Source organism: Mesorhizobium sp. IMUNJ 23033 (assembly GCF_044778005.1).
Lineage (GTDB): Bacteria > Pseudomonadota > Alphaproteobacteria > Rhizobiales > Rhizobiaceae > Mesorhizobium > Mesorhizobium amorphae_A.
Map to the genome: position 1 here is coordinate 279,075 of NZ_JBJACT010000006.1, position 40,874 is coordinate 319,948.

45 protein-coding genes and 1 pseudogene (1 of these 46 only partly in view) are annotated in these 40,874 nt (G+C 64.4%); 30 read left to right on the forward strand and 16 right to left on the reverse strand.

The window, feature by feature from the left end:
- Together ACFX5Q_RS10375 and ACFX5Q_RS10380 are read right to left on the reverse strand one after the other, a co-directional pair.
- A protein-coding gene (locus tag ACFX5Q_RS10375) for a uracil-DNA glycosylase (RefSeq protein WP_404277376.1) crosses the window boundary here: on the reverse strand, positions 1–109 show its start. Its footprint begins 563 nt before the window's first position; only the first 109 of its 672 coding nucleotides appear in the window; the start codon lies at positions 107–109; its stop codon lies beyond the left edge, outside the window.
- Complete coding sequence (locus ACFX5Q_RS10380; protein WP_404277377.1) at positions 106–687, reverse strand: NYN domain-containing protein; 582 nt, start codon at positions 685–687, stop codon at positions 106–108. The genes ACFX5Q_RS10375 and ACFX5Q_RS10380 overlap by 4 nt, the downstream gene beginning before the upstream one ends.
- A gap of 315 nt (positions 688–1,002) precedes the next feature.
- Here ACFX5Q_RS10380 and rpoZ point away from each other — a divergent pair, with 315 nt between their 5' ends.
- From rpoZ to era, 9 genes are all read left to right on the forward strand, one after another.
- Entirely contained in the window at positions 1,003–1,404 is a 402-nt protein-coding gene (gene rpoZ / locus ACFX5Q_RS10385; RefSeq protein WP_006202227.1) for a DNA-directed RNA polymerase subunit omega, read from the forward strand.
- Between the two features lie 111 nt (positions 1,405–1,515).
- Complete coding sequence (locus tag ACFX5Q_RS10390; RefSeq protein ID WP_404277378.1) at positions 1,516–3,744, forward strand: RelA/SpoT family protein; 2,229 nt, start codon at positions 1,516–1,518, stop codon at positions 3,742–3,744.
- Positions 3,745–3,768: 24 nt separating this feature from the next.
- Positions 3,769–4,347 (forward strand): orotate phosphoribosyltransferase, encoded by a 579-nt coding sequence (pyrE, locus tag ACFX5Q_RS10395; protein ID WP_006202229.1) that lies wholly within the window; start codon positions 3,769–3,771, stop codon positions 4,345–4,347.
- A gap of 79 nt (positions 4,348–4,426) precedes the next feature.
- Positions 4,427–4,810, forward strand: coding sequence for a VOC family protein (locus ACFX5Q_RS10400; protein WP_404277379.1), 384 nt, complete (start codon positions 4,427–4,429; stop codon positions 4,808–4,810).
- A gap of 156 nt (positions 4,811–4,966) precedes the next feature.
- Positions 4,967–5,551 (forward strand): DUF2062 domain-containing protein, encoded by a 585-nt coding sequence (locus ACFX5Q_RS10405; protein ID WP_040582772.1) that lies wholly within the window; start codon positions 4,967–4,969, stop codon positions 5,549–5,551.
- The gene (gene acpS, locus ACFX5Q_RS10410; RefSeq protein WP_404277380.1) at positions 5,548–5,961 is read left to right on the forward strand and encodes a holo-ACP synthase; all 414 of its coding nucleotides are present in this window, start codon (positions 5,548–5,550) and stop codon (positions 5,959–5,961) included. The genes ACFX5Q_RS10405 and acpS overlap by 4 nt, the downstream gene beginning before the upstream one ends.
- 77 nt (positions 5,962–6,038) lie before the next feature.
- Positions 6,039–6,788, forward strand: coding sequence for a signal peptidase I (gene lepB / locus ACFX5Q_RS10415; RefSeq protein ID WP_404277381.1), 750 nt, complete (start codon positions 6,039–6,041; stop codon positions 6,786–6,788).
- A 2-nt stretch (positions 6,789–6,790) separates the two neighbouring features.
- Entirely contained in the window at positions 6,791–7,546 is a 756-nt protein-coding gene (gene rnc / locus ACFX5Q_RS10420; protein ID WP_404277472.1) for a ribonuclease III, read from the forward strand.
- Positions 7,547–7,615: 69 nt separating this feature from the next.
- Positions 7,616–8,548 carry a GTPase Era gene (gene era / locus ACFX5Q_RS10425; protein ID WP_404277382.1) on the forward strand — a complete coding sequence of 311 codons (933 nt, stop codon included), beginning with the start codon at positions 7,616–7,618 and terminating at the stop codon, positions 8,546–8,548.
- Between the two features lie 58 nt (positions 8,549–8,606).
- On the opposite strand, the gene ACFX5Q_RS10430 is transcribed toward era, so the two are convergent.
- Positions 8,607–9,407: a CPBP family intramembrane glutamic endopeptidase gene (locus ACFX5Q_RS10430; protein WP_404277384.1), complete on the reverse strand. Its 801-nt coding sequence runs from the start codon at positions 9,405–9,407 to the stop codon at positions 8,607–8,609.
- A gap of 264 nt (positions 9,408–9,671) precedes the next feature.
- On the opposite strand from ACFX5Q_RS10430, the gene recO reads away from it, so the two are divergent.
- Positions 9,672–10,448: a DNA repair protein RecO gene (gene recO, locus ACFX5Q_RS10435; RefSeq protein ID WP_404277385.1), complete on the forward strand. Its 777-nt coding sequence runs from the start codon at positions 9,672–9,674 to the stop codon at positions 10,446–10,448.
- 91 nt (positions 10,449–10,539) lie between these two features.
- On the opposite strand, the gene ACFX5Q_RS10440 is transcribed toward recO, so the two are convergent.
- Complete coding sequence (locus ACFX5Q_RS10440) at positions 10,540–11,004, reverse strand: NUDIX domain-containing protein (protein ID WP_404277474.1); 465 nt, start codon at positions 11,002–11,004, stop codon at positions 10,540–10,542.
- A gap of 261 nt (positions 11,005–11,265) precedes the next feature.
- On the opposite strand from ACFX5Q_RS10440, the gene ACFX5Q_RS10445 reads away from it, so the two are divergent.
- From ACFX5Q_RS10445 to ACFX5Q_RS10470, 6 genes are all read left to right on the forward strand, one after another.
- Positions 11,266–14,049, forward strand: a complete 2,784-nt coding sequence (locus ACFX5Q_RS10445) for a DUF2339 domain-containing protein (RefSeq protein WP_404277387.1) — start codon at positions 11,266–11,268, stop codon at positions 14,047–14,049.
- Between the two features lie 132 nt (positions 14,050–14,181).
- Complete coding sequence (locus ACFX5Q_RS10450; protein WP_404277388.1) at positions 14,182–14,700, forward strand: sigma-70 family RNA polymerase sigma factor; 519 nt, start codon at positions 14,182–14,184, stop codon at positions 14,698–14,700.
- The gene (locus tag ACFX5Q_RS10455; RefSeq protein WP_404277389.1) at positions 14,697–15,488 is read left to right on the forward strand and encodes an anti-sigma factor family protein; all 792 of its coding nucleotides are present in this window, start codon (positions 14,697–14,699) and stop codon (positions 15,486–15,488) included. Before ACFX5Q_RS10450 ends, ACFX5Q_RS10455 begins: the two co-directional genes overlap by 4 nt.
- Before the next feature lie 207 nt (positions 15,489–15,695).
- Complete coding sequence (locus ACFX5Q_RS10460) at positions 15,696–16,802, forward strand: peptidase C39 family protein (RefSeq protein WP_404277391.1); 1,107 nt, start codon at positions 15,696–15,698, stop codon at positions 16,800–16,802.
- The gene (locus tag ACFX5Q_RS10465; protein WP_404277393.1) at positions 16,799–18,262 is read left to right on the forward strand and encodes a RimK family protein; all 1,464 of its coding nucleotides are present in this window, start codon (positions 16,799–16,801) and stop codon (positions 18,260–18,262) included. The genes ACFX5Q_RS10460 and ACFX5Q_RS10465 overlap by 4 nt, the downstream gene beginning before the upstream one ends.
- A gap of 18 nt (positions 18,263–18,280) precedes the next feature.
- Positions 18,281–18,553: a DUF3303 domain-containing protein gene (locus ACFX5Q_RS10470; protein WP_404277395.1), complete on the forward strand. Its 273-nt coding sequence runs from the start codon at positions 18,281–18,283 to the stop codon at positions 18,551–18,553.
- Positions 18,554–18,612: 59 nt separating this feature from the next.
- Here the strand turns inward: ACFX5Q_RS10470 and ACFX5Q_RS10475 are convergent, their stop codons facing one another.
- Positions 18,613–19,563 (reverse strand): LysR substrate-binding domain-containing protein, encoded by a 951-nt coding sequence (locus ACFX5Q_RS10475; RefSeq protein WP_404277397.1) that lies wholly within the window; start codon positions 19,561–19,563, stop codon positions 18,613–18,615.
- A 111-nt stretch (positions 19,564–19,674) separates the two neighbouring features.
- Between ACFX5Q_RS10475 and ACFX5Q_RS10480 the strand changes: the two genes are divergently transcribed.
- Entirely contained in the window at positions 19,675–20,565 is an 891-nt protein-coding gene (locus ACFX5Q_RS10480) for a fatty acid desaturase family protein (protein WP_404277399.1), read from the forward strand.
- An 8-nt stretch (positions 20,566–20,573) separates the two neighbouring features.
- Here the strand turns inward: ACFX5Q_RS10480 and ACFX5Q_RS10485 are convergent, their stop codons facing one another.
- From ACFX5Q_RS10485 to ACFX5Q_RS10495, 3 genes are all read right to left on the reverse strand, one after another.
- A complete protein-coding gene (locus ACFX5Q_RS10485; RefSeq protein ID WP_404277401.1) occupies positions 20,574–22,715 on the reverse strand; it encodes a putative bifunctional diguanylate cyclase/phosphodiesterase in 2,142 nt (713 codons plus the stop codon).
- 65 nt (positions 22,716–22,780) lie between these two features.
- A complete protein-coding gene (locus ACFX5Q_RS10490) occupies positions 22,781–23,419 on the reverse strand; it encodes a hydrolase (RefSeq protein ID WP_404277403.1) in 639 nt (212 codons plus the stop codon).
- A complete protein-coding gene (locus ACFX5Q_RS10495) occupies positions 23,419–24,279 on the reverse strand; it encodes a YgfZ/GcvT domain-containing protein (RefSeq protein ID WP_404277405.1) in 861 nt (286 codons plus the stop codon). Before ACFX5Q_RS10495 ends, ACFX5Q_RS10490 begins: the two co-directional genes overlap by 1 nt.
- Positions 24,280–24,361: 82 nt before the next feature.
- On the opposite strand from ACFX5Q_RS10495, the gene ACFX5Q_RS10500 reads away from it, so the two are divergent.
- Complete coding sequence (locus ACFX5Q_RS10500) at positions 24,362–25,693, forward strand: dihydroorotase (protein WP_404277407.1); 1,332 nt, start codon at positions 24,362–24,364, stop codon at positions 25,691–25,693.
- 31 nt (positions 25,694–25,724) lie between these two features.
- Here the strand turns inward: ACFX5Q_RS10500 and ACFX5Q_RS10505 are convergent, their stop codons facing one another.
- The 4 genes from ACFX5Q_RS10505 to ACFX5Q_RS10520 form a co-directional block, all read right to left on the reverse strand.
- Positions 25,725–26,528, reverse strand: a complete 804-nt coding sequence (locus tag ACFX5Q_RS10505) for a hypothetical protein (protein ID WP_404277409.1) — start codon at positions 26,526–26,528, stop codon at positions 25,725–25,727.
- Between the two features lie 134 nt (positions 26,529–26,662).
- Complete coding sequence (locus ACFX5Q_RS10510) at positions 26,663–26,920, reverse strand: hypothetical protein (RefSeq protein WP_006202258.1); 258 nt, start codon at positions 26,918–26,920, stop codon at positions 26,663–26,665.
- 353 nt (positions 26,921–27,273) lie between these two features.
- Entirely contained in the window at positions 27,274–27,645 is a 372-nt protein-coding gene (locus ACFX5Q_RS10515) for a TIGR02301 family protein (protein WP_404277411.1), read from the reverse strand.
- A 42-nt stretch (positions 27,646–27,687) separates the two neighbouring features.
- A complete protein-coding gene (locus ACFX5Q_RS10520; RefSeq protein ID WP_404277413.1) occupies positions 27,688–28,122 on the reverse strand; it encodes an NUDIX hydrolase in 435 nt (144 codons plus the stop codon).
- 112 nt (positions 28,123–28,234) lie between these two features.
- Here ACFX5Q_RS10520 and ACFX5Q_RS10525 point away from each other — a divergent pair, with 112 nt between their 5' ends.
- Positions 28,235–28,996, forward strand: coding sequence for an SOS response-associated peptidase (locus ACFX5Q_RS10525; RefSeq protein WP_404277415.1), 762 nt, complete (start codon positions 28,235–28,237; stop codon positions 28,994–28,996).
- 66 nt (positions 28,997–29,062) lie between these two features.
- Here ACFX5Q_RS10525 and ACFX5Q_RS10530 read toward each other — a convergent pair whose 3' ends face one another.
- Complete coding sequence (locus ACFX5Q_RS10530; RefSeq protein ID WP_404277417.1) at positions 29,063–29,218, reverse strand: hypothetical protein; 156 nt, start codon at positions 29,216–29,218, stop codon at positions 29,063–29,065.
- 384 nt (positions 29,219–29,602) lie between these two features.
- On the opposite strand from ACFX5Q_RS10530, the gene cysS reads away from it, so the two are divergent.
- The 9 genes from cysS to ACFX5Q_RS10575 all read left to right on the forward strand — a co-directional run bounded on the left by cysS (position 29,603) and on the right by ACFX5Q_RS10575 (position 37,273).
- Positions 29,603–31,051, forward strand: coding sequence for a cysteine--tRNA ligase (cysS, locus tag ACFX5Q_RS10535; protein ID WP_404277419.1), 1,449 nt, complete (start codon positions 29,603–29,605; stop codon positions 31,049–31,051).
- 178 nt (positions 31,052–31,229) lie between these two features.
- Positions 31,230–31,634: an endonuclease domain-containing protein gene (locus tag ACFX5Q_RS10540; RefSeq protein WP_404277421.1), complete on the forward strand. Its 405-nt coding sequence runs from the start codon at positions 31,230–31,232 to the stop codon at positions 31,632–31,634.
- Positions 31,631–32,017, forward strand: a complete 387-nt coding sequence (locus ACFX5Q_RS10545; protein WP_404277423.1) for a VOC family protein — start codon at positions 31,631–31,633, stop codon at positions 32,015–32,017. The genes ACFX5Q_RS10540 and ACFX5Q_RS10545 overlap by 4 nt, the downstream gene beginning before the upstream one ends.
- A gap of 9 nt (positions 32,018–32,026) precedes the next feature.
- Positions 32,027–32,518 (forward strand): GFA family protein, encoded by a 492-nt coding sequence (locus ACFX5Q_RS10550; protein ID WP_404277476.1) that lies wholly within the window; start codon positions 32,027–32,029, stop codon positions 32,516–32,518.
- Positions 32,515–32,991: a GFA family protein gene (locus ACFX5Q_RS10555; protein ID WP_404277425.1), complete on the forward strand. Its 477-nt coding sequence runs from the start codon at positions 32,515–32,517 to the stop codon at positions 32,989–32,991. The genes ACFX5Q_RS10550 and ACFX5Q_RS10555 overlap by 4 nt, the downstream gene beginning before the upstream one ends.
- Positions 32,988–33,938, forward strand: coding sequence for a prolyl aminopeptidase (gene pip / locus ACFX5Q_RS10560; RefSeq protein WP_404277427.1), 951 nt, complete (start codon positions 32,988–32,990; stop codon positions 33,936–33,938). Before ACFX5Q_RS10555 ends, pip begins: the two co-directional genes overlap by 4 nt.
- The gene (gene cimA, locus ACFX5Q_RS10565; RefSeq protein WP_404277429.1) at positions 33,935–35,557 is read left to right on the forward strand and encodes a citramalate synthase; all 1,623 of its coding nucleotides are present in this window, start codon (positions 33,935–33,937) and stop codon (positions 35,555–35,557) included. Before pip ends, cimA begins: the two co-directional genes overlap by 4 nt.
- An 83-nt stretch (positions 35,558–35,640) precedes the next feature.
- The gene (gene rarD, locus ACFX5Q_RS10570; RefSeq protein ID WP_006202269.1) at positions 35,641–36,570 is read left to right on the forward strand and encodes an EamA family transporter RarD; all 930 of its coding nucleotides are present in this window, start codon (positions 35,641–35,643) and stop codon (positions 36,568–36,570) included.
- Between the two features lie 16 nt (positions 36,571–36,586).
- On the forward strand, positions 36,587–37,273 hold the full coding sequence (locus ACFX5Q_RS10575) for a glutathione S-transferase family protein (RefSeq protein ID WP_404277431.1): 687 nt from the start codon (positions 36,587–36,589) through the stop codon (positions 37,271–37,273).
- Between the two features lie 12 nt (positions 37,274–37,285).
- Here the strand turns inward: ACFX5Q_RS10575 and ACFX5Q_RS10580 are convergent, their stop codons facing one another.
- Together ACFX5Q_RS10580 and ACFX5Q_RS10585 are read right to left on the reverse strand one after the other, a co-directional pair.
- On the reverse strand, positions 37,286–38,284 hold the full coding sequence (locus tag ACFX5Q_RS10580) for a transporter (protein WP_404277433.1): 999 nt from the start codon (positions 38,282–38,284) through the stop codon (positions 37,286–37,288).
- A 166-nt stretch (positions 38,285–38,450) separates the two neighbouring features.
- A complete protein-coding gene (locus tag ACFX5Q_RS10585) occupies positions 38,451–38,741 on the reverse strand; it encodes a muconolactone Delta-isomerase family protein (protein ID WP_404277435.1) in 291 nt (96 codons plus the stop codon).
- 113 nt (positions 38,742–38,854) lie between these two features.
- Here ACFX5Q_RS10585 and ACFX5Q_RS10590 point away from each other — a divergent pair, with 113 nt between their 5' ends.
- Positions 38,855–39,745 (forward strand): LysR substrate-binding domain-containing protein, encoded by an 891-nt coding sequence (locus tag ACFX5Q_RS10590; RefSeq protein WP_404277437.1) that lies wholly within the window; start codon positions 38,855–38,857, stop codon positions 39,743–39,745.
- Between the two features lie 117 nt (positions 39,746–39,862).
- On the opposite strand, the gene ACFX5Q_RS10595 is transcribed toward ACFX5Q_RS10590, so the two are convergent.
- On the reverse strand, positions 39,863–40,474 hold the full coding sequence (locus ACFX5Q_RS10595) for a TIGR00730 family Rossman fold protein (RefSeq protein ID WP_192181264.1): 612 nt from the start codon (positions 40,472–40,474) through the stop codon (positions 39,863–39,865).
- Between the two features lie 112 nt (positions 40,475–40,586).
- Here ACFX5Q_RS10595 and ACFX5Q_RS10600 point away from each other — a divergent pair.
- Positions 40,587–40,874: pseudogene (locus ACFX5Q_RS10600) on the forward strand (peptigoglycan-binding protein LysM); the annotation flags it as partial.

Genomic DNA, 40,874 nt, shown 5'->3' on the forward strand with positions numbered 1-40,874 from the left:
ACGGTTCACGTTGCCGCCAGTCGGCGATGAAATCATGCAGCCGCGGGCAGAGCGGGCAGTCGCGGCCGGGTTCGGGGGAGGAGGCGGCGACCAAGGCCGCCGCCGTCAAAAATCGTCCTCGTCGACTTCGGCAGGCTCGGGCCGGCGCACCGGCCGCTCGGACGGATCGCGGCCGACTTCGTTCTTCAGTGTCATCAGGTCGATGAAGTGATCGGCCTGACGGCGCAGATCGTCGGAGATCATTGGCGGCTGCGAGGCCATGGTGGAGACGATCGAGACCTTGCGGCCGCGCCGCTGCAGCGCCTCGACCAGGGTGCGGAAATCGCCATCGCCGGAGAAGATGACGTAGTGGTCGACGACATCGGCGAGTTCCAGCGCATCGACGGTCAGTTCGATGTCCATATTGCCCTTGATCTTGCGGCGGCCGGTCGAGTCGGTGAACTCCTTGGCTGGCTTGGTCACCACCTTGAAACCGTTATAGTCGAGCCAGTCGATCAGCGGCCGGATCGAGGAATATTCCTGATCCTCGACCAGCGCCGTGTAATAGTAGGCGCGCAGCAGATAGCCGCGCTTCTGGAAGCTCGACAAAAGCTTGCGATAGTCGATGTCGAAACCCAGCGCCCGCGAGGTGGCGTAGAGATTGGCGCCGTCGATAAAAAGGGCGATTTTCTCACGAGGGTCGAACATGGAAAAATTTCCTTTTCGAAAATAGGCGGTCGTCTAAATGCGTGCGTGACTATCGGCCGGTCTCTGAAAATAGACCTTATGGCCTTCCTTATCCGAGATAGCGCCAGTTTTACGGCAATCCAAGCTGCCTTGCCGCATTGCAAGCAATTGTGATCGGTGCGCAATCGTCGCAGCCAGGCGTGTCGCCAGATCTGGTGCCGATCCGCCCCCCGCCCGGACCAGGGGCGGGTATTGCCAAGAAGCTTGTATTTCGGCGGCGTTCGGGTTATGGACCGCGCCTGTTTTCCATCAAATCCAGGCTGAAAGGGGCAATTCATGGCCCGCGTAACCGTTGAAGATTGCATCGACAAGGTCGACAACCGCTTCGAGCTCGTGCTTCTGGCCGGCCACCGCGCCCGCCAGATCAGCCAGGGCGCGCAGATCACCGTGCCGCGCGACAACGACAAGAACCCGGTCATCGCTCTGCGCGAGATCGCCGACGAGACGCTGTCGCCCGACGACCTCAAGGAAGACCTGATCCACTCGCTGCAGAAGCATGTCGAGGTCGACGAGCCGGAAGCCGACGGCGAGGTGATTGCCGACCAGACCGGCACCGCCGTTGCGGCGACCGATGCCGACGACGCCGAGGACAACATCGCTTTCGACCGCATGACCGAGGAAGATCTGCTTGCCGGCATCGAAGGCCTGGTCCCGCCGGAAAAAAGCGACGACTATTGATCTTCGCCGACGCTGCCGACACTTTCGCGTCGGCAGTTTCGTGGCTATCTATGACATGCGCCGGATGCATATTCGGCGCATGATTCATTTCAGCACCGCGAGATCCCGCCCATGATGCGTCAGTATGAGCTTGTCGAGCGCGTCCAGCGCTACAAGCCTGACGTCAACGAGGCGTTGCTCAACAAGGCCTATGTCTATGCCATGCAGAAGCATGGCCATCAGAAGCGCGCCTCCGGCGATCCTTATTTCTCGCATCCGCTCGAAGTCGCCGCCATCCTCACCGAAATGCACATGGACGAGGCGACGATCGCCGTCGCCTTGCTGCACGATACGATCGAGGACACGACCGCGACCAGGGCCGAGATCGACGAGCTGTTCGGCCCGGAAATGGGCAAGCTGGTCGAGGGCCTCACCAAGCTGAAGAAGCTCGACCTCGTCTCCAAGAAGGCCGAGCAGGCGGAGAACCTGCGCAAGCTGCTGCTGGCGATCTCGGAAGATGTGCGCGTGCTTCTGGTCAAGCTCGCCGACCGCCTGCACAACATGCGCACCCTCGACCATGTGCCGGAGGCCAAGCGCCTGCGCATCGCCGAGGAGACGATGGAGATCTATGCGCCGCTTGCCGGCCGCATGGGCATGCAAGGCATGCGCGAGGAGCTGGAGGAGATCGCCTTCCGCTACATCAATCCGGAAGCCTACCGCGCCGTCACCGCAAGGCTCGCCGAGATATTCGAGCGCAACAAGGGCGTGCTGTCCGAGATCGAGAAGTCGCTGTCCACGCTGTTCGAAAAGCATGCGATCAAGGCCAGCGTGAAGAGCCGGCAGAAGAAGCCGTGGTCGGTGTTCCGCAAGATGGAAGCCAAGGCGCTGTCCTTTGAGCAGCTGTCCGACATCTTCGGCTTTCGCGTCGTCGTCGACACCCTCGAGGACTGCTACCGCGCGCTCGGCGCCATCCACACCGCCTGGTCGATGGTGCCCGGCCGCTTCAAGGACTACATCTCGACGCCGAAGCAGAACGACTACCGTTCGATCCACACCACCATCGTGGGCCCCTCGCGCCAGCGCGTCGAATTGCAGATCCGCACCCGCGAGATGAACAAGATCGCCGAATATGGCGTCGCCGCGCATTCGATCTACAAGGACACCGGCGGCAAGACGAACGGTGCCGCCCACGCGATCTCGAAGGAGACCAACGCCTATGCCTGGCTGCGGCGCACCATCGAGCAGCTGGCCGAAGGCGACAATCCCGAGGATTTCCTCGAGAACACCAAGCTGGAACTGTTCCAGGACCAGGTGTTCTGCTTCACGCCGAAGGGCATGCTGATCGCGCTGCCGCGCGGCGCCACGCCCATCGACTTCGCCTATGCCGTGCACACCGATGTCGGCGACACCTGCGTCGGCGCCAAGGTCAACGGCCGCATCATGCCGCTGATGACGGAACTGAAGAACGGCGACGAGGTCGAGATCATCCGCTCCAAGGCGCAGGTGCCACCGGCGGCCTGGGAATCGGTCGTCGTCACCGGCAAGGCGCGATCCGCCATCCGCCGTGCCACCAAGAATGCCATCCGCAAGCAATATTCGGGTCTCGGCGCCCGCATCCTCGAACGCGCCTTCGAGCGCGCCGGCAAGACCTTCACCAAGGAAGGCCTGAAGCCGGTGCTGCACCGGCTGGCACGCAAGGATATCGAGGACGTGCTGGCCTCGGTCGGACGCGGCGAGTTGGCCTCGTCCGACGTCATGAAGGCGGTGTTCCCCGACTACAAGGACGAACGCGTCACCGTTGCCGCGCCCAAGCAGCGCGAGGAAGGCTGGTCGAAGATCCGCAATGCCGCCGGCATGCTGTTCCAGATCCCGGGCCGCGCGGCACGCAAGGACAAGGACCAGCCGCGGGACGGCGCCGTACCAATCCGCGGCGTGCGCGGCGACCTGCCGGTGCGCTTCGCGCCGGAAGGCGCTGTGCCCGGCGACCGCATCGTCGGCATCGTGCAGCCGGGAACCGGCATTACCATCTATCCGATCCAGTCGCCGGCTCTGCAGGCCTTCGACGACCAGCCCGAGCGCTGGATCGACGTGCGCTGGGACATTGACGAGCGCACCAAGGAGCGGTTCCCTGCGCGCGTCTCGGTCACCGCCATCAACGCGCCGGGCTCGCTCGCCGACATCGCCCAGGTCGTTGCCTCCAACGACGCCAACATCCATACATTGTCGATGGTGCGCACCGCGCCCGACTTCACCGAAATGCTGATCGATCTCGAAGTCTGGGATCTGAAGCACCTCAACCGGCTGCTGTCGCAGCTCAAGGACAATTCGAGCGTCAGCGACGCGCGGCGCGTCAATGGCTGACAATCTTTTTAGGGACAAGGCAGGATGAACACCGACGAAGTGCTGGGCATTTTCCGCGAGGCCGGCGCCGTTCTCGAAGGCCATTTCATCCTGACGTCGGGCCTGCGCAGCCCGGTCTTCCTGCAGAAGGCCCGCGTCTTCATGCATGCCGACAAGACCGAGCGCCTGTGCAGTGCGCTGGCCGAAAAGATCCGCAAGGGCGTGCCCGGCCGGATCGATTATGTCGTCGGCCCGGCGATCGGCGGACTGATCCCGGCCTATGAGACCTCGCGCCATCTCGGCGCGCCGGCGATCTGGGTCGAGCGGGAAGGGGGCGAGTTCAGGCTGCGCCGCTTCGAGATCGCCAGGGGATCGCGCGTCGTCATCGTCGAGGACATCGTCACCACCGGCCTGTCGATCCGCGAGACCATCGACTGCCTGCGCGAACTTGGCGCCGAGGTGGTGGCGGCCGCCTGCATCATCGACCGTTCGGCCGGCAAGACCGATGTCGGCGTCCCGCTGATCGCGCTGGCCGAATATGAGGTTCCTGCCTATCCGGCCGACCGGCTGCCGCCCGAACTCGCCGCCATACCGGCCGTCAAGCCCGGCAGCCGCAACATCTGATGTCGTCCATGTACGAAAACAATCACTTGAGCGCGTCGCCTGAATCTCTTCGGGAGCGACGCGCGCTGTCCGCGACGCCGTGATGATCGCCGGCATCGACCATTTCGTGCTGACGGTCCGCTCGGTGGACGACAGCTGTGCCTTCTACCAACGTGTGCTTGGCATGAAGCGCCACGACGAGCCGAACCGGCCGACGGCGTTGCTCTTCGGATCGCAGAAGATCAATCTGCATCAGGTGGGCCGCACCTTCGAGCCGAAGGCCAAGGCGCCGACAACTGGCGCCGGCGATTTCTGCCTCGTTGCCGCCCGGCCGCTCGCCGAGATCTGCGCCAGCCTGGCAGCCAATGGCGTCGCCGTCGAAGTCGGTCCGGTCGAGCGTACCGGCGCCCGCGGCCCGATGATGTCCGTCTACTTCCGTGATCCGGACGGCAATCTCGTCGAGGTCAGCGAGTATTTGAACTAGCCGCCTCGGCTCAGCCCATCAGTTGTTCTTCGGCCGGCGCGTCGCTATATCAAAGTCGTTGTTGCCTTTGGGACCTCAAAGCGCAAGATATGGCTGTGGCGCCCCGGCCGGGTTGGCCGGAGTTGCCGGCGTTGATAAATCAGGAACTGGAACAGAGTGCTTTTTCGACGCCGCGAGCCTGATGGCCTTTTGGAGCGGGTGCGTACCTATCTGTGGCCGCGCCGCTCGTTCTCTCGTTCGCTGCAGTATTTCTCCAAGCGGATTCTCCGACTGAAGGCCACACCGCACGCGGTCGCCGCCGGTGTCTCGGCCGGTGTCTTCGCCTCCTTCTTCCCGCTCGGCTTTCACTTCGTCATCGCCGCCGTGCTTTGCTGGGTGATCGCCGGCAATCTGGTGGCTGCCGCGCTCGGCGCGGTGTTCTTCGGCAATCCGCTGACCTTCCCACTGCTGTGGGGCGCATCCTGGGAGACCGGCAAGCTGATCCTGCACGAGCACCTGCCAAAGCATGGGCCACCTGAACATCTTGGCGAAATGATGCACACGCTTTCGTTTGCGAGGTTGTGGCACCCGGTGCTGGAGCCGATGCTGATCGGCGCCGTACCGCTTGGCCTGGTCTTCGGGTTTGTGTTCTACGGCATCACACGCTGGGGCATGACCGTCTTTCGCGAGCAGCGGAAGAGGCGCATGGACGAGCGGGCGCAGAAGGCCAGGCATGGCGGACGGGAAGTTCCCGCGGAATGATCATCGGCATTGGCAGCGACCTGATCGATATCAGACGCATCGAGAAGTCGCTGGAGCGGCATGGCCAGCGCTTCATCCAGCGCATCTACACCGAGGTCGAGCAGGCCCGCTCAGAAGCCCGCCACGGGCGCGCTGCCTCCTATGCCAAGCGCTTCGCTGCCAAGGAGGCCTGTGCCAAGGCGCTCGGCACCGGCCTGGCGCAAGGCGTGTTCTGGCGCGACATGGGCGTCGTCAACCTTGCCAGCGGCAAGCCGACCATGGCACTGACCGGCGGCGCGGCTGCCAGGTTGGACAAGATCCTGCCGGAAGGGCACCGCGCGGCAATCCACCTCACCATCACCGATGATTTTCCGCTTGCTCAAGCCTTTGTGATCATTGAGGCGTTGCCCGTCGAACAAGCGCCACATTGATTGCATCTGACCACCGGCATGACGTTGCCCAGCGCGCGCCGAGACTCTATACCATCCAACGCACAATCGAGGACGACATGAGCGTGGCTGAAAAATCCGAGAAGAAATCCGGCGGGCTTGGCGAAACCGTCAGCGTCATCATTCAGGCGTTGGTGCTTGCGCTGGTCATCCGCACGCTCCTGTTCCAGCCGTTTTCGATCCCGTCCGGGTCGATGCGGCCGACCCTGCTCGAAGGCGACTATCTGTTCGTCACCAAATGGTCCTACGGCTATTCGCACTATTCGCTGCCGTTCGGCCCCGACATCTTCTCGGGCCGCATCTGGGGCGCGGCGCCGAAGCGCGGCGATGTCGCAGTGTTCAAGTTCCCGCCGGACCCGTCCGTCGACTACATCAAGCGCGTCGTCGGGCTGCCGGGCGACAAGATCCAGGTTAGGGACGGTCAGCTCTTCATCAATGGCGTCGGCGTGCCGCGCGTAAAGACGGGACAGATCGACAACCCCGACATCACCGAGGCCCAGGGCCCAGTCGACGTCTATCGCGAGACGCTGCCCAACGGCGTCTCCTATGACACGCTCGACCTGACGCCCAATTCGATCGGCGACAACACGCGCGAATTCGACGTGCCGCCCGGCCATTATTTCATGATGGGCGACAATCGCGACAATTCCTCCGACAGCCGCTTCACCGTCGGCTTTGTGCCGGAGGAGAATTTGGTCGGCCGCGCCAACATCATCTTCTTCTCGATCGCCGACGGCGCCAGCCCGCTCGAGATCTGGAAATGGCCGTCGCTGATGCGCGTGTCGCGCCTGTTCAACTTCGTCGACTAGGCATGGTGGCGACAAAGCGGTTGACCGCCGATGCGCTCGCCGAAGCGTTGATGCAGCGCACCGGCCACGCCTTTGCCGACCGCCAGCGTCTGCAGCGCGCGCTGACCCATGCCAGCGCCCGCTCCACCCATGCCGGCGTCGACTATGAGCGCTTCGAGTTCCTCGGCGACCGCGTTCTCGGCCTTGTCGTCGCCGACATGCTGCTCGCGGCATTTCCGGACGCCGCCGAGGGCGAATTGTCGCTTCGGCTGAACGCACTGGTCAATGCCGAGGCGCTGTCCGAGATCGCCGAGGAGATCGGGCTGCCGGAGCTGATCCGCGCCGGTTCCGACGTGCGCGGTCTCGACGGGCGCAAGCGCGTCAATTTGCGCGCCGATGCGCTGGAATCGCTGATCGCCGTGCTCTATCTCGACGGTGGCCTGGAGGCGGCTCGCGCCTTCATCCATAAATTCTGGCAGCCACGCTCGCTGGCAATCGGCGCCGCTCGTCGCGATGCCAAGACCGAATTGCAGGAATGGGCGCATCAGGCGGCGGCGGGCGCCATGCCGGCCTACCGCATCGACAGCCGCGAAGGGCCTGACCACGATCCGCTGTTCACAGTCAGCGTCAAGGTTGGCCAGTTTGCGCCGGCCATTGGCAGTGGCCGCTCCAAGCGAGAGGCCGAGCAGGCGGCCGCCGCTGCACTGCTTATGCGCGAAGGCGTCTGGGTCGCATCGGCCCAAAAATCGGAATCGATTTTTGGAGAGCACGATGCGTAGATTCAAAGTCTTAGAGCGTCCTTTGCGCGTCCAAGAGGACGCGCGGCGCTCTAATGAAGGGAGCGCGGCATGACCGCCACCGAAGACCTCGCTCCGGCAACAGAAGGTCCCGCCACGCGCTCCGGCTTCGTCGCGCTGATCGGCGCGCCCAATGCCGGCAAGTCGACGCTGGTCAACCAGCTGGTCGGCGCCAAGGTGTCGATCGTCACCCACAAGGTGCAGACCACCCGCGCCATCGTGCGCGGCATCGCCACGCATGAGAACGCGCAGATCGTCTTCGTCGACACGCCGGGCATCTTCAAGCCGAAGCGGCGGCTGGACACGGCCATGGTGACCACCGCCTGGGGCGGCGCCAAGGATGCCGATGTCGTGCTCTTGCTGATCGATGCCGAGCGCGGCATCAGGGGCGATGCCGACGCCATCCTCGAGCGGCTGAAGGATGTGCGCCAGCCGATGGTGCTGATCCTCAACAAGGTCGACCGCGTCAAGCACGAGGCGCTGCTGGCGCTCGCCGGAACCGCCAACGAGCGCGTGCCGTTCAAGCGCACCTTCATGGTCTCGGCGCTGACCGGCTCCGGCTGCAAGGACCTGCTCGACTATCTGGCGGAGACGCTGCCGGCCGGTCCCTGGTATTATCCGGAGGACCAGATCTCCGACCTGCCGATGCGCCAGCTGGCGGCCGAGATCACCCGCGAAAAGCTGTATCTGCGGCTGCATCAGGAACTGCCTTACTCCTCCCATATCGAGACCGAGAAATGGGAGGAGAAGAAGGACGGCTCGGTGCGTATCGACCAGACGATCTATGTCGAGCGCGACAGCCAGAAGAAGATCGTGCTCGGCCACAAGGGCGAGACCATCCGCGCCATCGGCCAGGCGGCGCGCATGGAGATTGCAGGCATCCTCGAACAGAAGGTGCACCTGTTCCTGTTCGTCAAGGTGCGCGAGAACTGGGGCGACGACCCAGAGCGCTACCGCGAGATGGGGCTCGAGTTTCCGCACTGACGGCAAAAAAAGACGCGGCGCCCGGATAAGGGCGCCGCGCTCATTTTGCGGTTTTTGTTCAGGCCGCAGCGACGGCAAGCTGCGACTTTGGCCGGCGGATAAAACTCTCGGTGCCATAGTAGGCGATGATGGCAGCCGCGATCACCGCCCAGATCGCAACACCGATCCATTGCTGCTGCATATAGTCGCCGTCGACGAACACCTTTCCCAGGAAGCGCACGCTGTTCTGGTGCGTGACGTGCATGATGAAGGCGAGAAGCACGCTGCCGGTGTTCTGGTAGAGCCAGGTGAACACCACCGCCGCCAGCACCACGTTGATCGTGCCGTAGAGGCTGAGGTCGCCGACCAGGCCGAGCGGGAAGTGCCAGATGGCCCAGATCACGCCGAGGATGAGGCTGCCGGTCAACGCCGAATGGCTGGCGAGCAGGCGAGGCGTGGCAAAGCCGCGCCATCCCGGCTCTTCGCCGAGCGGGCCGCTGAAGACGGCATAGAGCGCGATGATCGGCAGCATCTCGGCCAAGGCGGGAATATTGCTCCAGGCCGGTGCCGCAGCGCCGAACATCGGGTTGATCAGGATCGAGGCCAACTGCGCCCCGAACGGCAGGCCGAACGCCACCAGATACCAGAAGGGCTGCACCCGCCATTTCACCATCGAGGCGAGGATGGCCTTGACCGAATTCCAGCCGCCGGACAGGGCTGCGACGATGAATCCCGAAACGATCGGGCCGAAGGTGAACCACGGAATGCTGTCGCCGTTCGACAGCCAGAACGGGATGAAGGCCAGCCAGGTCAGGCCGAGCGCCAGCGAAAAGAAGGATATCGACTGGTGCCTTCGCACCAGGTCCAGGAAGAAAGTCATGTCGGGTCCTCTCAGCGGGCAGGTTTGATCGCGAGAGGTCGCCGGGCTGCCCGATCGGTCGACATGCGCCTGGGAACGGGCCCGGCGAGTGTTTCGACGGGCCGTTTGGCCGCTTCCGGTCAATCCGTCCTTATTGGCGCCGGCGCGGCCAAAAATCCCGAGTTCTTTCTGATCGATTTCCGATATTTCGGGGCCGCCCTGGCTGGATCCCCCGAACGCGCCTCAGCCTTGATTTCGCCGTCCGATCGGTGACAAGCTCCCGCCATGGAATGGCGCGACGAGGGAATCATTCTCGGCACCCGCAAGCATGGCGAAACCAGCGCCATCCTCGAGGTGATGACGCGCGCCCATGGCCGCCATCTCGGCCTGGTGCGCGGCGGCCGCTCGCGCAAGCAGCAGCCGGTGCTGCAGCCCGGCAACCGCGTCGACCTTCTGTGGCGGGCGCGGCTCGACGAGCATCTCGGCACCTTCCAGGCCGAGGCGATCGAGATGAACGCCGCCCGGCTGATGGACAGCGCGGTGGCCGTCTACGGCCTGCAGACCATGGCCGCGCATCTGCGCCTGCTGCCCGAGCGCGACGCCCATGGCGGCCTCTACGAGACGCTGGCCGTGATGATCGCCCATCTCGACGATGCCGACGCCGCCGGTGAACTGGTGGCGCGCTTCGAGCTGCTCATCCTCGACGAGCTCGGCTTCGGCCTCGATCTCAGCCAGTGCGCCGCGACCGGGACAAGGCAGGATCTCGCCTATGTCTCGCCGAAATCCGGCCGGGCCGTCTCGCGCGCGGCGGGTGCTGCCTGGCACGACAAGATGCTGGCGCTGCCGGCCTTCCTGCAGCGGGGCTCCGGCTTGCGCGCAGATCCGGCGGCGCTGGAGGACGCCTTCCGGCTGACCGGCTTCTTTTTTACCCGCCATGTCTACGAGCCGCGCGGCCTCGAGCCCCCGGACGCCCGCGCCGGCTTCCTCGCCGCTCTGCGCAGGCACAATGCGCGGGAAAAGGTGATAGCAGGGCAAGGCGCCGTCGGGCACATCGATAGATGACCAACGTGGCAACGCTATAGTGGGCGGAATCGCGTATTGAGAGTTTCGGCTTTCGTAGCGCCAGCCCGCAGTTGTGCCGCTCTTCAGGCACCTATCCGTCTTTCCGCCGCTCCATGAAATCGTCAAGGATGGCGCGCTGGCCTTTGAGGATCTTGAGACCGGCCTCAGGCAATGAAAACCAGCCGGCCCTGTCTACTTCGGGAAACTCCTTCATCGAGCCTGACCTTGGCGGCCACTCCATCGTGAACATGTTGCTTCTGATGGCGTCCGTGTCGACCTCCGCTTCGACACTCCATGCAATCACGATCTTGCCGCCCGGTTGACGATAGCTGCCGACAGGCTCGAAATGTCCATCGATCGCGACGCCAAGTTCCTCTTCGGCCTCGCGTTGTGCGGCCGCCAGTTCACTTTCGTTCTCGCCGACAAGCCCCTTGGGAATGGACCACGCGCCGTCATCCTTTCTTGCCCAGAACGGGCCGCCGGGATGGACCAGCAGAAACTCAAGAATGCCGGCGTTTCTCCTGTGGATCAGCAGGCCTGCACTTCGATTCGGCATCGACAATCCCCATCGCATTTGCCGCGAGCAGCGAGGATACCACGAGTATTTGCCAACTGGCGGCAGGTAACCTCGCTGTCAGCCCCATTCCTGGCCTTTTCGACGCGACGGTGAGGGATAACGGCTCTATGCCGCTGGCATTTGCCAACGAAACATGCTCGATCTTTCCTGTCGCCCATCTGGCAGTGCGTTGAGCCTAGGGACCGGCCGTCTGGCCGCCGCATTTGTCAGTGACAACTGGCCTGGTTTGGGGGAGCCGCCATGTTTGAGAGCCTGATCGGCCTTGCCGCCATCATCGCCCTGTTCGTCATCATTTCGCGCCAGCAAAGCCGCATCGGCCTGATCGAACGCGAACTCGGCGCGCTGCGCAGCCTCGTGCTTTCGGGCTCCGTGCCGTCTGCCACCAAGCCAGCCGAACAGGCGGCGACCGACGGCAAGCCCGCAGATGCTGCCCCGGCAGCTGCTGCAGTTGCCGATCTTGCGGCCTCACCGGCGAGCGACGCTGTTTCGGCAGAGACACCGGCAGTCCCAGCCGAGGCTGCAAGCGGCGGGGTCGTGGCCGGACCGTGGGACAAGGACGAGGCGAAGCCGGCAGCAGAGCCCGCCGAGCCGGCAGCGGCAAAGGGCGCGCGCCAGTCCGACGTCGAGACGGCGCTCGGCACCCGCTGGGCGGTCTGGGTCGGTGGTATCGCGCTGGCATTGGGCGGGCTGTTCCTGATCCGCTACACCATCGAGGCCGGAATTTTCGGCCCCGGCGTGCGGCTCACCATGGCCGCGCTCCTCGGCCTGGTACTGATCGCCGGCGGCGAGTTCATCCGCCGCACCGGCTTCAAGGTGCCGGTGCAGGGCGCTGCCGGCGCCTATATCCCGGCAATCCTGACGGCCGCCGGCGCCTTCATCCTGTTCGGCACCGTCTATGCCGCTTATGGCATTTACGGCTTCATCGGCCCGGCGCTGGCTTTCACCTTGCTCGGCGTCATCGGCGTGGCGACGATCGCCGCCGCCTTGGCCCACGGCCAGGCGCTGGCCGGCATCGGCCTGGTCGGCGCCATGCTGACGCCGGCGCTTGTCGCCTCTGAGGCGCCCAACCCCTGGGCGCTGTTCGGCTATCTGGCGATCGTGCTCGCCGCCACCGGCGTCATCGCCCGCATGCGTGACTGGAAGTTGCTGATGGCCGCGGCCTTCGCCGGCACCGGCATCTGGACCATCCTCTACATGACCGACGCGCCCGGCGTGAACCTCTCCACCATCCTGTTCATCAATGCCGTCACGCTTGCCGTGCTGGCCTTTGTCTGGCTCGGCGGCCGCAGCGAGGAAGAACCTGCAAGCCGGTTCGACTGGCCGTCCATCGCGCCGGCTTTCTTTGTCGCCTTTTCGGCACTGGGCCTGTCCGTCGATCCGGACTTCGCCGCCGCCGGTTATGCCTTGCCGGGCGCCGTTCTGCTCGCCGCCATGCTGGCCGTCGCGCTCTATCGGCCAAGCGCGCGGCCGCTTCTTCATGCCGCCGGGCTGGTCACGGTGATGATCTATCTCGGCATCATCCCGCCGACCTCCATCGGCTCCGATATCGTTGGCGGCAGCCTCGGCGTCGATGGCCAGCCGGCGGTGGTGTCCGATGCCTTGACGCGCAACATCGGCATCGGGCTTGGCCTGCTGTTCATCGCCGCCGGCTTCTGGGCCGCACGCCGCTTCACGGCCTCGACGCCGATCCATGCCGCGTCCTGGGCCGCATGGGGCGTCATCGCCCCGCTGGTCGTCCTGCTGGCGCTCTGGTTCACCTTCGGCAATCTCGATCGCGATCTTCTCTACGCTGCGGTTGCTGCTCTTCTGGTCGTGGTCTTCGCTGCCGGCGGCGAGTGGATCGCGCGCGCCGAAGAGCCACCGTTCAAGGGCGGTGCTTCCGTGTCCTTCGCGCTTGGCGGCGCGGCTGTCGCCGGCTTGCTGATGCTGCACATGGCTTTCGGCTCCGGCTGGACCACCGTCCTCATTGGCGCCGCGGCCATCGTGCCGGCGCTGGCGACGCGCTGGCGCTCCTATCCGGTGCTCGGCTGGATCTCGGTCGCCGCGGCCGTCGCCGTGCTCGGCCGCGTCGCCTACGACCCGACCATCGTCGGCGCCGGCTTGCTGTCGACGACGCCGGTCTTCAACTGGCTGCTGCCTGGATATGGCGTGCCGGCGCTCGCCTTCGGCTTTGCCGCCTGGCAGCTTGCCCGCACCACCAATGGCCGGCCGCGGCTCGCCATGGAAGCGGCGGCTGCGCTGTTTGCGCTGCTCACGCTCGCCATGCTGGTGCGCCACGCCATGCATGGCGGTGTCATCGACACCGGTGCGATGACGCTCGCCGAACAGGCGATCTACACGCTGATCGCCATCGGCGCCGGCGCCATCCTGGTCGCCATCGACATGCGCTCGCCAAGTTCGGTGTTGCGCTACGGTTCGATGGCCGCCGGTGTGGCTTCGGTCGCCTTCATCGTTATCCGGCATTTCGTGGTGCTGAATCCGCTGTTGTCAGACGAATCGACAGGCCAGATCCCGGTGTTCAACCTGTTGTTCCTCGCCTATCTCCTGCCGGCGGTCGCCGCCGGGGGACTGGCGCTCTACGCCAGGGACAAGCGGCCGAAATGGTATGCACAGATGCTGGCCGTGGTGGCGGCCGTGCTTGCCCTGGCCTACGCCACGCTGTCGGTCAGGCGCCTGTTCAAGGGCGAGTTCATCGGCCTGTGGAGCGGGCTTGGCCAACTCGAGACCTACACCTATTCGGCACTTTGGCTGGCGATTGGCGTGGCGCTGCTCACCGCCGGCGTTTGGCTGAAGTCGCAGGTGCTGCGCATCGCTTCTGCGGCGCTGATCGCGATTGCCGTGCTGAAAGTCTTCCTCTTCGACATGTCAGAGCTGGAAGGCGTGTTGCGCGCGCTGTCCTTCATCGGCCTAGGCGCCGTGCTGATCGGCATCGGCCTGTTCTACCAGCGGCTACTGACGAGGGCTGCAAAGGACGCGGATAAAGACAAGCAGGAACAGGCAGATTCCAATCCCGTCCAGGAATAAATCGCTGGATGCCAACGTTATTCCTTTGCTTGGGTGACTGGAGCGCCGACCGCTTCGCGCTGGCCGCTTGCGCCGCGTCGTGAAGGCGCGTTCAATTGCGATGAAACAGAGGCGACCTCGAAAACAGCGGTCATGAACGAGAAGAAGGCAGCGATCCTTGGCGAAATACCGCGTCTGCGCCGCTACGCACGCTCGCTGCTGCGCGACCGCGATTCCGCCGACGACCTTGTCCAGGACTGCCTGGAGCGCGCGTTGGTCAGGCTCGACAACTGGCGGACGGGAGAGAGCCCCAGGAGGTGGCTGTTTACGATCATGCATCATTTGTTCATCGACCAGATGCGCAAGGTGAACCGCCGCGGCGAGGCGCAGATGCTGCCGCTCGAGGCCGGTGAGGCGCAGGCCGCCCCCGCCGAGCAGGTCGAAAGCATCGCCTCGCGCGAGATCGTCGACGCATTGCAGGCGATCAGCCCCGACCGCCGCGCCGCCCTGGTGATGGTCGCCATCGAAGGCTTTTCCTATGCCGAGGCCGCCAACATCCTCGGCGTGCCGGCCGGCACGCTGATGTCGCGCATCGCGCGCGGCCGCGAGGAGTTGCGCGGGCTGCTCGACGACAGCGCGCGCCGCCGCTCGATAAGGGTTGTCGAGAAATGACCCGGCGCGATTTCTCCGAACGCGATATCCATATGGCCCTCGACGGTGAGCTGCCGGGCGAGGAGCGCTTGGCCTACGACAGCTGGCTCGAGACCAATCCCGAGATGAAGGCCAGAAGCGTCCGCTACATCGCCGACCGGGCGGCGCTGCGTGCCGCCTTTGCCGGCGTGATGGACGAGCCGGTGCCGGCAAGGCTGAGGCAAGCGTTGCTCGGAGAAGCGACGGTGAGGGCGGCCGCCTGGCGCTCGCGCTGGTGGCTTTCGGCGGCCGCGGCTGTGGTGCTGGTGGCCGGCGGGCTCGCCGGTTATGTCGCTGGCATTGACGGTATCGGCAGGGGAGACGGCGCGGACGATCAACTCGCCGAGCAGGCGATCGCCGCCCATGTCATCTATGCCGCCGAGAAGCGCCATGCGGTGGAGGTGCCGGCCAGCGACAAGGATCATCTGCAGACCTGGCTGTCCAACCGCGTCGGCCTGAAACTGGTGGCGCCCGATCTGGCGGCCGAAGGCTTCCAGCTCGTCGGCGGCCGGCTGCTGCCCGCCGGCCATGGCAAGGCGGCGATGCTGCTCTACGAGGACGCCAAGGGCGAACGCATCTCGCTGTTCGTCACCGCCGAATCGGCCGACAAGGCCAAGGGCACCTATATGGCTGAGAAGGACGGCCCAGAGGCCGTCTACTGGCTGGACAAGGGCTATGGCTGCGCCGTCGTCGGCTCGTTGCCGCGTGAGCGGCTGGCCGCGGTGGCCAAGAGCGCCTATGGCCAGCTTCTGGCCGGTTTGGCGAGCTGAACCGGCTGCTGCTTTCCGCGGCCGGCGCCCTCTCGAAGCGGCGGTTCTTTCAGCGCCTCCGTGTTGCGGGACCACCATGCAACCTGTCACAATTCGGCCCTAATCGGGGTGCGAAAGCGCTTGATCAATACCGGCGCATCGGCTGGTATGACCGATGTTTCGATCAGGGCCGTTTCCACAACCCAATCAAGGTTTTCTGAGCCCCGCATGCCTGCCGAGATTCGCAAGGCCCGCGCGTCCGACGTCGATGACCTCGCGGCCATCGAGAAGGCTGTTTTCGCGAGCGATCGCATCTCGCGACGTTCCTTCCGACAGCTGATCGAGCGCGAGACCGCCGAGATGCTGGTCGCAGAAAGCGATAACCGAATTGCCGGCTATGCGGTGGTGCTGTTTCGCAAGGGCAGCGGTGTCGCCCGGCTCTATTCCATCGCCATCGGCCCCTTCTTCGGCGGGCTCGGCATTGGCCGCCAGCTGCTGGCGGCGGCGGAGGAGGCCGCCTTCGAGCACGACCGCATGTTGCTGCGCCTCGAAGTGCGCGAGGACAATCTCCGCGCCATCCGCATCTACGAGCAGGGCGGCTACCGTAAGATCGGCCGCGAGCCGGGCTACTATGAGGACGGCGCCACGGCGCTGCGCTACGAAAAGACCTTGCGCGGCGAAATCCCGGTAGCCACCCGAGTGCCGTTCTACCAGCAGACCTGCGAGTTCACCTGCGGTCCGTGCTGCCTGATGATGGCGATGGCCAATTTCGATGCGGCCTTCGTGCCCGACCCGGTTATGGAGATACGCCTGTGGCGCGAAGCGACGACCGTGTTCATGATGTCGGGGCCGGGCGGTTGCGAACCGTTCGGCCTCGCCGTCTCCGGCTATGAAAGTGGGCTTGCGGCGGAGGTCTATGTGTCCTTCTACGGCGCGCTGTTCCTGCAGTCGGTGCGCAGCGAGGACAAGCGCCGGGTGATGGAACTCGCCCAGGTCGACTTTCGCCGCCGCGCGGAACAATACGGTATCCCGGTGAATTACCGTCCATTCGCCCTCGACGATGTTCGCAACGCGATCGCCGAAGGAAAGCTGGTGCTGGTGCTGATCAGCGGCTTCCTGATGTTCGGCAAGAAGGTGCCGCACTGGGTGCTGGCCATCGGCGACGATGGTGACCATATCCTGATCCACGATCCCTGGGTCGAGGACGAACGGCAGGAGACCATCCTTGATGCGGCCAACATTCCCGTGCCTTACGGCATCTTCATGAACATGGCGCAGTTCGGCCGCGACGGACTGCGTGCCGCCATCACTCTGGGGAAGCGCGACACACAATGACCTGGGTCATACTAACAGGCAGGCAGAACGACCTCGACCAGGTGGCGACGCCGCACAAGATCATCACCAACCGTGATTATCTTGCGCATCCGGCGCTGTTTCGCGGCCAGCGGCCGAAGGTGATCAACCTGTCGAACAATTACGGCTACCAGAGCCGCGGCTACTATGCCTCGCTGCTCGCCGGTTCGCGCGGCCACAAGGTCATCCCGACGGTCGAGACGATGATCGACCTGTCGGAGCGCAAGCTCTACGAGCATGCGCTGCCGGAGTTGGAACTGGCGCTCAACAAATGCCGCAAGGATCTCGGCGGCGTCTTTCCGGCCAAGGTTGCGATCTTCTTCGGCATCGGCCCGTCGAAAGTATGGGATCGCTTCGCCAAGCTGCTGTTCGACTGGTTCCGCGCGCCGGCGCTGGAGGTCCACATCAAGGACAGCGCCGAATGGGCCTCGATCCGCAAGATCGGCTTTCTTCCGCTGGCCAGGATGACCGAGGACGAAGAGACCTTCTTCCTGCAGTGCCTGGAGACCTACACCAACCGCGAGTGGCGCGACACCAAGGGCCGCACGCCGGCGCGCTACACGTTCGCCACGCTGGTCGATCCGCACGAGGAACTGCCGCCGTCGGAGATTTCCTCGCTGCGCTATTGGGCCAGGATCGCCGAAAAGATGGGCGTCGAAATCGAACCGATCACCAAAAAGGATCTGGCCAAGCTCGCCAATTACGACGCGCTGTTCCTCCGCGAGACCACCTCGATCTCCAACCACACCTACCGCTTCGCCCGCCGCGCCCAGCAGGAAGGCATGCCTGTCATCGACGATCCGCTGTCGATGATCCGCTGCACCAATAAGGTCTACCTCAACGAACTGATGACCTACAACAAGGTGCCGGTGCCACCGACGGTGATGATCGCCGGCACCTCGGACCTCGAAGTGGCGGCGCAGACGCTGGGCTTTCCGCTGGTGCTGAAGATCCCGGATTCCTCCTTCTCGCGCGGCGTCAAGAAATGCGAGAACCTGGAAGAGTTGAAACAGCTCGCCACCGAATGGCTGGAGGATTCCGATCTCCTGATCGCCCAAAAGTTCATTCCGACCGAGTATGACTGGCGCGTCGGCGTGCTCGGCGGTCAGCCTTTGTTTGCCGTCCACTATCTGATGGCCAAGAAGCACTGGCAGATCGTCAACCACAAGGCCAACGGCAAGCCCGACCAGGGCGGCATCAAGACCTTCACGCTGAAGGAGACGCCGTCGCACGTCGTCGAGACGGCGGTGAAGGCGGCGCGCTGCATCGGCGACGGGCTCTATGGCGTCGACCTCAAGGAAACCAAGGACGGAGTCTTCGTCATCGAGGTCAACGACAACCCCAATCTCGACCATGGTTGGGAGGATTCCGGCGAGAAGGACGAGGTCTGGGTGCGGCTGACGCAATGGTTCCTGGAACGGCTCGACCGACCAGGGCGATAATTCAACTGAGGGGAAAAGATGCAGTTCATCGTCATCGAGGATTTTACCGGCTGCGATCGCAAGGAGATCTACCGTCGCTTCCGCGACCGTGGCCGCCTGAAGCCGGATGAGCTTCTCGTGCACCATAGCTGGATCGCAGCGGATATGAGCCGATGCTTCCTGCTGGTGGAGGCCGATGACGTCACCCTCCTGCAGCGCTGGGTCATCGAGTGGGCGGACCTGGTGGAGTTCGAGATCGTTCCGGTGGCGACGAACAAGGACATGACAGAGGCATTGAGCGGGCATCTCTGACCGGGGCGGGAAACCTCCTTGTTTACTGCAGCCGAATGCCATCTCCTGCCGTCAGGAACTCAGGATTGTTCGCCGATTAGAGCCGGCGAACCCACCGACCGCAGGCACTCTTCGGTCAGCCATGTCTTGAACGCCGCCACCACCTCGCGCCGAATGCTTCGCTGCGGGATCGTCAGGCAATAGGGCTGGCTGAGCATGAGTGCGCGTGTGACGGGTCTGACCAGCCGGCCGTCTTCTATAGCTTCGGCGCAGTAGACGCCTTGCGCGAGCGCGACGCCGAGGCCGGAAATGGCGAGGTCGAGCGCCGCCCGCGACGAGTTCGCCGACAGGCCGCGCTGCCCAGCCCGGCTGGGGGCCATGCCGGCCGCCTCGAACCAGCTTCGCCAGGACGGAAAGGACGCGCCGGTCGGCCCCCAATCCGTGTGGATCAGCGGCAGGCCGGCGAGGGTGCTTTCTGAGCTGCCGATCTCGCGCGCGATGCCTGGCTCGCTAGCGATGCCAGGCGCGCAGACGGGATAGACGGCATCCCTGACGATCTCCTCGGTGACTTCGTCGCGATAGTGGGAACGTCCGTAGGACAGGCGGATGTCGATCAGGTCGTGGTCGAACGACACCGGATCGTCTTCGCCCCTGAGAGCGATGTCGACCGCGCCATGGCCGGCTACGAACTTCGCCAGGCGCGTCGACAGCCAGCCCATCGCCATCGAGGGCGGCACCGAGACGACCAGCCGCGAGCGTAGCTCAGCACCGCCCAATTCGCGCGACACGCTGCCGATCTCCTCGAACGCCGTCGTCAGTCTGGGCAGCATTTCGCGCCCGGCATCGGTCAGCACGGCACGGCGGTTCACGCGCAGAAACAGCTTGCGGCCCATCTGCTCCTCGACGGTACGGATGAGCTGGCTGACCGCGGCCGCGGAAACCGAAAGCTCCTCGGCCGCCGCGGCAAAGCTGCCGGAGCGCGCCGCCGCCTCGAAAGCCTGCAATCCGCGCAAGGATGGAAGTGCGACCATGGTCACCAACAGATAAGTTAAGCTTATCTATCTGGCAGGAATCCTCGTTTTGCGAAAGCTATTTTGTCGATTAGGGTATTTTCAAACGGCAAGCAGCGGAACGGAACACCAATGGACCATCGCGACGTGATCGCATCGCTAACGCAGCAGCAGCGCGATCGGCTGACCGCCAAGTCGGATCGCCTCGGACTGGTTCAGCTCGGCGCGCATTGGGGCGCGATCGTCGTCCTCGGCGCGCTGATCGCCGCGAAAGTGCCGTTCTGGCCGCTGCTGATGCTGCCGCAAGGCATATTGATCGTGTTCCTGTTCACCCTGCTGCACGAGACGATCCATCGTACCGCTTTCGAGACGCAGCGGCTGAACGATCTGGCGGCGCGCGCCGCGAGCCTGGCGATCGCGCTGCCGGCCGACTGGTTCCGCTATTTCCACTTCGCGCACCATCGTTTCACCCAGGATCCCGAGAACGACCCGGAACTCGCCTTTCCAAAACCGGAAACCTGGCGGCAGTACCTAGTCCACATCTCCGGCATTCCGGTGTGGTGGGGGCATGTCAAGACGCTCTACGTCAACGCCACCGGCCAATGCAGCGGCAGCTACGTGCCGCCGAAGGGCCACCCCAAGGTGCGCGCCGAGGCCCGCGCCATGCTCGCCTTTTATGCCGTCCTGCTCGTGCTGGCTTTATGGTTCAAGGCGACGGTGTTGCTCTACGTCTGGATCGTGCCGGCACTGCTCGGACAGCCGTTCCTGCGCCTCTATCTGCTGGCCGAACACGGCCGCTGCCCGCTGGTCGCCAACATGCTGGAGAACACGAGGACGACGCTCACCAACTGGTTTGTCCGCAAGCTCGCCTGGAACATGCCCTACCACGCCGAGCATCATGCCTATCCGGGGGTACCCTTCCATCAGCTGCCGCAGTTTCATGCCCTGATCGAGCGCCACCTCAAGGAGGTCGAGAACGGCTATGTCAGCTTCCACGAAAAATACGTCGAGACGCTGCGCTGACGGCGGCCTCACCCGGACTGGCGCAGCGCCGCCCCTGATCTCAGCAGCCGGTTGATGTCCGCTGCCTTCGACGGCACGCTGATCAGATAGCCCTGCGCCTCGACGCAGCCTGCCTCGCGCAGCATGTCGAGCTGCGCTTCGGTTTCGACACCTTCGGCGGTGACGGTGATGCCGAGCTGCGCACCAAGCCCGATGACCGTGCGCACGATCGCTGCCGTGTCGCGATTGTCGATGTCACGGATGAAGGAACGGTCGATCTTGATCTTGTCGACGGGAAAGCGTCTGAGATAACCGAGCGACGAATAGCCGGTGCCGAAATCGTCGAGCGCGATGCGGATGCCGAGGTCGCGCAATTGGCTGAGCGTCTTCAGAACCGTTTCGCTCTCGTCCATCAGCACGGTTTCGGTGATTTCCAGCTCGAGCCGGTCGGCCGGCACGCCGGAAAACGCCAGCGCCGAAATCACGCTGCGGGCGAAGGTGCCGCTTTTGAGCTGCACCGCCGAGACATTGACCGCAATGCGCATCGCATGCGGCCAGCCAGCGGCCACCGTGCAGGCTTTTCTCAGCGCCCAGTCGCCCAGTTGCACGATCAATCCGATCTCTTCGGCGGCCGGGATGAAATCGTCAGGCGATACCAGGCCGCGTGCCGGCGAACGCCAGCGCATCAGCGCTTCCGCGCCGACGATGTCGCCGGAGGCGATGTTCATGATCGGCTGGAAATCGAGCTCGAATTCGCGCCGCGGCAGCGCCGCCTGGAGGTCGGTTTCGAGCACCTGGCGCTCCCGCACCATGGCGTCCATGCCGGGCTCGAAGAAACGGTAGACGTTGCGGCCTTCGCTCTTGCCCCGATAGAGCGCCATGTCGGCATTCTTCAGCAGCGCGTCGGCGTCCTTGCCGTCGTCCGGGTAGAGCGCGATGCCCAGGCTGATGCCGACATGCATGTCGCGGCTCTTGTCGCGATAGGGCTTGCCGATGACCTCGACGATGCGCCTGGCCAGGCGTTCGGCGTCGGCGGCACTTTTGACGTTGAACTGGATGATGGCGAACTCGTCACCGCCGAAGCGAGCGACCACATCCGTCTCGTTGCGCAGGCAGCGCATCAGGCGCTCGGCCACGCATTTCAGCAGCCAGTCGCCGGCCGGGTGCCCGAACGTGTCGTTGACGGCCTTGAAGCGATCGAGATCGAGCGAGAAGATCGCCAGCGGCGCGACCATGGGCTCGCTCAGGGCCTGGTCGAGGCGTTCGCGAAACATCGAGCGGTTGGGCAGGTTGGTCAGCGTGTCATGATGCGCAAGATGCGTCATGCGTTCTTCGGCGCGGCGGCGCTCGGTGATGTCGTCGAAGGTCGCCACCCAACCGCCGCCACTCATCGGCCGGCGTGCGACCAGAAGGGTCCTGCCGTCGGCAAGGCTGCGGTGGGTTGAACGCGACTCGCCGGCCTGCAGGCAGGCCATGGTCTTCGAAATCTCCCCGTCGATGTCGATCTCGGCATAGATGCCGAGACGCACCAACTGCACGAGCAGTTCGCGATGGCTCATGCCGAGCGGGAAGTCGGCCGGCGTGACGTGATAGAGATCGAGGAAACGCTCATTGCGCACGATCAGCCTGCCATCGGCATCATACATCAACAGGCCTTGCGACATGTTGGCTAGAGCTGCGTCGAAGCGGCGGTGCTGTTCCTTCAGCTCCTGCTCGGCGCGCCGCTGTTCGGTGATGTCCTCGTAGATCGACACCCAGCCGCCGGAGGCCAGCGGCCGGTGCGAGATGTTGATGATGCGTTCGTCCGACAGCACCTCCTCGTAGGTCGAGGGCCTCGCCTGGTCTATATAGGGTTTGCGGATCGCATAGAGATCTTCGGCGCTGTGCGAGGCAACGCCGATGTCGACGCTGTGCTGCAGGATGTCGAAGAAGCGGATGCCGGGCCGTACGATCCCGGCGTCGAGGCAGAAGATGCCGAGATAGTTGCCGTTGCAGATGATCATCCGCTCGTCGGCATCGAACATGCACAGTCCATGCGACATGTTCTCGACGGCCGCCGAAAAGCGCTCGTTCTGGTCGCGCAGTTCGTCTTCAATCCGCCGTGGCTGGCCGATGCTTCCGGCGCTCCGCCTGCGCGCGGGCGAACCAGCCTTGACATGTGCGACGGGCATGTAGGCGCCTGCGGACAGTGATCTGACAGGGTACTGTGGTAGGCGCCGGTTAATTTAGCGTTCGTTCAGTCAGCCGAATGCACGGTAACCATTGCCTGACACTTCGTTTCGAGCGCCGAAAACCGCTTGAGGAATGCGGCCTGCGCCCAGGTCACCGAGCGTGGCGTGAAATCGAAGCGGTCGGCGTTGAAGCCGCGCGGGCGGCCGAAGAACTCCGTCGCCTCGCGGGTGGAGAAGCCGGCAAGCAGCGTCGCCTCGTAATAGGCGGCGATCTGGTCGGCGCGCTTGATCTCCTTGCGCAAGCCGGCACCGAGTTCGGCCGGCAGCGAAAAGCGCTGATGGATGGCGCGCTGCAGCCTCAGCTCGCAGTCCTTGTAGGAGCCGCCCATCACCGACTTGAACGGCGAGATCATGTCGCCGATGACATATTCCGGCGCATCGTGCAGAAGCGCCGCCAGCCGGGCGCCGGCCGAAGCTGCCGGCATCAGTTCGGAAAACAGCGCCTCGACCAGCAGCGAATGCTGGGCGACCGAAAAAGCATGCTCGCCGCTGGTCTGGCCGTTCCAGCGGGCGACGCGGGCAAGCCCGTGCGCGATGTCGGATATCTCGATGTCGAGCGGCGAGGGGTCGAGCAGGTCGAGCCGCCGTCCCGACAGCATACGTTGCCAGGCGCGTGGCGGCGCCCCGGCGCGGTCGGCCGCCATCAGGCCTCCTCCGCGCCGACGGCATCCTGCCGGAAGCCGAACTTCGCCCAAGCCGGTATGGCGAGCGTCACCGCGACGTCGCCAGCCATGACCGGCTGGCCGCTGTCGAGTGCTGCCTTGACGCGGTCGATGCGGGCAATGGCGAGGCCTGCCGTGCCTTCGGTCGACCCGAGCGCGCCGACCGGCCGTCCCGCCACCGTCAGCTCGGTGCCCGGGCCGGGCAGGGGAGCTTGCGCGGAGGCGATCAGCACGCGGCGCCTGGCGGTGCCGCGATGCTGCATGCGCGAGACCACCTCTTGGCCGACATAGCAGCCTTTCTTGAAGCCGATGCCGCCGGTCTCGTCGAGCAGCACGTCATGTGGAAAGACATCGCCGAGCGCATAGTCGCTGCCGCTTTCGGCAATGCCGTGGGCGATGCGCAGAGCCTGCCATGCCGTGGCATCGCCACCCTCGGCCGCGCTGCCATATCTGCGCCTGACGGCAATGTCGCGGAAGCGCGTGTCGGAAACTTCGGTTGAATCAGAATGTGAAGCGATTGAATCACTTCCCCACGCGACGCTGACAAGCGTCTGATCGGCCTTGGCAATCCCAACCTTGGCACGCAAGCGGTAGAGCATCAGCCGGCGTACGAAATCGTCGGCAACGTCAGTGCGGCAGTCGAGGACAAAGCCATCCTCTCCGGCACGCGAGATCAGGAAATCGAACAGGATCTTGCCTTGCGGCGAAAGCAGCGCGCCTGGCTTGGCCTCGCCAGCAGCCAGCACATCAAGGTCGGTGGTGAGGATGTTCTGCAAAAAATGCTCGGCATCGGGGCCCGACACGGATATGAGCTCGCGGTCTTTCAGCAGGGCAATGGGCATGGGTGGACAAAAGCCTGATCTTGCAAAACGGTCGGCCTTTACGTAAGCCGACGACACTCCCCCCGCAAGAGACCGGACGCCCATGGCCAGCACCTACGATCTCATCCTGACAGGCGGCACGGTGGTCAACCATGACGGCGAGGGTCTTCGCGATGTCGGCGTCAAGGACGGTCGCATAGCCGCAATAGGTGATCTCGGCCAGGCCTCCGCCGGCGAGACGATCGATTGTCGCGGACTGCACATCCTGCCCGGCGTCGTCGACAGCCAGGTGCATTTCCGCGAGCCGGGACTCGAGCACAAGGAGGATCTGGAGACGGGTTCGCGCGCGGCGGTGCTCGGCGGCGTCACTGCCGTCTTCGAGATGCCCAACACCAACCCGCTCACCACCAACGAGGCAGCACTTGCCGACAAGGTGCGCCGCGCTTCCGATCGCATGCATTGCGACTTTGCCTTCTGGGTCGGCGGCACCCGTGACAATGCCGGCGACGTGGGCGAGCTCGAGCGGCTGCCGGGCGCGGCCGGCATAAAGGTGTTCATGGGCTCGTCGACCGGCGATCTGCTGGTCGAGGACGACAAGGGCGTCGCCGCGATCCTCAGCAACACGCGCCGCCGCGCGGCCTTCCATTCGGAGGACGAGTTCCGCCTGCGCGAGCGGTTGGGTGAGCGCATCGAAGGCGACCCGTCCTCGCACCCCATCTGGCGCGACGAGATCGCGGCGCTGCGCTGCACCGAGCGCCTGGTGCACATCGCCCGCCAGGTACGCGCCCGCATCCATGTGCTGCATATCTCGACGGCGGAAGAAATCCTGTTCCTCGAACAGCACAAGGACGTCGCGACCTGCGAGGCGACGCCGCATCACCTGACGCTCGCTGCCGACGACTATGCGCGTCTGGGCACGCTGATCCAGATGAACCCGCCGGTGCGCGCCGCGCGCCACCGCGACGGCGTCTGGCATGGCATTCAGCAAGGCATCGTCGACGTGCTCGGCTCCGACCACGCTCCGCACACGCTGGCCGAAAAGGCAAAATCCTATCCGGCCTCACCATCGGGCATGACCGGCGTACAGACGCTGGTGCCGATCATGCTCGACCACGTCAATGCCGGCCGCCTGACCCTGCAGCGTTTCGTCGATCTCTCCAGCCACGGTCCGCAGCGCATCTTCGGCATGGCCAGGAAAGGCCGCATCGCCGCCGGCTACGACGCCGATTTCACCATCGTCGACCTGAAGCGCCGGGAGACCATCACCAATGCGCAGGCCGGCTCCAAGGCCGGCTGGACGCCTTATGATGGCAGAGAAGTGACCGGCTGGCCGGTTGGCACCGTCGTGCGCGGCCGCCGCGTTATGTGGGAAGGCGAGATCGTCACGCCCAGCCAGGGCAGGGCGGTGGAATTTTCCGAGGCGCTGCAGGGCTAGGCTACCTTCCCAAAGGGGCAGGGCGAGCCACTCAATCCCCGGCGACAAAGAACATCCACTGGCCGGTCGGCGTGATGCCGACGCGGTAGAAGATGTAGGCGCCGAATTGTTTCATGCCGTCAAAGTCGCCGGCGGTGACGATCTTGAACAGCTCGACGCGCTGCTTGGCGTCGAGCTTGTCGAGCGGCAGGGCAAAGAAATACGGCCAGACATAGAGCTCCTGCGGCGTGCCTGCATCGACATGGACGTAGCCGGCGCTAAGCACCTCTTCCATGATGGCCAGGATCTCCTGCCCCTCGCCGTCGCCGGACAACCCCTTGAGGAAAGCGATCGGGTCGCCGTCGATGTCGCCCAGCGACAATTGCGTCATCTGATCGCCCGTGCCGATCAGCGGCCTGAGCTTTTCGACGTCGCCGCTCCGGCAGGCCTCGACGATCAGGTCGTGCATGCGCCTGACCGGCTCGGGCAGCCTGGTGAGGTCATAGACGACTTCCGGTGGGGGCGTATCCGGGTCGGTGCGCGGGTTGGCCACGCCGCCATCGTTCGCCGGTCCCTCAGGCTCGCTCTTTTCGGGCTCGTCGGCGGGCGTCGGCTCTCTGGCTGCGGGCGGGGTCGTGCCGAGCGGATCGGGCGCCGGCACGGCGCTTCCGGGTGGGGCCATGTCGTCGTCGGCGGGTGGTGTGACGGGTGAGGGAAGCTCCTCGCGCTTGATTTCGCTCAGCGCGTGAGCCGGGCCGGTCGTGAGACAGAGCGCCAGCGGAACCGCGGCGCAGAAAGCGGCGAGCCAGATGCTGTAAACCAGGCCGCGCGGCTGGCCTGAGATCGTAAAATTCACCGCCTGCATCTCCATGATGCCCGGCTTTCCGGGCTGTTCAAGCGCCCCCGAGCGTGTCCGGCTGTTCCGGGCATGATGCCCAAACGGTGCGCCGTCGTCAAAGAACCGTACGTCGTTTAAGGGACGCGTGGCGTCTAGTGTCGCAGCCGCTCCGGCTCGAAAGCGCCAGCGACCACCTTTTCACGCATGCGGTCGAGCAGGGCAAGGGCCGAGGTCTCGCCATTGGCGCGCAGCATCTCGCCGAAAGCGGTTTCCAGCGCCGCCTCCGCAATGATCTCGGGCTCGATTCCGGCCGACAACCCTTCCGCCCAGGCCTCGCTGTGGCTTTCCACGGCAGTCAGGCGCTTTTCTTCCCTGACCAACGCGTCGATGTCGTTGACGGCATGTTCCATTGCAATGTCCACCCTTTTCAAGCGGCGATCCGTGGATGCGGATCAGGCTTGGGCTGTCCCTTTCATGCGCAGGTCTTAGTAACTGTTTGTAAATACGACATTTTTTTGGTCGTGCTCTACAAAGTCCGTCGCGTTGCAAAAACCTGCCTTCGATCGTTTTCAAACTTAGCCGATTAGACCGGCGAGCGGCATCAAAACCTTCAGTTTGAGTTAATTCCACATCTGCGCGCTAACGTTTCGTTAATATAGTTGCAGAAGTGCAACATCAGGATTGCACCAAGACGCCGGTGGACACAAGCATGGAGCGGTGAAAAGCCTGTTGGTAGCGAACGGGACAGCGACTCGGATGCCGGTCAGTTGCCGTAGCGCGAGGCGATGTCGCGCGTCAGCGTCTCGCCTTCCTTGGTGTAGCGGCTGATGGCTTCTATCGCCGACGCCGTGCATTGCGTGTAGGTGCCGCCGAAGGAGCGGTAGCCGCGGTTGAAGCTGGCGATGAAGCGAGCGCGCCGCTCGGGATCGGGATTTTCCGATTCGAGCAGCCTTTCCATCTCGACCCGCCACTGGTCGCCCTTCTCGCCGCATAAATTGCGCAGGAAGTGCAGCGAACCCAGAACTTCCGCCAGCCGCATCAGCCCAGGCTCGAACGGCGCCTCGATGGCTAAAGCCGGCCGCGCCGCGGTGCTGGCGGCGAGGCATGCGGCGAGAAACAGCGAGGCACGGATCATCAGGCTTTGTGGCCAAACAATTTGTCGCCCGCAAGACGATTCTCATGGCCGGGCGCCAGCACCCTTGCTGGCGCCGAGCAACTGTTCCGCCACGGCAAACACCGAGCCTGCGAGCGGCAACGCGGCCATGTCGTCGAGCGTATAGAAGGCAGCGGTCTCGGCATCGTCGCTGGCCATCGCTTCGCCGCCGGCATGGGTGGCGCCGAACACTGTCAGCAGATAGTCGACCGGGTGGTTCTCGCCACTGCCGTCGATGTGGATTTCGCGCAGCGGACGATAGTCCTCGGCCAGCAGCCCGGTCTCTTCGAGCAATTCGCGGGCCGCCGCTTGCGCAAGCGTCTCGCCGGGCTCGACCTTGCCGCCCGGAAAGGCATAAGCCCCTTGCGAGGGCGGCCTTGCCCGCTTGACCAGCAACACCGTGTCGCCGCGCACGACGGCAACCGAGACTGCTGGAAGTGTCTTTCGCTTCTCGTCCATCAATCCTCGATCTGCAGCCCTTGTGGACCAGCAGGAAGCAAACAGCTTTAGCGGTTGCGCAACGCCGGTTCCATCGCCACTTTCGCGTCTGATCAATTCAACGGGCTTGCCAATGTGCGGACGCTTCGCCTTGACCGCGACGCCGGACCAGACCGCCGCTCTTCTCGGCCTGGCGGAACTGGAGGATTTTCCGGCGCGCTACAACATCGCGCCGACGCAGCCCGTGCTGATGACGCTTGCAGGACCGCCGCGTGCACCAGGCTCGAACCTACCGAACCGGCAGGCGATGCTGGTGCGCTGGGGGCTGATCCCGGCCTGGGTCAAGGACACCAGGGAGTTTCCGCTGCTGTTCAACGCTCGCTCGGAAGCGGCGGTGGAAAAGGCCTCATTCAAAGCCGCCATGCGCCATCGCCGCGCCCTGGTGCCGGCTTCGGGCTTTTACGAGTGGCGGCAAACTGCCGGCAAAAAGGGCCAGCCTTACTGGATCCGTCCGAAGCATGGCGGGCTCGTCGCCTTCGCCGGGCTGGTTGAGACCTGTGCCGAGCCGGGCGGCTCCGAGATGGACACCGGCGCCATCCTCACCGTGCAAGCCAATGCCAACATCGCCCACATCCACGACCGCATGCCGGTGGTGATCTCGCGTGAGGATTTCGACCGCTGGCTGGACTGCCGCACCCAGGAGCCGCGCGACGTGGCCGACCTGCTGAAGCCCGCACGGCCCGATTTCTTCGAAGCGATTCCTGTTTCCGACCTCGTCAACAAGGTCGCCAACACCGGACCGGAGATTCAGGAGCGGGGCGTTGTCGGGCCGGAGCCCGAAAAGGTCAGGCGCCAGAAGCCCGGCGCGGACGACAGTCAAATGACCTTGTTCTAAAAGAAGCGGCTATTTGCGCGCTTCAACGCCTGTATTGCCGGCGCTCGGCGCCGGCTGCATGCCTGTTCAGGCAGCCCGCGGCGATATGATCTTCTGCGCCGGCTTCTTCTTCTTCGCGGTGTGGAGAAGGGCGGCGACGATAGCGGCCGGGCCGATTGCGCGGTAGTGGCTGGCGAGCGCCGGTTGCTTGGCGCGGTTGGATTCCTGCTTGGTTCGGGGCATTGCTCTCTTCCCTGGTAACATTTCCGTGTCTGCGTTTGATGGCCGATTCCGACCAAATCGTGACGTCTGGTGACCTAGCCGGCGAATGTTTCATGACTGTGCCGACATGTTTAATAAAATGTTTCAGTGCCTCATTTCCTGTGATCCACCGACTCTTTTGGCCGATGTTGCGACTTGACGGCAACACCGGGCAAGGCGATAAAGCCGCGCATGAAAACGTTTTTCGCCATTTGTGGCATTTGCATTATTGGCTAGCCTCGCGCTGGTCCGGACGTTTTCGCCTCATCTTTCCCCAGATTGGACAAACGCCCCGGCCAGCAGGCTGGAATCGGTTTGCGCCTCGGCGCAAGCCAATCCAGAAACCAACGGACCGGGAAGGCACGCATGTCTGACGCATCGAAGGGCCTCAGCCTCTACAACACGCTGACGCGGACCAAGGACGATTTCGTCCCGATCGATCCGCTGAACGTGCGCATGTATGTCTGCGGCCCGACGGTCTACGACTTTGCCCATATCGGCAATGCGCGGCCGGTGATCGTCTTCGACGTGCTGTTCCGTTTGCTGCGCCAACTCTACGGCGGAAGCCACGTCACGTATGTGCGCAACATCACGGATGTCGACGACAAGATAAATGCGCGTGCGCTGCGCGATTTCGGCGACGAGATTGCTTCGGGAAAGCTCTCGCTCAACGAGGCGATCCGCAGGGTCACTGAAAAGACCGCCGACCAGTACCACAAGGATGTGGCGACGCTCGGCTGCCTGGAGCCGACGGTCGAGCCGCGCGCCACTGAATTCGTCGAGCCGCGTGCCGACGGCAAGGCCGACATGATCACGCTCATCGAGCGCCTGATCGAGCGTGGCCATGCCTATGTCGCGGCGGGCGAAGTGCTGTTCGACACCGCCTCGATGCCCGATTACGGCCAGTTGTCGAAGCGCAATCTCGACGAGCAGCAGGCCGGCGTCCGCATCGCCGTCGACGCGCACAAGAAGAACTCCGGCGATTTCGTGCTGTGGAAACTGTCCTCGCCGGAAGAACCGGGCTGGGACAGTCCGTGGGGCAGGGGACGTCCGGGCTGGCACATCGAATGCTCGGCCATGTCCGCCGCTTATCTCGGCGAGGTCTTCGACATCCATGGCGGTGGCCTCGACCTGATCTTCCCGCACCATGAGAACGAGATCGCCCAGTCGCGCTGCGCCCACGGCACCGATGTCATGGCCAACATCTGGATGCACAACGGCTTCCTGCAGGTCGAGGGGCAGAAGATGTCGAAGAGCCTCGGCAATTTTTACTCGATCCACGAACTGCTGGAGACCGAGACCTTCGGCGGCCGCAAATGGCCGGGCGAGGTGCTGCGGCTGGCAATGCTGATGACGCATTACCGCGAGCCGATCGACTTTTCCGTGCGCAAGCTGGAGGAGGCGGAGAACACGCTGCGCAAATGGAAGCGCGCGGCGGATCTCGCGCCGGAAGTGGCACCTCAGTTGCCGGCCGAAGTCGTGGAAGCGCTGTCGGATGATCTCGCCACCTATGCCGCCTTCCAGCGGCTGACGCAGCTTGCCAACGAGGCACTCGATGCCGGCGGAGACGACAACGCCGCCGCCGCTTCGCTGAAGGCTGCCCTTGCCTTCCTCGGCTTCGATGTCGGTGCGGCCAAGGTCGACGAGGCCGCGATCGCCAGAGCCATTGCCAGGCGCCTGGAACTGATCGCCGCCAAGAACTGGGCCGAAGCCGATCGCATCCGCGACGAGCTTCTGGCGCAAGGCGTGCAGTTGAAGGACGGCAAGGATCCTGCCACCGGTGAACGCGTGACGACCTGGGAGGTAAAGCGGTGAGGGGGGTGCCAAGCACCCCCCTCTGCCCTGCCGGGCATCTCCCCCTCAAGGGGGGAGATTGGACTTCACTGTCGCCTTCGCCAATCGCGGACATTGATGATTGGGCGCTGCCGGCGCAACTGCCGATCTCCCCCCTTGAGGGGGAGATGTCCGGCAGGACAGAGGGGGGCGCCTCGCGATGAGCCATTATCCCGTATCTCCCCTCAATCGCGGCAATGCGCGCAAGATGCGCAAGCGAATGACAGACGCCGAACTGAAGCTCTGGAATGAGCTGCGCGCACACCGCCTCATGGGGCTGGCGTTTCGACGTCAAATGCCGATAGCCGGCTACATCGTCGATTTTGCCTGCCCCAACAAAAAACTGGTCGTTGAGCTAGATGGCTCCCAGCACGCTTCGCCTGAGGTCTCGGCGTCTGATACCGCGCGAACCGTCAAGCTTGAAGCGCTCGGCTGGACCATCCTGCGCTTCTGGAACGACGACGTCATCCGCGATATCGACAATGTCTGCCAGCACATCGTCATCGCGGCCGGCCTGGCCGGCGCCGAAATGCCGGAAACCGCATCGGAGGAACTCGTCCCATGATCGACCATCTCGGCATCACCGTTTCCGATTTCGACGCGTCGAAATCGTTCTACGACAAGGCGATGGCGCCGCTCGGCGCCTCGCTGCTTTACATGGTGCCCGAAGAATACACCGGAGGCGCCAAGGTCGGCGGCTATGGCCGGGACCGGCCGGTGTTCTGGCTGAGCACCGGCAAGGATAGGCCCAGGGACCACCAGCATGTCGCCTTCACCGCGCGCAGCCGTGCCGAGGTCGATGCTTTCCATGCCGCGGCCCTTGCCGCAGGCGGCAGGGACAATGGCGGGCCGGGCCTGCGCCCGCACTATCACCCGAACTATTATGGCGCCTTCGTCTTCGATCCCGACGGCAACAATGTCGAAGCCGTCTGCCATGATCCGGAGTGAGGGGCCATGATGAGCCTCGACAACCGGCCGGTCTACGCAGGCGGCTGCCAGTGCGGCGCCGTGCGCTTCCGCGTCGAGGGCACGCTCGGCGATGCCTCGATCTGCCATTGCCGCATGTGCCAGAAGGCAAGCGGCAATTTCTACCTGCCGCTGGTGTCGGTGCGTGGCGCCAAGGTCGACTGGACGCGCGGCGAACCCAAGCGCTTCCGCTCATCCAATGCCGCCTGCCGTGGCTTCTGCGCCGATTGCGGCACGCCGCTGACATTCGAGGCGCCCGACGGCATGGCGCTGGCGATTGCCGCCTTCGACGATCCGGCCGGCATCGCGCCGACCATCCAGTGGGGCATCGAGGCAAAGCTGCCCTATGTCGACGCCATCCCGCAATTGCCGGGCGAGGACACGTCGGCCGACATCTCGTCCGCCCCTTATCTCGCCGAGCTTGTCTCCTACCAGCATCCCGACCACGACACCGAGCAATGGCCGCCGGAGGAAAGATCATGACCGAGACCGTTCGAACAGGCGGCTGCCAATGCGGCGCCGTGCGTTTCCGCATCAAGGGGGCGCTCGGGCGCCCGTCCATCTGCCATTGCCGCATGTGCCAGAAGCAGTTCGGCTCCTTCTTCGGCGCCCTGGTGACAGTGCCGAAGGACGGCGTCGAGTGGACCCATGAGGAGCCGAGCTACTTCCAGTCGTCGGTCAACATCGATCGCGGCTTCTGCGCTCGTTGCGGCACGCCGCTGACCTACCGCCAGCCAGGCGGGCTGGAGATCGCCATCGGCGCCTTCGATGACCGCTCGGATCTCGCGCCGCAGATCCAGGTCAATTATTCCGCGCGGCTGCCCTGGGTGGAAAAGATCTTCGAGGCGCCGGTCCACGACGACCCCGACTATTACGCGAGGCAGGAGCAGATCATCTCCTTCCAGCATCCGGATCACGAGACGGCCAACTGGCCGCAGCAGGGCCTGAAACTATGAGCTTGCGGACCCTCTATCCCGAGATCGAGGCCTACGAGTCCGGCATGCTCGATGTCGGCGACGGTCACCAGGTCTATTGGGAGCGCTCCGGCACCAGGGGCGCGAAGCCCGCGGTGTTCCTGCATGGCGGCCCGGGCGGCACCATATCGCCAAAGCACCGGCGCCTGTTCGATCCAAAGCTCTACGACGTCGTCCTGTTCGACCAGCGCGGCTGCGGAAAGTCGACGCCCAACGCCTCGCTCGAGGCCAACACCACCTGGCACCTGGTCGCCGACATCGAGCGGCTGCGCGAAATGTGCGGCTTCGACAAATGGCTGGTGTTCGGCGGCTCCTGGGGCTCGACGCTCGCGCTCGCCTATGCCGAGACGCATCCCGATCGCGTCAGCGAACTGGTCGTGCGCGGCATCTACACGCTGACCCGCGCCGAACTCGAATGGTACTATCAGTTCGGCGTCTCTGAGATGTTCCCCGACAAGTGGGAACGCTTCCTGGCACCGATCCCCGAAGCCGAGCGCGGCGACATGATGGCCGCCTACCGCAAGCGGCTGGTCGGCAGCGATCGCAAGCGCCAAGTCGAGGCCGCCCTTGCCTGGAGCCTATGGGAAGGCGAGACGATCACGCTGTTGCCGGAGCCGGAAACCAGTGGCAAGTTTGGCGAGGACGACTACGCCGTCGCCTTCGCCCGCATCGAGAACCATTACTTCGTCCATGCCGGCTGGCTGGAGGAGGGGCAACTGCTGCGCGATGCGTACAAGCTCCGGGATATCCCCGGCACCATCGTCCACGGCCGCTACGACATGCCGTGCCCGGCGCGCTACGCCTGGGCGCTGCACAAGGCCTGGCCGAAGGCGGATTTCCACCTGATCGAAGGCGCCGGCCATGCCTATTCGGAGCCCGGCATCCTCGACCGGCTGATCCGGGCGACCGACCGGTTTGCAGGGAAATGATCATGGCTCGCGAGCGCCTCTTCCTGTTTGACACAACCCTCCGCGACGGCCAGCAGACGCCGGGCATCGACTTTTCCGTCGAGGACAAGATCGCCATCGCAAAGCTGCTCGACGAATTCGGCATCGACTATGTCGAGGGCGGTTATCCCGGCGCCAACCCGACCGACACGGCCTTCTTCCAGCAGAAGCGCACGGCAAGCGCCAAATTTGTCGCCTTCGGCATGACCAAGCGTGCCGGGGTATCGGCCTCCAACGATCCCGGCCTTGCGGCGCTCGTCCAGTCGAAGTCCGATGCCATCTGCTTCGTCGCCAAGAGCTGGGACTATCATGTCCGCGTCGCGCTCGGCTGCACCAACGAGGAGAACCTCGAGTCCATCCAGGCTTCCGTCAAGGCGGCGACCGGTGCGGCCAAGGAAGCCATGGTCGATTGCGAGCATTTCTTCGACGGCTTCAAGGCCAATGCCGACTATGCGCTGGCCTGCGCGAAAACAGCTTACGACGCCGGTGCACGCTGGGTGGTGCTGTGCGACACCAATGGCGGCACGCAGCCCTCGGAAGTGCGTGCCATTGTCGACAAGGTGATCGCGGCTGGCATTCCTGGCGACCATTTGGGCATCCACGCTCATGACGACACCGGCCAGGCGGTGGCGAATTCGCTGGCCGCCGTCGAGGCCGGCGTGCGCCAGATCCAGGGCACGCTGAACGGCATCGGCGAGCGCTGCGGCAACGCCAATCTGATCTCGATCGTGCCGACACTGGCGCTGAAGCCGGCCTTCGCCGACCGCTTCGAAACAGGCATCTCGGCCGAAGCGCTGACCGGCATTTCCCGCCTGTCGCGCGCTTTCGACGAATTGCTGAACCGCGCGCCGGAAGCGCAGGCGCCCTATGTCGGGGCGTCGGCCTTCGCCACCAAGGCCGGCATCCATGCCTCCGCGCTCGCCAAGGAGCCGGCGACCTACGAACATGTGCCGCCGGAAGCGGTCGGCAACCGCCGCCGCGTCATGGTCTCGGACCAGGGCGGCAAGGCCAATTTCCTCGCCGAGCTGAAGCGGCGCGGCATCAACGTGCCGCGGGACGATCACCGGCTCGACGCGCTGATCGCGGTCGTCAAGGAACGCGAGTCCGAGGGCTATGCCTACGAAGGCGCCGACGCTTCCTTCGAGCTCCTCGCGCGCAAGATGCTGCACGGCCTGCCGGAGTTCTTCGCCGTCACTTCGTTCCGTTGCATGGTCGAGCGCCGCTTCGACGCCAACGGCCAGCTCAAGACGGTCTCGGAAGCGATCGTCAAGGTGATGGTCGACGGCGAGGAGAAGATGTCGGTGGCGGAAGGCCATGGCCCGGTCAACGCGCTCGACATCGCGCTGCGCAAGGATCTCGGCAAATACCAGAACGAGATCGCCGACCTCGAACTGGCCGACTTCAAGGTGCGTATCCTCAATGGCGGCACCGAGGCGATCACCCGCGTGCTGATCGAATCGCACGATGCCACCGGCGCTCGCTGGTGGACGGTCGGCGTCTCCGAAAACATCATCGACGCCTCCTTCCAGGCTCTGATGGATTCGATCGTCTACAAGCTGATGAAGAACCGCGACATGGCGGGGCTGGTGGCGGCGGAGTAGGGTTGAACCATCAGCGAAAGTCCATTGATCCATCAGTAATTTGCGATGGTCTTGGGCAGGCCGCTGGGCCATAGCGTTGGGCCATGGCAATCGAAACAGCTCACCTCGACGAAGACGCCAAGGCCCGCCGCGGCTTTCTGCTGGCGTTGGGTGCCTATCTCCTGTGGGGGATGCTTCCCTTCTACATGAAGGCGGTCGCGCATCTGCCGCTCATCGAAGTCATCGCCCACCGTATCGTCTGGTCGGTGCCGATCGCCGCCGCCGTTCTGGTCTGGGCTGGTCGCACCGCCGATTTCAAGGCGGCGATCCGTTCGCCGCGCAGCATTGCCATGGCGGCGCTGACGGCGACGCTGATCTCGGTCAACTGGGGCATCTATGTCTGGGCGATCGCCGTCGACCGCACCGTCGAGACCGCGCTCGGCTACTACATCAACCCGCTGGTGGTGGTCGTGGTCGGCGCGGTGCTGCTGGGCGAGCGGCTGGACCGACTGCAGATCGCGGCGGTGGTGCTGGCTGCGGTCGCCGTCACGGTGCTGACCATCGAGGGCGGCAAGCTGCCTTGGGTGTCGCTGGCTCTGGCCTTCTCCTTCGCCGCCTACGGCTTCTTCCGCAAGACGCTGCCGATCGGCCCGAGCCAGGGCTTTCTGCTCGAAGTGCTGCTGCTTTCGGTGCCGGCGCTTTGTTACATCGCCTACCTGATCGCCACCGGGCAGGACCATTTCGTCTCCAGCACCGCCAACGACACGGCGCTGCTCATCGGCTGTGGCCCGGTCACTGCGGTGCCACTGCTGCTGTTCGCCTTCGGCGCCAGGCTGCTCCGCCTCTCCACCATCGGCATCATGCAGTACATCGCGCCGACCATGGTGTTCCTGATCGCCGTGCTGGTTTTCGGCGAGCCGTTTGGCGGCACCCAGGCGATAGCCTTCGCGCTGATCTGGACGGCGCTGGCGATGTATAGCTGGTCGATGTTCCGCGGCCGCGAGATCCGGCCGGCGGCACCGGCAGCTCGGTAGGGGCAAGGGGTTTCCGATGTACGTTCTGCATATCGCCAACAAGAACTATTCGTCATGGTCGCTGCGGCCGTGGGTGCTGATGCGCACCCTCGACATCCCGTTCGAGGAGCGGCTGACACCATTCCCGACCGGATCGAGTTGGACCCTGTACCGCCCGTTCTCGCCCAGCGGCCGGGTGCCGTGCCTGGTCGACGAGGGCTGGGCCGTTTGGGATTCACTTGCCATCGCCGAGTATCTCGCCGAGCGCCACCACGGCGTCTGGCCGGTCGAAGCCAAGGCGCGGGCCTGGGCGCGCTCGGCCGCCGCCGAGATGCATTCGAGCTTTACTGCGCTGCGCAACCTATGCCCGATGAGTTGCGGCCTGCGCGTCGAGCCGTTTGCGATGTCCGATGCGCTGAAACACGATCTCTTCCGCCTCGGCGACCTGTGGAATGACGGCCTTGCCCGCTTTGGCGGGCCGTTCCTGGCCGGTGACCATTTCACCGCTGTCGATGCCTTCTTTGCCCCGGTGGCGTTTCGGGCACAGTCCTACGGCCTGTCCTTCGAGGGCGCGGCCGCTGATTATCCGGCGCGATTGCTCGACCTGCCGGCGATGCGTGAATGGTATGAAGCAGGCCTTGCCGAGACATGGCGCGAACCCGACCATGAGGCGGAAGTCCGCGCCGCCGGCACCATCACAAGGGATCTGCGGGCGACGGCGTAGCAGGACGGTGCGCTACATCCGGCCGAGCCGCCTGACGAACAGGTAGGTGACCCCGGCGATCACCAGCGATACGCCCGACACCACCCAGAAGCCCATCGAGGTGTTGACCAGCGGCAGGCCGCCGACATTCATGCCGAACAGGCCTGAGATGATGGTCATCGGCAACAGCACTGCCGTCATCACCGACAGCACATAGAGCAACTGGTTCGACTGCGTCGTCAGCTTGGCCATCAGCTCGTCCTGCAACAGCCGGGCGCGCGCCTGCAACTGTTCGCCGTCATAGTGCAGCGTCTGGGCACGATGTGACAGTCGTGTCGCCATGTCGTTGATCGAGTCGGGCAAATCGTTGCGATGCGAATGGTCCAGGTGACGAAACAGATTGGTCAGCGTCGCCATCTGCTGGTGGATCACCACCAGCTGCCGGCGCGCATCGACCAGCGCCTGCCGCTCGCTGTGCCATGCGTCGCACACGATGCGGTCCTCGATGCCGTCGAGCGTCTCGGAGAGGCCGCCGAGTTCCGCGGCCATGCCGTCCAGCGACTGGCCCATGACCGCCTCGATCAGTTCGGCGGGCGAGCGGAATTTTCGCGTGCCGTTCTCGACCGCCTTGCGGATGGTATCGACCGACTGAAGCGGCTGCTTGCGGGCGCCGATCAGCATCGTTTCGTTGAGGGCGAAGCGGAAATGGCCGAGCCCGCGCGCCTCCGCCGAATAGTCGTGGCGCAGATCCGGCAAGTCGCCATAGAGCCAGTCGTCCTCGAGGTCGATGTGGCAGCCATGGCTGGCGGTCAGGAATGCCTCGCGCACGGGTGCCGGCAGGGTCTGCTCGGAGACGATCTCATGGCGCGCGCGCATGTCGGAGAGCTGGTAGCTGCGCCAGGTCCAGTGCGCTTGCGGGGCGTCCTTCGTCCGCACGCCCTCGGCGGTGAAATGATAGAGGAAAAACAGCCCGTGCTCGTCGGGCAGGTAGGGAGACAGGTCGCTGCCTTCCGGGTTGAGAGCGATATTCATGGTCGCTTCGCCAATGCAGGTTTCCAAGGCAGCCCGCATGGGCAGGCTGCGAATTCCTAGCATGCGGCAGCCCGGTTTCGTGTGACGGTTTCTTGACAGCCGATCACAGACTCGCGGGCGCCGACCGACGGCGGCGAGCGCCGCCAACCGCACCGTTTGATGCTGTTCAGCGCTTCGGGCCGAAGCCGGGATAGGGGTTGAGCGGCACGACCGCGGCAATGTCCATCATGCCGGCCCTGACCAGTGGCAAGGTGGCGAGATGGCTGCGCACGTCGGCATCGCTGCCGGCCTCGAACATCATGCCGCTGCCCGGAATGTCGCCGCGATTCCAGACCTGGCGCACCGCACCTTCGGCATAGAGTGTGCGGCGTTGCTCGGCTTCGCCGGGAAGCAGCGGGGCGAAATCGGCGTCGCTGAACTTCTCGGTGTTGCGGGTGAGAAGGGCAAAGAATTGCATGGCGGTCTCCTGTGATTTCCGGTTTGGGATGGCGACAGTGTCGTCGCCACTGGTCAGACAGTCCAAGACTGATTAGGCTAAAGTTCAGACCCACGAGGACTACCCTAGAAAAAGTGTTCGACCTGCGCCAGCTCCGTTATTTCGTCGCCGTGGCTGAGGCCGGCACTGTCGGCCGCGCCGCCGAACTGCTGCATATCTCGCAGTCGCCCTTGAGCCGGCAGATCATGCAGCTCGAGGCGCAACTGGGCGTCGCCTTGTTCGAAAGGGCAAAGCAGCGGGTTCATCTCAATGCCGAGGGACAGGCCTTCCTTGCCGAGGCCCGCGCGCTGCTGGCCAGTGCGCGGCGCCTGGAGGAGCTTGGCCGCGATCTTGGGAGCGGTGCTGCCGGCCGTCTCGCCATCGGCTATGTCGAGGGCGCGGTGCATGCCGGGCTGGTCGCCGGCATGCTCAGGCAGTTCCGCCGCGACCGGCCCGACTTCCATCTGCGATTGATGAGCCAGCGCTCGGCCGCGCAGGTCGAGGGGCTGCGCCGGCGCACGCTCGACCTCGGCCTCGTCTATTCGCCGCCGGCCGATGATGATCCCGACATTGCCTCGTTGCTCGTCAGGCGCGAACCGCTTGTGTTGGCGATGCCGCAAAGCGATCCGCTTGCCGATGTCGCCGACATCCTTGCGCATCATCTCGACGGCCGCACCTGGATCACCGTGGTGCGCCAGCCCGACGATACCAACCGCGGCCAGTTCCTGGCCGCCTGCGCCAAGGCTGGCTTCATGCCTGAGATCGCCTACGAGACGGCCGATCCGCTGACCTCGCTCGGCCTGGTCAGCGCCGGGCTTGGCCTGGCGACGGTGCAGGCCAGCCTGCAAAGCGCAGCCCCGCCCGGGATCGTCTTTCGCGACTTGCCCTGGTTCGAGCGCACCGTCTCGATCCATCTCGCCTGGCGGCGGCGGGACAAACGGGCAGTGATTGGGGATTTGAGGAAGGCAGTAGTGAATAGTGAATAGTGAATAGTGAATAGTGAATAGTCGGTAGTCAGTAGTCAGTAGTGGATAGACAGGTTCCGATTCGCGCGATCTTGCACTTCACTATTCACTATTCACTATTCACTATTCACTCTACTATTACATCTTGTCTATCACCGACTGCACTCCCTCGGTCGGCGCGTCGACGGACGATCCCGCCACCATGATGGCGGCGACGATTGCTTCGGGGTCTTCGACCACCAGCGGCCTGACCCGCTGCGCCGTGTGGATGAAGCCCTCGGCCGACATGTGGTCGAGCAGCGAAAGCATCGGATCCCAGAACCCCTTGATGTTGGCGAACACGATCGGCTTGCGGTGGTGGCCGAGCTGGCCCCAGGTCATGATCTCGACGATCTCCTCGACCGTGCCGATGCCGCCCGGCAGCGCCACAAAGGCGTCGGATTTTTCGAACATCCTGTGCTTGCGCTCGTGCATGTTGTCGGTGATCACGAGCTCGTCGAGCCGGTCAAGCGCGGTTTCGGTTGCTTCCCTGTTGATCAGGAAGCGCGGAATGATGCCCGTCACCTTGCCACCGGCCTTGAGCGCGCCCTCGGCGACGGCGCCCATGATGCCCTTGGTGCCGCCACCATAGATCAGCCGCAGGCCGGATCTGGCGAGCGAGCGGCCGAGCAGATGTCCGGCCTTGGCATAGGTTTCATCGCGGCCCGGAGACGAGCCGCAATAGACGCAGACGGATCGAATCGTGTTCATATGATGATTGGTGATAGGGACGGCAGACGGGGTCAAGCCCGGGCGGGCTTTTTCTTGTCGGACTCGCTAAAACAGGCTAGACCGGCGTTAGGTGGCTAAGGGGTAGGGAAATATGGCAATTAATCCTTTGAAGGCGTTTCTGTTCGCGGCGGGTGGGACAGTTGCGGCCGCAGGAACCGCCTATGTATCGGGCGCGCTCGATCCGTATCTCAATCACACGCCGCCGGCCGAGATCGCTGCACTTGCGCCGGCCGATACCAAGCCGGCGGAAACAAAACCGGCCGACGCGGGCACCGAAGGCCGATTGCCAGCGGCACCGGCGCCCGCTGCCGACGCCACGGCACCCGCTGCCCCTGCTGCTCCGGCGGCGCCGGCCGCAGCGCCTGCCGCAGCGCCTGCG

Coding starts and splice junctions, on each gene's coding strand:
- ACFX5Q_RS10380 (WP_404277377.1), bottom strand. CDS start 687: ATGTTCGACCCTCGTGAGAAAATCGCCCTTTTTATCGACGGCGCCAAT.
- rpoZ (WP_006202227.1), top strand. CDS start 1,003: ATGGCCCGCGTAACCGTTGAAGATTGCATCGACAAGGTCGACAACCGC.
- ACFX5Q_RS10390 (WP_404277378.1), top strand. CDS start 1,516: ATGATGCGTCAGTATGAGCTTGTCGAGCGCGTCCAGCGCTACAAGCCT.
- pyrE (WP_006202229.1), top strand. CDS start 3,769: ATGAACACCGACGAAGTGCTGGGCATTTTCCGCGAGGCCGGCGCCGTT.
- acpS (WP_404277380.1), top strand. CDS start 5,548: ATGATCATCGGCATTGGCAGCGACCTGATCGATATCAGACGCATCGAG.
- lepB (WP_404277381.1), top strand. CDS start 6,039: ATGAGCGTGGCTGAAAAATCCGAGAAGAAATCCGGCGGGCTTGGCGAA.
- rnc (WP_404277472.1), top strand. CDS start 6,791: ATGGTGGCGACAAAGCGGTTGACCGCCGATGCGCTCGCCGAAGCGTTG.
- era (WP_404277382.1), top strand. CDS start 7,616: ATGACCGCCACCGAAGACCTCGCTCCGGCAACAGAAGGTCCCGCCACG.
- ACFX5Q_RS10430 (WP_404277384.1), bottom strand. CDS start 9,407: ATGACTTTCTTCCTGGACCTGGTGCGAAGGCACCAGTCGATATCCTTC.
- recO (WP_404277385.1), top strand. CDS start 9,672: ATGGAATGGCGCGACGAGGGAATCATTCTCGGCACCCGCAAGCATGGC.
- ACFX5Q_RS10440 (WP_404277474.1), bottom strand. CDS start 11,004: ATGCCGAATCGAAGTGCAGGCCTGCTGATCCACAGGAGAAACGCCGGC.
- ACFX5Q_RS10445 (WP_404277387.1), top strand. CDS start 11,266: ATGTTTGAGAGCCTGATCGGCCTTGCCGCCATCATCGCCCTGTTCGTC.
- ACFX5Q_RS10450 (WP_404277388.1), top strand. CDS start 14,182: ATGAACGAGAAGAAGGCAGCGATCCTTGGCGAAATACCGCGTCTGCGC.
- ACFX5Q_RS10455 (WP_404277389.1), top strand. CDS start 14,697: ATGACCCGGCGCGATTTCTCCGAACGCGATATCCATATGGCCCTCGAC.
- ACFX5Q_RS10460 (WP_404277391.1), top strand. CDS start 15,696: ATGCCTGCCGAGATTCGCAAGGCCCGCGCGTCCGACGTCGATGACCTC.
- ACFX5Q_RS10465 (WP_404277393.1), top strand. CDS start 16,799: ATGACCTGGGTCATACTAACAGGCAGGCAGAACGACCTCGACCAGGTG.
- ACFX5Q_RS10470 (WP_404277395.1), top strand. CDS start 18,281: ATGCAGTTCATCGTCATCGAGGATTTTACCGGCTGCGATCGCAAGGAG.
- ACFX5Q_RS10475 (WP_404277397.1), bottom strand. CDS start 19,563: ATGGTCGCACTTCCATCCTTGCGCGGATTGCAGGCTTTCGAGGCGGCG.
- ACFX5Q_RS10480 (WP_404277399.1), top strand. CDS start 19,675: ATGGACCATCGCGACGTGATCGCATCGCTAACGCAGCAGCAGCGCGAT.
- ACFX5Q_RS10485 (WP_404277401.1), bottom strand. CDS start 22,715: ATGCCCGTCGCACATGTCAAGGCTGGTTCGCCCGCGCGCAGGCGGAGC.
- ACFX5Q_RS10490 (WP_404277403.1), bottom strand. CDS start 23,419: ATGGCGGCCGACCGCGCCGGGGCGCCGCCACGCGCCTGGCAACGTATG.
- ACFX5Q_RS10495 (WP_404277405.1), bottom strand. CDS start 24,279: ATGCCCATTGCCCTGCTGAAAGACCGCGAGCTCATATCCGTGTCGGGC.
- ACFX5Q_RS10500 (WP_404277407.1), top strand. CDS start 24,362: ATGGCCAGCACCTACGATCTCATCCTGACAGGCGGCACGGTGGTCAAC.
- ACFX5Q_RS10510 (WP_006202258.1), bottom strand. CDS start 26,920: ATGGAACATGCCGTCAACGACATCGACGCGTTGGTCAGGGAAGAAAAG.
- ACFX5Q_RS10515 (WP_404277411.1), bottom strand. CDS start 27,645: ATGATCCGTGCCTCGCTGTTTCTCGCCGCATGCCTCGCCGCCAGCACC.
- ACFX5Q_RS10520 (WP_404277413.1), bottom strand. CDS start 28,122: ATGGACGAGAAGCGAAAGACACTTCCAGCAGTCTCGGTTGCCGTCGTG.
- ACFX5Q_RS10525 (WP_404277415.1), top strand. CDS start 28,235: ATGTGCGGACGCTTCGCCTTGACCGCGACGCCGGACCAGACCGCCGCT.
- ACFX5Q_RS10530 (WP_404277417.1), bottom strand. CDS start 29,218: ATGCCCCGAACCAAGCAGGAATCCAACCGCGCCAAGCAACCGGCGCTC.
- cysS (WP_404277419.1), top strand. CDS start 29,603: ATGTCTGACGCATCGAAGGGCCTCAGCCTCTACAACACGCTGACGCGG.
- ACFX5Q_RS10540 (WP_404277421.1), top strand. CDS start 31,230: ATGAGCCATTATCCCGTATCTCCCCTCAATCGCGGCAATGCGCGCAAG.
- ACFX5Q_RS10545 (WP_404277423.1), top strand. CDS start 31,631: ATGATCGACCATCTCGGCATCACCGTTTCCGATTTCGACGCGTCGAAA.
- ACFX5Q_RS10550 (WP_404277476.1), top strand. CDS start 32,027: ATGAGCCTCGACAACCGGCCGGTCTACGCAGGCGGCTGCCAGTGCGGC.
- ACFX5Q_RS10555 (WP_404277425.1), top strand. CDS start 32,515: ATGACCGAGACCGTTCGAACAGGCGGCTGCCAATGCGGCGCCGTGCGT.
- pip (WP_404277427.1), top strand. CDS start 32,988: ATGAGCTTGCGGACCCTCTATCCCGAGATCGAGGCCTACGAGTCCGGC.
- cimA (WP_404277429.1), top strand. CDS start 33,935: ATGATCATGGCTCGCGAGCGCCTCTTCCTGTTTGACACAACCCTCCGC.
- rarD (WP_006202269.1), top strand. CDS start 35,641: ATGGCAATCGAAACAGCTCACCTCGACGAAGACGCCAAGGCCCGCCGC.
- ACFX5Q_RS10575 (WP_404277431.1), top strand. CDS start 36,587: ATGTACGTTCTGCATATCGCCAACAAGAACTATTCGTCATGGTCGCTG.
- ACFX5Q_RS10580 (WP_404277433.1), bottom strand. CDS start 38,284: ATGAATATCGCTCTCAACCCGGAAGGCAGCGACCTGTCTCCCTACCTG.
- ACFX5Q_RS10585 (WP_404277435.1), bottom strand. CDS start 38,741: ATGCAATTCTTTGCCCTTCTCACCCGCAACACCGAGAAGTTCAGCGAC.
- ACFX5Q_RS10595 (WP_192181264.1), bottom strand. CDS start 40,474: ATGAACACGATTCGATCCGTCTGCGTCTATTGCGGCTCGTCTCCGGGC.